Annotated in this window: 34 protein-coding genes and 1 tRNA gene; 22 read left to right on the top strand and 13 right to left on the bottom strand. The window is 72.7% G+C overall.

What is annotated here, in order from left to right:
- The coding region (locus tag NJ376_RS20710) for a type I polyketide synthase (RefSeq protein WP_252955190.1) at positions 1-2518 on the bottom strand (2518 nt) is incomplete at its 3' end.
- The gene (locus NJ376_RS20715; RefSeq protein WP_252955191.1) at positions 2515-3918 is read right to left on the bottom strand and encodes a glycosyltransferase family 4 protein; all 1404 of its coding nucleotides are present in this window, start codon (positions 3916-3918) and stop codon (positions 2515-2517) included. The genes NJ376_RS20715 and NJ376_RS20710, both read right to left, overlap by 4 nt.
- Positions 3919-4057: 139 nt before the next feature.
- Between NJ376_RS20715 and NJ376_RS20720 the strand changes: the two genes are divergently transcribed.
- From NJ376_RS20720 to NJ376_RS20755, 8 genes are all read left to right on the top strand, one after another.
- Positions 4058-4489, top strand: coding sequence for a hotdog fold thioesterase (locus tag NJ376_RS20720; RefSeq protein WP_252955192.1), 432 nt, complete (start codon positions 4058-4060; stop codon positions 4487-4489).
- Between the two features lie 398 nt (positions 4490-4887).
- Positions 4888-5247 carry a response regulator gene (locus tag NJ376_RS20725; RefSeq protein ID WP_252955193.1) on the top strand — a complete coding sequence of 120 codons (360 nt, stop codon included), beginning with the start codon at positions 4888-4890 and terminating at the stop codon, positions 5245-5247.
- A gap of 148 nt (positions 5248-5395) precedes the next feature.
- A complete protein-coding gene (tkt, locus tag NJ376_RS20730; protein WP_252955194.1) occupies positions 5396-7435 on the top strand; it encodes a transketolase in 2040 nt (679 codons plus the stop codon).
- Positions 7436-7465: 30 nt separating this feature from the next.
- On the top strand, positions 7466-8482 hold the full coding sequence (gap, locus tag NJ376_RS20735) for a type I glyceraldehyde-3-phosphate dehydrogenase (protein WP_252955195.1): 1017 nt from the start codon (positions 7466-7468) through the stop codon (positions 8480-8482).
- Between the two features lie 406 nt (positions 8483-8888).
- The gene (locus tag NJ376_RS20740) at positions 8889-10088 is read left to right on the top strand and encodes a phosphoglycerate kinase (RefSeq protein WP_252955196.1); all 1200 of its coding nucleotides are present in this window, start codon (positions 8889-8891) and stop codon (positions 10086-10088) included.
- Positions 10089-10331: 243 nt separating this feature from the next.
- Positions 10332-11099, top strand: a complete 768-nt coding sequence (gene allE, locus NJ376_RS20745) for a (S)-ureidoglycine aminohydrolase (protein WP_252955197.1) — start codon at positions 10332-10334, stop codon at positions 11097-11099.
- Positions 11096-12046: a fatty acid desaturase gene (locus NJ376_RS20750; protein ID WP_252955198.1), complete on the top strand. Its 951-nt coding sequence runs from the start codon at positions 11096-11098 to the stop codon at positions 12044-12046. Before allE ends, NJ376_RS20750 begins: the two co-directional genes overlap by 4 nt.
- Positions 12043-13056: an alpha/beta fold hydrolase gene (locus NJ376_RS20755; protein ID WP_252955199.1), complete on the top strand. Its 1014-nt coding sequence runs from the start codon at positions 12043-12045 to the stop codon at positions 13054-13056. The genes NJ376_RS20750 and NJ376_RS20755 overlap by 4 nt, the downstream gene beginning before the upstream one ends.
- Before the next feature lie 540 nt (positions 13057-13596).
- Here NJ376_RS20755 and NJ376_RS20760 read toward each other — a convergent pair.
- Positions 13597-13672: transfer RNA gene (locus NJ376_RS20760), tRNA-Ala, on the bottom strand.
- Positions 13673-13875: 203 nt separating this feature from the next.
- On the opposite strand from NJ376_RS20760, the gene NJ376_RS20765 reads away from it, so the two are divergent.
- The 4 genes from NJ376_RS20765 (at position 13876) to NJ376_RS29020 (ending at position 16114) form a co-directional block, all read left to right on the top strand.
- Positions 13876-14187 (top strand): YggT family protein, encoded by a 312-nt coding sequence (locus tag NJ376_RS20765; protein WP_252955200.1) that lies wholly within the window; start codon positions 13876-13878, stop codon positions 14185-14187.
- Positions 14188-14221: 34 nt separating this feature from the next.
- Positions 14222-14542 (top strand): DUF167 family protein, encoded by a 321-nt coding sequence (locus NJ376_RS20770; RefSeq protein ID WP_252955201.1) that lies wholly within the window; start codon positions 14222-14224, stop codon positions 14540-14542.
- Entirely contained in the window at positions 14539-15384 is an 846-nt protein-coding gene (gene folD / locus NJ376_RS20775; RefSeq protein ID WP_252955202.1) for a bifunctional methylenetetrahydrofolate dehydrogenase/methenyltetrahydrofolate cyclohydrolase FolD, read from the top strand. The genes NJ376_RS20770 and folD overlap by 4 nt, the downstream gene beginning before the upstream one ends.
- 127 nt (positions 15385-15511) lie before the next feature.
- Positions 15512-16114 carry a DUF2934 domain-containing protein gene (locus tag NJ376_RS29020; protein WP_305880007.1) on the top strand — a complete coding sequence of 201 codons (603 nt, stop codon included), beginning with the start codon at positions 15512-15514 and terminating at the stop codon, positions 16112-16114.
- A 255-nt stretch (positions 16115-16369) separates the two neighbouring features.
- Here the strand turns inward: NJ376_RS29020 and der are convergent, their stop codons facing one another.
- The 3 genes from der to NJ376_RS20800 form a co-directional block, all read right to left on the bottom strand.
- Positions 16370-17716 (bottom strand): ribosome biogenesis GTPase Der, encoded by a 1347-nt coding sequence (der, locus tag NJ376_RS20790; protein WP_252955203.1) that lies wholly within the window; start codon positions 17714-17716, stop codon positions 16370-16372.
- A 222-nt stretch (positions 17717-17938) separates the two neighbouring features.
- Positions 17939-19282 (bottom strand): outer membrane protein assembly factor BamB family protein, encoded by a 1344-nt coding sequence (locus tag NJ376_RS20795; protein ID WP_252955221.1) that lies wholly within the window; start codon positions 19280-19282, stop codon positions 17939-17941.
- 23 nt (positions 19283-19305) lie between these two features.
- Positions 19306-19950: a tetratricopeptide repeat protein gene (locus tag NJ376_RS20800; protein WP_370288501.1), complete on the bottom strand. Its 645-nt coding sequence runs from the start codon at positions 19948-19950 to the stop codon at positions 19306-19308.
- A gap of 83 nt (positions 19951-20033) precedes the next feature.
- Here NJ376_RS20800 and NJ376_RS20805 point away from each other — a divergent pair, with 83 nt between their 5' ends.
- Positions 20034-20534, top strand: coding sequence for a hypothetical protein (locus tag NJ376_RS20805; protein WP_252955204.1), 501 nt, complete (start codon positions 20034-20036; stop codon positions 20532-20534).
- 271 nt (positions 20535-20805) lie between these two features.
- On the opposite strand, the gene NJ376_RS20810 is transcribed toward NJ376_RS20805, so the two are convergent.
- The gene (locus tag NJ376_RS20810; RefSeq protein ID WP_252955205.1) at positions 20806-21558 is read right to left on the bottom strand and encodes an SDR family NAD(P)-dependent oxidoreductase; all 753 of its coding nucleotides are present in this window, start codon (positions 21556-21558) and stop codon (positions 20806-20808) included.
- A gap of 126 nt (positions 21559-21684) precedes the next feature.
- Between NJ376_RS20810 and NJ376_RS20815 the strand changes: the two genes are divergently transcribed.
- Positions 21685-22356: a tyrosine-protein phosphatase gene (locus NJ376_RS20815; protein ID WP_252955206.1), complete on the top strand. Its 672-nt coding sequence runs from the start codon at positions 21685-21687 to the stop codon at positions 22354-22356.
- Positions 22357-22573: 217 nt separating this feature from the next.
- Here the strand turns inward: NJ376_RS20815 and NJ376_RS20820 are convergent, their stop codons facing one another.
- The 4 genes from NJ376_RS20820 to lysA form a co-directional block, all read right to left on the bottom strand.
- Positions 22574-27412, bottom strand: coding sequence for a beta strand repeat-containing protein (locus NJ376_RS20820; RefSeq protein WP_252955207.1), 4839 nt, complete (start codon positions 27410-27412; stop codon positions 22574-22576).
- A gap of 393 nt (positions 27413-27805) precedes the next feature.
- Positions 27806-28177, bottom strand: a complete 372-nt coding sequence (locus NJ376_RS20825) for a VOC family protein (protein WP_252955208.1) — start codon at positions 28175-28177, stop codon at positions 27806-27808.
- Between the two features lie 10 nt (positions 28178-28187).
- Positions 28188-30791, bottom strand: coding sequence for a TIGR02302 family protein (locus tag NJ376_RS20830; RefSeq protein WP_252955209.1), 2604 nt, complete (start codon positions 30789-30791; stop codon positions 28188-28190).
- Positions 30791-32134, bottom strand: a complete 1344-nt coding sequence (lysA, locus tag NJ376_RS20835; protein WP_252955210.1) for a diaminopimelate decarboxylase — start codon at positions 32132-32134, stop codon at positions 30791-30793. The genes NJ376_RS20830 and lysA overlap by 1 nt, the downstream gene beginning before the upstream one ends.
- Positions 32135-32454: 320 nt before the next feature.
- Here lysA and NJ376_RS20840 point away from each other — a divergent pair, with 320 nt between their 5' ends.
- The 3 genes from NJ376_RS20840 to NJ376_RS20850 all read left to right on the top strand — a co-directional run bounded on the left by NJ376_RS20840 (position 32455) and on the right by NJ376_RS20850 (position 34381).
- Entirely contained in the window at positions 32455-33591 is a 1137-nt protein-coding gene (locus NJ376_RS20840; RefSeq protein WP_252955211.1) for a CaiB/BaiF CoA transferase family protein, read from the top strand.
- 101 nt (positions 33592-33692) lie between these two features.
- Entirely contained in the window at positions 33693-34058 is a 366-nt protein-coding gene (locus tag NJ376_RS20845) for a hypothetical protein (protein WP_252955212.1), read from the top strand.
- Positions 34058-34381, top strand: coding sequence for a hypothetical protein (locus tag NJ376_RS20850; RefSeq protein ID WP_252955213.1), 324 nt, complete (start codon positions 34058-34060; stop codon positions 34379-34381). The genes NJ376_RS20845 and NJ376_RS20850 overlap by 1 nt, the downstream gene beginning before the upstream one ends.
- A 32-nt stretch (positions 34382-34413) precedes the next feature.
- Here NJ376_RS20850 and NJ376_RS20855 read toward each other — a convergent pair whose 3' ends face one another.
- Together NJ376_RS20855 and NJ376_RS20860 are read right to left on the bottom strand one after the other, a co-directional pair.
- Entirely contained in the window at positions 34414-34839 is a 426-nt protein-coding gene (locus NJ376_RS20855) for a DUF1810 domain-containing protein (RefSeq protein WP_252955214.1), read from the bottom strand.
- Positions 34836-35768, bottom strand: a complete 933-nt coding sequence (locus NJ376_RS20860) for a Bug family tripartite tricarboxylate transporter substrate binding protein (RefSeq protein WP_252955215.1) — start codon at positions 35766-35768, stop codon at positions 34836-34838. Before NJ376_RS20860 ends, NJ376_RS20855 begins: the two co-directional genes overlap by 4 nt.
- A gap of 107 nt (positions 35769-35875) precedes the next feature.
- Between NJ376_RS20860 and NJ376_RS20865 the strand changes: the two genes are divergently transcribed.
- The 5 genes from NJ376_RS20865 to NJ376_RS20885 all read left to right on the top strand — a co-directional run.
- Positions 35876-36655 carry a class II aldolase/adducin family protein gene (locus tag NJ376_RS20865; RefSeq protein ID WP_252955216.1) on the top strand — a complete coding sequence of 260 codons (780 nt, stop codon included), beginning with the start codon at positions 35876-35878 and terminating at the stop codon, positions 36653-36655.
- Between the two features lie 111 nt (positions 36656-36766).
- Positions 36767-37174: a VOC family protein gene (locus NJ376_RS20870; protein WP_252955217.1), complete on the top strand. Its 408-nt coding sequence runs from the start codon at positions 36767-36769 to the stop codon at positions 37172-37174.
- Positions 37164-38195: a Bug family tripartite tricarboxylate transporter substrate binding protein gene (locus NJ376_RS20875; protein WP_252955218.1), complete on the top strand. Its 1032-nt coding sequence runs from the start codon at positions 37164-37166 to the stop codon at positions 38193-38195. The genes NJ376_RS20870 and NJ376_RS20875 overlap by 11 nt, the downstream gene beginning before the upstream one ends.
- Before the next feature lie 12 nt (positions 38196-38207).
- On the top strand, positions 38208-39887 hold the full coding sequence (locus tag NJ376_RS20880) for a thiamine pyrophosphate-dependent enzyme (RefSeq protein WP_252955219.1): 1680 nt from the start codon (positions 38208-38210) through the stop codon (positions 39885-39887).
- Positions 39888-40064: 177 nt separating this feature from the next.
- On the top strand, positions 40065-40405 hold a 341-nt coding region (locus NJ376_RS20885), incomplete at its 3' end, for a tripartite tricarboxylate transporter substrate-binding protein (RefSeq protein ID WP_252955220.1).

Below are 40405 nucleotides of genomic sequence, written 5' to 3' on the forward strand. Positions count from 1 at the left end.
GCCGCCGGCTCAGCGTGCTGCCGAGGGCGGCGGAGGCATTGGCCGCGCGCAGATTGTCGCGCAGGTAGCTCTGCAGGATGGGGTGCGGGCCGATCTCGAGGAACAGCGCCGGGCCCGCCTCCGCCGCGGCGGCGATGGCGGCGGCGAAGCGCACGGGCTCCCGCAGGTTGCGCCACCAATAGAGTGCGTCGCAGGCTTCCGGGGCCAGCGCCGCGCCGGTGACGGAGGAGAGGAAGGGCACCGACGGCGCCCGGCCTTCCAGGCCGGCGAGGTCGGCAAGCAACCCCTCCCGCAGCCCGTCCATGGCGGCGCTGTGGAAGGCGTAGTCCAGGTCGAGCCGCAGGCAGGACCAGCCGCGCCCGGCGGCAAGCTCGGCCAGCGCCTTCAGCGCCTCCGCCGGGCCCGCGACGGTGACGGCCTCCGGCGCGTTGACGGCGGCGATCTCCAGCGCCGGGCTGATGCCGGCAAGCACCGCCTGCGCCGCCGCCTCCCCGAGGCTGAGCGCGGCCATGCCGCCCTGGCCACGGGTGCGGCCCTGGTGGCGGCTGCGGGCGGCGATGATGCGGGCGGCATCCTCCAGCCCGACCAGCCCCGCCGCTGCAGCGGCCGCCACCTCCCCCACCGAATGGCCGAGGCAGAGGGCGGGGCGGATGCCCTGCTCCGCCAGCGCCGCGACGATGCCGTACTGCACGGCGAAGAGCAGGGGTTGGGCGATCTCGGTCGCCGCCAGCGCCTCGGCGCCGACGCCCTCCGCCAGCCTTGCGGCGACGGACCAGCCGAGCTGCGGCCGCAGCACGGCATCCGCTTCCTCCACCGCGCGGCGGAAGGCGGGGCTGGCGCGCAGCGTGGCCTCCGCCATGCCGGGCCAGGCGGCGCCATTGCCGCTGAAGACGAAGGCGACGCCCTGGCCATGCGGCGCCATACCGTCGCTGGCCAGGCCCCGCGCCGCCGCGCCCGCCCGCCACATGGCGAGCTGGCCGGCAATGGCCGCCGGATCCTCGGCGCGGATGGCCAGGCGATGCGGGTGCAGGTCGCGATGCCGGGCGGCGCCGCGCAGCAAGGCGGGGATGGCCGGCGCCGGCGTCGCCTGCAGCCGGTCCTGCCACTGCCCGGCCAGGGCCTTCAGGCCAGCGGCGCTACGGGCGGAGAGCAGCAGGGGCGGCGGCAGGGCCGGCGCAGCCTCCTGCCGCGGCAAGGCGGCGGGCGCGGGCCCGAGCAGGGCGCAGGCATTGGTGCCGCCGAAGCCGAAGCTGTTCACCCCGACCACGGCGCGGCGGCGGCGCGGCAGCTCCTCCAGCGACTCGGGCAGGCGGAGGCCGAGGCCGGCGAAGTCGATCCCCGGGTTCAGCGGGCCATGGCTGAGGCTGGGCGGGATCTGCCCCTGCTCCAGCACCAGCATCGCCTTCAGCAGCCCGGCGATGCCGGAGGCCGGCTCGGTATGGCCGATATTGCCCTTGGCCGAGCCGATCGGCAGGGCGCCGGCCTCGCCACGGCGGCGGCCGATGGCGGCGCCGATGGCGCCCGCCTCCAGCGGGTCGCCGATCGGGGTGCCGGTGCCATGCGCCTCGAAGTAGGAGAGCCGGTCGGGGGTGACGCCGGCCTCGCCCATCACCTGCTCGATCAGCGCCGCCTGCGCCTCCTGGCTCGGCAGGGAGAGGCCAAGGGTGCGGCCGGCGGCATTCACCCCGGTGCCGAGGATGACGGCGCGGATGGCATCGCCCTCCGCCAGCGCGTCCTCAAGGCGCTTGAGGATGACAACGCCGGCGCCCTCCGCCCGCACATAGCCATCCGCCCCCGCGCCGAAGGCCTGGCAGCGGCCGCGGGCGGACAGCATGCCGGCGCGGGCGAAGCCGATGAAGGGGAAGGGCGAAAGCAGCAAATTCACCCCGCCGACGATGGCGGCAGGCAGCCGGCCGGCCCGCAGCGCCTCGCAGGCCCAGTGCAGCGCGACGAGGGAGGAGGAGCAGGCGGTGTCGATGGTCTGGGCCGGGCCGGCCAGGTCGAAGACGTTGCCGATGCGGTTGGCGAGGATGGACAGCGCGCTGCCCGTCATGAAGTAGCGGTCGCCGGCCGCCGCATCCGCCTGGCGGAGATCGCCGTAATCGGTGAGGGAGGCGCCGACGAAGACGCCGGTGAGGCTGCCGGCGAGGCGCGAGGGCGGCAGCCCGGCATCCTCCAGCGCGTCATGCGCCACTTCCAGCAGCAGGCGCTGCTGCGGGTCCATCTCGGCGGCCTCGCGCGGCGAGATGCCGAAGGCGGCGGGGTCGAAGCCCGCGATGTCCTCCAGCACCCCGGCGGCGAAGGAGTAGGATTTCCCCGGCTCCCCCTTCCGCGGATGGGCGAAGAATTCGCGGCTGAAGCGGCTGGCGGGGATCTCCGTCACCGCATCCCGCCCGGCCGCGAGCAGGGACCAGTATTCCTCCAGCGCCGAGGCGCCGGGCAGGCGGCAGGCGGCGCCGATGATGGCGATGGCGCCGTCGGCGCGGCGCCGCGGACGCGCCTCGGACCGCGGCGTCATGCCGGGGCGGCGCCTGCCGTGGCCGAGGCCAGCGAGAAATCATTGGCAGGGGCGCTGGCGGGGCGGGAGGGCGCGCCGGCCACCTCCTCCAGCAGGGCCTCCGTCGCGGCGAAATGCGCCGGCCAGGACGGGGCCACCCAAGTGGCGAGGCGGGCGAGCTGGGCGGCGCGGGTGGGGCTGCCCGGCGTCGCGTAGTCCAGCACCGCCCGGCGCCAGGCGGCGCCGTCATTGGGCGAGAGGTAGTCCGGTACCGCGCCGCCCACCTCGCGCAGCGCCGGCAGGTCGGAGGCGATGGCGGGCACGCCGAGGCCGAGGGCCTCCGCGAGCGGCAGCCCATAGCCCTCGGCGAAGCTCGGGAAAAGCAGGGCACGGGCGCCGGCCAGCACGCGCCGCGCCTCGGCATCCGGCAACGGGCCCAGCTCCTCCACATGGCCGCGCAGCGCCTGGCAGCGCTCCAGCATGCGGAGGATGTGCTCATTCTCCCAGCCGCGGCGGCCGATCAGCAGCAGGCGGGGGAGCTGCGGCACGCCCTGCTCCGCCAGCTCCCGCCAGAGCTGAAGCAGCAGCAGGTGGTTCTTCCGCGGCTCGATGGTGCCGAGGCAGACGAAATAGGGCTCGGCCGGCAGCGGGCCCGCGGGCGGCGGCGCCGTCTCCACGCCGAGCGGGGCGATGGCGAGCGGCGGCAGGGCCCGGCGGGCGCGGGCGAAATGCGGGCGGAGCTCCGCGGCGGTGGCGGCGGAGTTCACCAGCAGCCCATCGGCGAGGGCGGTGACGGTGGTGACCCGTGCGGCGTGGTGCGCGACCTGGCGCGGCCTTGTGTATTCCGGATGGGTCAGCGGGATCAGGTCGTGGATGAAGGGGACGAAGCGCATCCCCTCCGCCTTCAGCGCCCGGAGCCGCGGCGCCGCTTCCAGCGCGCGGTGGGAGGCGATGAGCAGGGTGGTGCGCTGCCCGGCGCCAAGCCAGGCGGCAAGGCCCTGGCGCCCGGCCCCCAGGGCGAGTCGCGCCTGCAGCCCGCCGGCCAGGCCGCGTGCCCGGCGCAGCGCCGCGCTGCGGTCCCCGCCGCCCGCCCAGGCTTCCCCGAGCGCCGCGGCGAATTCCGCCACCGCCTCCTCCGCCACCGCGGCGTACCAGCCGAAGGGGCTTTGCGCGACGAAGCCGCGCTCCCGCGCCGGGCGGGTCAGCCAATGGCGGGCATAGGCCATTTCCACCCGGTCGATGCCGGAGGGGGTGGTGCGGCGCACGGTGGAGAGCAGGCGGGAGATGTCGAGCAGGGTGCGGTGCGGCGCCACCCTGCCGGCCATGGGTGGGCGGGCCGCCAGGCGCGCCGGGCTGGGCAGCCGGGTGGCACCGTTGCGGGTGACGGCCGGGAGCTGGCCGCCTGGTGACAGCGACGCCATGTGCGAGGTCCCTATCGCGGGCCGGCTGGCGGCGTCAACCATGGCGGAGCCCGCCCTGCCCCGTCCGGAGGACGGGCTGCGTTGACAGGGGGTGGGCAGGGTTCATCCTGCCGGCTTGGCCGGAGAGGGGAGGCAGGACGTGGCGGAGCGGATCTGGAAGCGTGACATCGACGCCGCCTCCTTCCTCGCGCAGCATGACGCAACGCTGCCCGGGCTGCTCGGCGTCCGGATGCTGGAGTTCGGGCCAGACTTCGCCCGCGCCGCCATGCCGGTGGATAGCCGGCATGTGCAGCCCTTCGGCATCCTCCACGGGGGCGGCAGCGTTGTGCTGGCGGAGACCATCGGCTCCTATTGCAGCCTGCTCTGCACGGAGGAGGGGAATCGCTGCGTCGGGGTGGAGGTCTCGGCCAGCCATCTGGCGCCGGTCTTCGCGGGCGATACGGTGGAGGCGCTGTGCCGCCCCCTCCGGCTCGGGCGCAAATTGCACGTCTGGCACATCGAGCTGCGGCGGGGCGATGGGACGCTGAGCTGCGTGGCCCGGCTGACCACTGCGGTGCAGGCGGCGCGTTGAGCTGGGGCGGCAAGCGTCGCGACGGGCATCGGTGGCCACCAGCAGGACTCCTTCCCGGCCGGCGGCGCCTCATGCGCCGCCACCCGCAAACGCTAGCAGAGCCTACTTAACCGATGATTGGCAGCGCCGCGACAACCGGACCGAATCCTTTCCGTAAAGCTTCGTCCCATTGACCATCTATCAGCGGTTGTCGCGATGAAGTGAAATGAAATGACGGAGGCCGAAATGGTTGTGATGCCGCCGGCACAATTTCGCTTAGGACCTCCTCCTATAACGGGGCGGCAGCACGGCGTACTGCCGGCGGTGGCCGGCGAGGCGCAGCCTTGGCCAGGTGCCGGCATGACGAGTATCGATTCCGGCTTGCGGCGACCGCAGCCGGCGCGGAGGGAATGGGCGGCATGACACGCTTGAATGGGCGGCGCATCCTGGTGGTGGAGGATGAGGCGCTGGTTGCGATGCTGGTGGAGGACGCGCTGCTGGATGCCGGCGCGACCGTCATCGGCCCCGCGGCCACCGTGGCGGAGGCGCTGGTCCTGATAGAGCGCGACCTGCCGGAGGTGGCGGTGCTCGATCTCAACCTGGCGGGCGAGACCTCGACGCCGGTGGCCGATGTGCTGGCGGCGCGGGGTGTGCCCTTCGTGGTGGCGACCGGCTATGGCGCGGAAGGGCTGCCGCCCGGCCATGCCAGCGTGCCGGTGCTGGCCAAGCCCTACGACCCGGACGACCTGACCCAGGCGCTGGCCCGGCTGTGCCGGTGAGGCCACCGCGCCGCGCCGGAAGGCGCGCCGCGGCAGGGGGAGGGGGCAGGGCAACCGGCAGGCCGGCGGCGGCCGGTGCCGGGGCGGCCGCGGGTTGCCGCCTTCCGGGGGGCACCTTATAGGGCGGGCCAACCCGGAGGTGCCCTGAATGGCCAGCCTTGATCCCATCCCCGGCGCCGCCAACCCGGCCCTCGCCGTCCAGGCCGAACTGCTCGCCCGGCCGGCGACCGAAGCCAGGCGGATGGCGGATGCGATCCGCGCGCTGGCGATCGATGCGGTGGAGAAGGCCAAGTCCGGCCATCCCGGCATGCCGCTCGGCATGGCGGATGCGGCGACGGCGCTGTGGACGCGCTTCCTGAAATTCGACGCCGCGGACCCGCGCTGGCCGGATCGCGACCGCTTCGTGCTGAGCGCCGGCCACGGCTCCATGCTGCTCTACGCCCTGCTGCACCTGACCGGGCAGGCAGGCATGGGGATCGAGGACCTCAAGCGCTTCCGCCAACTGCACTCCCCGGCGGCCGGCCATCCGGAATATGGCGAGCATCCGGGCATCGAGACCACCACCGGTCCGCTCGGCCAGGGCATCGCCAACGCTGTCGGCATGGCGATCGCGGAGCGGCTGCTGGCGGCGCGCTTCGGCAAATCCCTGGTCGATCACCGCACCTGGGTCATCGCCGGCGATGGCTGCCTGCAGGAAGGCATCAGCCATGAGGCGGCGAGCCTCGCCGGGCATCTCTGCCTGGAGAAGCTTTGCGTCCTCTGGGACGACAACAGCGTCACCATCGACGGCTCGACCGACCTCTCCTTCACCGACGACACGCTGAAGCGTTTCGCCGCCTATGGCTGGGCGGTGCGCCGCGTGGACGGGCATGATGCGGAAGCGGTGGCGGCGGCGCTGGCCTGGGCCAGCCGCAACCGCAAGCCGACGCTGCTCGCCTGCAAGACCATCATCGGCTTCTCCGCCCCGACCAAGGCCGGCACGGCAGGCAGCCATGGCAGCCCGCTCGGCCCGGACGAGGCGGCGGCGGCGAAGAGCGCGCTCGGCTGGAACCACCCGCCCTTCGAGGTGCCGGAGGGGCTGCGGGCCCAGTGGGAGGCCGCCGGGCGCCGCAGCGCCGGCACGCGGCGCAGCTGGCTGAAGCGCCTGGCCAAGCACCCGCAGCGCGAGGAATTCGAGCGCGCCATCGCCGGCCGCCTGCCGGAAAGCTGGCACGAGGCGCTGGCCGCGCTGCGCGCCGCGACCGCCGAGCAGAAGCCGAAGCTCGCCACCCGCGTCGCCTCCCAGAAGGCGCTGGAGGCGCTGGTGCCGGCGGTGCCGGAGATGGTCGGCGGCTCGGCCGACCTCACCGGCTCCAACAACACCAACGTCAAGGGCATCCCCGCCGTCACGCCGGGGAATTTCGCCGGCCGCTACATCCATTACGGGGTGCGCGAGCACGGCATGGCGGCGGCCATGAACGGCATGGCGCTGCATGGCGGCATCATCCCCTATTCCGGCACCTTCCTGGTCTTCGCCGACTACATGCGCCCGGCGATCCGGCTGGCGGCACTGATGCGCCAGCGGGTCATCCATGTGCTGACGCATGACAGCATCGGCCTCGGCGAGGACGGCCCGACCCACCAGCCGGTGGAGACCCTGGCGGGTCTGCGCTGCATCCCGAACCTGGCGGTGTTCCGCCCGGGCGATGCGATGGAGACGGCGGAGTGTTGGGAGCTGGCGGTGAAGCGGGCGGACGGGCCCTCGGTGCTCGCCCTCTCCCGCCAGAACCTCGCCGCCTTCCGCACCGATGCGGGCGAGAATCGCTGCGCCCGCGGCGGCTATGTCGTCGCGGAGGCGGAGGGGCCGCGGCAGGCGACGCTGATCGCCACCGGCTCCGAGGTGGGCGTGGCGCTGGCGGCGCGGACGGCGCTGGCGGCGGAGGGGATCGCGACCGCGGTGGTCTCCCTGCCGTGTTGGGAACTCTTTGCCGCGCAGGACGCCAGCTACCGGGAGCAGGTGCTGGGCCCGGCGCTGCGCGTCGGCATCGAGGCGGCAATCGGCTTCGGCTGGGAGCGCTGGCTGGGGCCGGAGGGCCTGTTCATCGGCATGTCGGGCTTCGGCGCCAGCGCCCCGGCTGACGATCTGTTCAGGCATTTCGGCATCACGCCGGAAGCCGTGGCCAGTGCGGTGAAAAAACGCCTAGGATAGGCCAGCGATAAACGGGAAAGGGTGACGGATATGGCCGTGAAGGTCGCCATCAACGGGTTCGGGCGCATCGGCCGCCTGGTGCTGCGGGCGATGATCGAGAGCGGGCGCAGCGATGTGGAATGCGTCGCGATCAACGACCTCGGCTCGGTCGAGGCGAATGCCCATCTCTTCCGCTATGACAGCGTGCATGGCCGCTTCCCCGGCGAGGTGGCGGTGGACGGCAACAAGCTCATCATCACCGCCAATGGCCGCACCTATGCGCCCATTACCGTGAGCGCCGAGCGCGACCCGACCAAGGTGCCCTTCCAGGGCGTGGACGTCGCCGCCGAGTGCACCGGTATCTTCACCAGCAAGGAGAAGGCCTCCGCGCTGCTCCAGGCCGGGGCGCGCAAGGTGGTGATCTCGGCGCCGGGCGACAACGCGGATGCGACCATCGTCTACGGCGTGAACCATCGGACGCTGACGAAGGAGATGACGGTCATCTCCAACGCCTCCTGCACCACCAACTGCCTGGCGCCGGTCGCCAAGGTGCTGCACGACAATTTCGGCATCGCCCGCGGCTATATGGTGACCATCCACGCCTATACCGGCGACCAGAACACGGTCGATACGCTGCACAAGGACCTGCACCGGGCCCGCGCCGCGGCGGTCTCCGCCATCCCGACCTCGACCGGCGCGGCCAAGGCGGTCGGCCTGGTGCTGCCGGAGCTGAAGGGCAAGCTGGACGGCACCGCCATCCGCATCCCCACCCCCAATGTCTCGCTGGTCTCGCTGGACTTCGTGCCGGTGAAGGACGGCGTGACGAAGGAGGCGGTGAATGCGGCGATGAAGGCGGCGTCCGAGGGCGAGCTGAAGGGCATCCTCGGCTACAACACCGCGCCGCTCGTCTCCATCGACTTCAACCACAACCCGGCGTCCTCGACCTTCGACGCGACCCAGACCCAGGTAGTGGATGGGGGGCTGGTCCGCGTGCTGTCCTGGTATGACAATGAGTGGGGCTTCTCCAACCGCATGAGCGACACCATGGCGCTCTTCGGCAGCCTCTGATCTCCCTGTGACGCCGCTTGCGCGGCGTCACAGGGGCCCCGGGATCGCCTGAGGCCCGGGGCCTCGCACAGCCAGCCGCGGCAAAGCCGCGGCTGGGCACCGGAAAGCGCCGGCTCCGGCGGCCCGCCTTCATCACCCTTCGGTTCGGCGTTGACCAGGCAGAATCCCATGGTGGCGGTGGGATCGATGACGGCGCCGCTGCCGCTTGCCATCCTGACCAAGCCCAGGCCGATACCGCTCCTCTGAGGATGGTCTGGCCTGCGGCCCGGGGCAGGCTGTCCGGGGGTTGATCCTTTCCCTGCTGCCGCTCGTCGTTCAGTGATTTCCTGTTGCGGTGGATTGCTCTAGGACCGGGGCATCGCGCCGGCGCGCCGCCGGCCTTGCCGCCATGCCAGGGACCGATCCGATGCCCCGCTTCCGCACCCTCGACGACCTCGACGCCTCCGGCAAGCGCGTGCTGCTGCGCGCCGACCTGAACGTCCCGATGAAGGATGGCCGCATCACCGACCGCACGCGGATCGAGCGGCTCTGCCCCACCATCCGGGAGCTGGCGGAGAAGGGCGCGCGCGTCATCATCTGCAGCCATTTCGACCGGCCGAAGGGCAAGCGCGTGCCGGAGATGTCGCTGAAGCCGATGGCCGAGGCGCTGTCCTCCGCCCTGGATCGCCCGGTGGGCTTCGCCGATGACTGCATCGGGCCGCTGGTGGAGGCCGCGGCGGCGGCGCTGAAGGATGGCGAGGTGCTGCTGCTGGAGAACACCCGCTACCATGCCGGCGAGGAGAAGAACGACCCGGCGCTGGCGCAGGGCCTGGCGAAGCTTGCCGATGTCTTCGTGAACGACGCCTTCTCCGCCGCGCACCGCGCCCATGCCAGCACGGAAGGCGTGGCGCATCTCATTCCCGCCTATGCCGGCCGGCTGATGCAGGCGGAGCTGGAGGCGCTGGACGCCGCGCTCGGCAGCCCGAAGCGGCCGGTGGTCGCCATCGTCGGCGGCGCCAAGGTCTCCACCAAGCTGGACCTGCTGGGCAACCTCTCGAAGAAGGTGGATGTGCTCGTCATCGGCGGCGCCATGGCGAACACCTTCCTTGCGGCGCAGGGCCACAAGCTGGGCAAGAGCCTGCAGGAGGCCGAGATGCACGACACCGCCCGGCAGATCCTGGCGGATGCCAAGGGCAATGGCTGCGAGATCCTGCTGCCGGTCGATCTCGTCGTCGCCACTGCCTTCGCCGAGAACGCGCCGCATCGCACCGTCGGCATCGACAGCGTGCCGGCGGACATGATGGCGCTGGATGTGGGGCCGGAGACGGTGGAGGCGATCGCCGCCAGGCTCCGCCAGGCGGCGACGCTGGTGTGGAACGGCCCGCTCGGCGCCTTCGAGCTGCCGCCCTTCGACGCGGCGACGGTGGAGGTGGCGGCGACGGTCGCCTCCCTTGGCCAGTCCGCCGGGCTGGTCTCCATCGGTGGCGGCGGCGACACGGTGGCGGCGCTGAAGCATGCCGGGGTGGCGGAGCGGATGACCTATGTCTCCGCAGCCGGCGGGGCCTTCCTTGAGTGGCTGGAGGGCAAGACGCTGCCGGGCGTCGCGGCACTCGAAGTGAAGGATTGAGAGGGACGTCGCGGCAGTGCCGCGAGCCCTCCTCAAACTCCGACCCAGAAAGGGCTTTGGCCCCTTGAGTTGGTGTCTCGACCGTTGGGTCCGAGACTCATGGTTTCCAAAGGCCTTTCGGCCTTTGGCGGGGTGAGCCCGAGAGGGGCAGCGCCCCTCTCGGACCGGGCAGCGCCCCCGGTACCCCCTTTACGCTGCACCGCAGCGTGTGGAACGAATGGCAGGCCGGATCGGAGCCCGCCCATGCCAGCCATCGTCCCCCCTGGGGTCATCGGTCATAACCGTACCCTGGTCACGCCGCATTACGCGGTGCTGCCGCCGGAGGGGATGTTCCCGAGCTTCCTGCCGGGGCTGCGCGACGCCCAGGTGTATTTCCAGGCCACGCCCCTGCTCGGCGCCCGCTTCGCCCAGGGGCGGCTGGAGGTGGCGCCGGGCGGCGGCACCACCGCCCCGCGCGACGATGGGCTGGAGCATTTCTTCTACATCCTGTCGGGCGAGCTGGAAGTCGCCGCCGGCACCACGACGAAGACGCTGGCCCCCGGCGGCTTCGCCTATATCCCCACCGGCACCGCCCATGGCTTCCGCAACCCCGGCACCGCCCCGGCCCAGGCCGTCTGGATCAAGCGCCGCTACGCCATCGCCGATGGCATTCCGGCGCCCAAGCCCCGCTTCGGCAGCCGGGAGGAGACGCCGGTCACCAAGGTGGATGACAGCGGCCGCTGGCGGCAATACCTGCTCGGCACCGCCGATCTCTCGATGGATTTCGAGATGAACGTGATGGGCTTCACCCCCGGCAGCCATTTCCACTGCGTCGAGACCCATGTCTTCGAGCATGGGCTGGTGATGCTGGAAGGCCAGGGGCTGCAGCTCCTCAACCGCGACTGGCACGAGCTCTGGACCGGCGACTTCGTCTGGATGGGCAGCTTCGTCCCGCAGCAATTCTACTGCACCGGCTGGGGACCGGCCGTCTATCTGCTCTACAAGGACGTCAACCGGGACATCCCGCTGTGAGCGCCACCTCCGAGGCCCGGGATTGGGTGCTGGCGGAGACCCGCGCCGCCATGCCGAAGGCGCCGAAGCCGGCGGAGATGATGCACTTGGCCAAGCGCTCGGATGCCGAGGGGCTGAAGCGCCTGGCGGTCCATGTCGGGCTGCTGATCGCGGCCGGTGCGCTGATCGCGCTGGCGCCGGGCTGGTGGAAGCTGCCGGCGCTGCTGCCCATGGCGCTGGTGCAGGCCGCGCTCTTCGCGCCGCTGCATGAGACGGTGCACTACACCGCTTTCGCCAGCCGGAAGCTGAACGCCATCGTCGGCTGGGTGGCCGGCGCGCCCTCCCTGTGGAACTGGCACCTCTACCAGCAATTCCACATGGATCATCACAAATACACCCAGATCGAGGGCAAGGACCCGGAGCTGGGGCCGCCCTCCCCGCATGAGCTCGGCGGCTACATCCAGCGCATGTTCGGGCTGACCTTCTGGAAGGCGCGGCTGAAGCACAATTGGGCCGGGCTGCGCGGCGATTTCTCCGCCTACCCTTACGTCCACCCCGCCGCGGCGCCGCGCGTCAGCCGCAGCATCCGCGCCATGGATGCTACGCTTGCCGCCTGCGCCATCGGCTCGGCGCTGATCTGGGGCTGGCAGACGCCCTTCCTGTACTGGATCCTGCCGCAGTTCATCGGCCAGAACGCGCTGCGCTTCTACCTGCTGGCCGAGCACACCGGCTGCTCCATGGACCGCAACGGGCTGACCAACACCCGCACCACCCTGACGCATCCCCTGGTGCGGCTGCTGATGTGGAACATGCCCTTCCATGCGGAGCACCACCTGTATCCCTTCATTCCCTTCCACCGGCTGGCGGAGGCGCATGCGGTGCTGAAGGAGAAGCTGGCCTTCGTGCAGCCCGGCTATGCTGCCTGGCACCGCGACCATCTGCGCCGGCTGCGGGACAGGGCGGCATGAGCTGGCCGACCGCGGAAGGCCGCTTCGCGCTCGGCGACCTGAAGCTGCACAAGGGCGGTGTGTTGCCCGCGGCGGAGATCGTCTGGAAGACGCATGGCACGCTCTCCCCGCTGCGCGACAATGTCGTGCTCTACCCCACCAGCTACGGGGCACAGCATCCGGACCTCGAATGGCTGATCGGGCCGGAGGGGATCCTGGACCCGACGCGCTGGTTCGTCGTCATCCCCAACATGTTCGGCAACGGGCTGTCCTCCTCGCCCTCCACCACCCCGGACTGGCCCGCGCTGGTGACGGCCTGGGACAATGTGGCGGTGCAGGCAAGGCTGCTGCGGGAGGTCTGGGGGGTGGAGCGGCTGCACGCCGTCTATGGCTGGTCCATGGGCGCGCAGCAGGCCTATCACTGGGCCGCGGCCTTCCCCGAGGCCGTCTCCCGCATCGTGGTGAATTGCGGCAGCGCGCGGACCAGCGTGCACAACCAGGTCTTCCTGCGCAGCCTGATCGCCACGCTGGAAGCTGCGCCGGAATATGACGGGGGTGCGCAGTTCACCGCGCCGCCGCGCGCCGCCCTGCGCGCCTTCGGCCGCATCTATGCCGGCTGGGCGCTGAGCCAGGATTTCTACCGGGAGGGGCTGCACCTCTCCGCCCTCGGGGCGCCGGACCTCGAGACCTTCCTGCGCACGGATTGGGAGGAGCGCTTCGGCCGGCGCTATGCCGGCGACCTGCTGGCGCAGCTTCGCTGCTGGGATGCCGGTGACATCAGCGACCATCCGCGCTTCGGCGGCAGCCTCTCCGCGGCGCTCGGCGCCATCAGCGCCCGCGTGCTGCTGATGCCGGGGGAGACGGATCTCTATTTCCGCGTGGCGGACAATGCGGCGGAACTGCCCTTCCTGCGCCATGGCCAGTTGCAGCCCATCCCCAGCATCTGGGGCCACCGGGCTGGCAACCCGGTGGCCAATCCGGTGGATGCCGGCTTCATTCGGGCGGCGGTGCGGGCCTTCCTGAACGACTAGAGCAGATCGCCGTAGGGCGGCATCGCCCGAAGGCGTGAATCTGCGCTGCAAACAAAGGCTTAGAGCGTTTTCGGTGAACGCATGTAAACCGAGAACGCTCTAGGATGGGCCGGCGTGATGCCGCCCCGGCCAGGCAGCCCGCCCGCGAGGGCCTCCATCTCCCGGACAGGACGCTCAAGGCGGATCGAGGCCGGGCCGCAGCGGTGCCACTCCCTCCGGTCGCTGCCCTTGCCCTTCCTGCGTTGCCCGCCCCGCTTGTGGCGGGCGCCGTCGCGCCCGCCAGGGCGGCGGCCATGCGCAGCCGGGGCAGATCGCCGCGGGCGGCATTATGCGAAGGCGTGAATCCGCCCCGCAAACCAGGACTCGGAACGTTTCCGGCGAGCGCACCTGAACCGAGAACGCTCCAAGGCGGCCACCGCAGCCCGGACACGCGGCGGACAATCGCCCCGGGCCGGAATGCGCCATCGCCGCCTCAGCCCGCAGCAAGGGCGTTGCGCTGGTCAACCACCATCATGTCCAGGAAACCCCCGAAGGGTGCGGTGGTGGAGCTGAGCGGGATCGAACCGCTGGCCTCGTCATTGCGAACGACGCGCTCTCCCAACTGAGCTACAGCCCCATGCGCCACCGGCGCACCGCGATGTTGGGGCACCGCGGGGCCGGGGTAATGCCTCTGCCGCGCGGCGAAGTCAAGCACCCCGAAGCCGGTTGAGTGGGTCTCGTTTCGCCCTGGCGCGGGCCCATCGGCCGGCCCGCGCTCCCGCTCGCACCCCGGGCCGATCTGCTCTAGGTTACGGCCGCGTCACCGGCGGAATTCTCTGAATGTTCCTGGATGTGGTCTTCTATCTCGCCGGCGCCGTGCTCGACCTGTTGTGGTGGGCGGTGGTGCTGGCCGTGATCGTGCAATTGCTCACGCAGTTCGGCGTGCTGGACACCCGCAACCGCTTCGTCTGGACGGTGGCGGATTTCCTCTACCGGATCACGGAGCCGCTCTTCCGCCCGCTGCGGCGGATCCTGCCCAATCTCGGCCCGGTCGATATCGCGCCGCTGGTGGTGCTGCTGCTGATCAGCGCCGCCAAGCTGCTGCTCGGCGCCATCATCAACTCCCTGATCCGTTCGGGGCTGTATTTCTGACCGCGCCCGCGGCGCGGGCGCAGGGGCGGGGCGCATGGGCGAGGGCAGCGCGCCCTGGTGGCGGGCGGAGCCGGGCGGCGGCATCGCGGTGCGGGTGAAGGTGCAGCCCCGGGCGCGGCGCGCCGGCCTCGGCGGCACCGCCCCGGCGGCGGATGGCCCGCGGCTGCGCATCGCGGTGACGGAGGCGCCGGAGGATGGCCGGGCCAGCCGCGCTGCCTGTGCCGCCCTGGCCGCGGCGCTGGGCGTCGCCCCCTCCGCCGTGCAGCTTGCGCAGGGCGCCGCCTCCCGCGAGAAGACCCTGATGGTGAGCGGCGATCCCGCGCTGCTCGGACCGAGGCTGGAGGCGCTGGCATGACGGCCCGCATCATCGACGGCAAGCTTGTGGCGGAGCGGCTGCGCGCCGGCCTCGCCGCCCGCATCGCGACGCTGCCCTTCCGCCCGGGGCTCCGGGTGGTGCGGGTGGGGGATGACCCCGCCTCCGGCATCTATGTCCGCAACAAGGACCGGGCGGCGGCGGCGGCGGGCTTCGACAGCGCCACGCTGCACCTGCCCGCCACCACCACCGAGGCCGAGCTGCTGGCGGTGATCGCCCGGCTGAACGCCGACCCGGCGGTGGACGGCATCCTCGTCCAGCTCCCCCTGCCGCCGCAGATCCGGGCGGAGGCGGCGATCGACGCGGTGGACCCGGCGAAGGATGTGGACGGCTTCCATCCGTTGAATGCCGGGCGGCTCGCCTCTGGCCAACCTGGCCTCATGCCCTGCACCCCGAAGGGGGTGATGCATCTGCTGCGGGAGGCGGGGGCGAGCCTGCGCGGGGCCCGCGCCCTGGTGCTCGGCCGCAGCCAGATCGTCGGCCGGCCCATGGCGCAGCTGCTGCTGGGGGCGGATTGCACCGTCACCATCGCCCATTCCCGCACCCGTGACCTGGCGGCCGAGTGCCGGCGGGCGGAGATCTTCGTCGCCGCGGTCGGCCGGCCGGAGATGGTGCGGGGAGATTGGGTGGCGGAGGGTGCCATCGTCATCGATGTCGGCATCAACCGCACCGCGGCGGGGAAGCTGGTGGGGGACGTGGCCTTCGCCGAGGCCGCCGCCCGCGCCGCCGCCATCACCCCGGTGCCGGGGGGCGTCGGCCCTATGACCATCGCCTGCCTGCTGGAGAACACGCTGGAGGCCGCCCTGGCCCGACGCCAGGGCTGAGCCGCCGCGCCGGCCGGGGCAGGCGTGTCCCCGGCCCGGTGGCCCCTGCGAAGCTGCGGCCCATCCGCCGAGAGACGAAAGCGGGCGCCCGGCGTTCCACTTGGCTGTTGGACCAGGGGAGCGACCCATGTCGGATGAGGACCGGATTCAGCGCCGCGCCTACGAGATCTGGGAACAGGAGGGGCGGCCCGAGGGCCGGCATGAGGAGCATTGGGCACAGGCCCGCCGCGAGGTGGCGGAGGAGGAGGAGGGCTCTGGCGCTGCCGGTGTAGAGCCTGCTGGTGTCGAGCCTGCCGGTTCCGGTGCGGAGACCGAGACCGAGGCGGGGGCGGACCCGGCCACGCCGCCGCAGATGCCAGTCTCGGGAGTCCCGGGCGGCCAATTCGGTGGCGAGGGCGCCGGCAATCTGTCGGGTGGCGTGGGCACGACCCTGAACCAGGGCTCGGGCGCGGCGGGCGGGGATGGTGGCCCTCTGGGCGGCGCGGGCAGCGCCGGCGCGCATGGCCCGGGGGTTGGTGCGAGCCTGACGGAGAGCCCCACCCGCATCGGCCCGGCCCCTGCCGCGCCGGATGATGCGGGGCCGGGCATGGCCGATCCCGGCTCCGCACATGGCCCCTCCGCCGCCGATCGCGGCAAGGGGGGCGGTGGTGGTGGCGGCGGTGGCGGAGGCAGTGGCGGCACCGGCGGGGAGACCCGGCGGGGGCGGCGCGGGCGGTCGGGGCGGCGATGAGGTGTCGGCTGCGGCATCATCGGCCGGGGGTGAGACGATCCGGGATGCAGGCGTGGCGGCCCCGGCGCCTTGGCTTGGGGTCGCAGGCTGGCGACGCTTGATGCCGTGATGCCGTGATGCCGTGATGCCGTGATGCCTGCGGCCCTGGTGCGGGGCGGACCGTGGCGGCTATGCGAAGGGCCGGTCCTTGCCGCTCCGAGGCGGCACCGCAGGATGGCGGGAGCGTTCCGCCTGCGTCAAGGCGCCTCGCCTATCTCAACCCTCCGCCTCCGCATAGGGGTTGCTCGTCCCGCGCGTCTGCAGCCGCACCGGCACGCCGGGCATGTCGAAAGCCTCGCGGAAGCCGTTCACCAGGTAGCGGCGGTAGTCCTCCGGCAGCTCCTCCGCCCGCGTGCCGAACACCACCACCGTCGGCGGCCGCGCCTTCGGCATGGTGGCGTAGCGCAGCTTGATCCGGCGGCCATCCACCAGGGGCGGGGCATGGCGCGACAGCATCGCCTCGAACCAGCGGTTCAGCTCGCCGGTCGGGATGCGGCGGTTCCACAGCGCATAGGTGGCGCGGACGGCGGGCATCAGTTTCTCCACCCCGCGGCCGGTCTGGGCGGAGAGCGGCACGACGCTGAGGCCCTTGAGCTGGGCAAGGCTCGCCGTCAGCACGTCGTCCAGCCGCTTGCGCGCCGCCGTGCGGTCCTCCACCGCGTCCCATTTGTTGAGGGCGATGACGACGGCGCGGCCCTCGCGCTCGGCGAGGCGGGCGAGGCGCAGCTCCTGCTCCTCCATGCCCAGCAGCGCGTCCAGCACCAGCACCGCCACCTCGCACTCCTTCAGCGCGGCGATGGAGGCGGCGGCGGACATCTTCTCCAGCGCCTGCTCGATCCGGGCCTTCTTGCGCAGGCCGGCCGTATCGACCAGCCGCACCTTGCCGCCCGTGCTGTCGGTCCACTCGACGGCGACCGAATCGCGGGTCAGGCCCGGCTCCGGCCCGGTGATCATCCGCTCCTCGCCCAGCAGGGCGTTGAGCAGGGTGGATTTGCCGGCATTGGGGCGGCCGATGATGGCGAGCCGCAGCGGCCGGTCGGGCCCGCCCTCCTCCTCCTCCGCCGCCACCTCGGGCAGGGTCTCGCGCACCGCGTCATGCAGCCCGCCCATGCCGTCGCCATGCTCGGCGGAGACCGGGATGGGGTCGCCGAGGCCGAGCTCATAGGCCTCCAACGCCGCCTGGGTGCCGAGGCGGCCCTCCGCCTTGTTGGCCACCAGCAGCACCGGCACCGCCTGGCGGCGCAGCCAGGTGGCGAAGGCGCGGTCGCCGGGGGTCAGGCCGCTGCGGGCATCGATCACGAAGAGGACCAGATCGGCCTCCCGCACCGCGGCCTCGGAGCTGGCGCGCATGCGGCCCTGGATGGTCTCGGGCGGGGCTTCCTCGAGGCCGGCGGTGTCCAGCAGCCGGACCTTGCGGCCGCCGATGCGGGTCTCGCCCTCCTTGCGGTCGCGGGTGACGCCCGGGGTGTCATCGACGATGGCGATCTTCCGGCCCACCAGCCGGTTGAACAGCGAGGATTTGCCGACATTGGGCCGGCCGAGAATGGCGATGGTGGGGAGCATAGGGGCTATGTAGGGCGGCGGAGCGCCGTTGTCGCCTCGGACTTCGGCGTTTCGCTCCTCGGACAACACGGCGGCACCCCCTGGCGGCAGGACCAGGGCGGCTGCCGCTACCCGGACCGCCCGGTGTCCTGCCGCGGCTTGGCCGTGGCAGGCTGTGCAAGGCCTCGGTAATCCATCGACTCCAGGGCCCCCACGGAGCCGCGTCAGCGGCTTCGTGGGGAGTTAGGCCCCGGGCCGCATCGCCACCAGATTGGCGTCCTCGGTCAGCAGGTAGAGCGTCTCCCCCGCCACCGCCCCGGCCTGCAGGCAGGCGGCAGAGAGACGGTTGCGGGCGATCAGCTCGCCATCCACCGGGTTCACCTCCACCATCTGGCCCAGCGTATTGGTCACGAGCAGCCGGCCGCCGGCCAGCAGGGGCGGGCCCCAGGTGAGAGGGTCGCGCCGCTTCTCCTCGTCCCGGTAGCGGCCGAGCGAGCGGAGCCAGCGCACCCTGCCGTCATCCCGGCCGAAGCAGACCAGATCGCCACCGGTGCTCACCAGGAAGAGCGCATCTCCGGCGGCCCAGGGCGTCTCGGCTGAAGCCACCTCCCGCTCCCAGATCCGGCGGCCGGAGCGGAGATCGATGGAGATGGTGATGCCGCCGAGGCCGGTGGCGAAGACCCGGTTGCGGTCGATCACCGGCAGCGCCGTAATGGCGGCGATGTCCGCCAGCCCGCCGCCGCGGGCGGAGGCCAGGGTCTCGCTCCAGGCGGCGCGGCCATCCCCGGCGCGGATCGCCGCCAGCTCGCCGGAGCCGAAGCCGGCCACCACGATCTCCCCCATCACCGCCGGCGCCGGCAGGCCGAGCGCCATGGTGGTGGTGGGCTGGCCGCGATAGGTCCAGAGCCGGCTGCCATCCTCGACCGAGAGGGCGAGGAGCTGATTCTCCGTGGTTGGGACGTAGATGCGGTTGCCGGCGATGGTCGGGGCGCCGCGGGCCGGGGCGGGCAGGGAGACGCGCCAGCGCGGCTTGCCGTCCTCCGGGTTCAGCGCCAGCAGCTCCGCCATGCCGGTGGCGACATAGAGCGTGCCCTCGGCGAAGCCGAGGCCGGCACCGAGCGCACCGTCGCTGTCCCGGTCCGGCCGCGTGTCGAAGGACCAGCGGCGGCGGCCGGTGGCGGCGTCCAGCGCCGTCACCTCGCCATAGACATCGGAGGCATAGGCGGTTCCCCCCGCCACCACCGGCGGGGCGACCAGCCGGCGGCGATAGCCGGAGCCGCTGCCGATGGAGCTGGACCAGGCCTGCCGCAGCCCCGTGCCGAGGGCGGGATGGCCCGGGGCATGGCTGATGGTGCCGCCCGCCTGCGGCCATTCCGCGACCGCTTCCGGGGCGGGCAGGTCGATCGGCCGGACATCGCCCTCATCCACGCCGAGCGGGCGCTCGGCGGCCAGCACCGGCCGGCGTTCCCCGGGCAGGGGGCGCTTCCGCTCGCCGAAGACGTTATCGAAGGTGTCGGTGATGGTCTCGCAGCCGGCGAGCAGACCGGCGCTGCCGAGCAGCGCGGCCCTTCGGGTCGTGCCCCGCATTCGTCCCCCTTGCCCCCCCTGCATCAGCCCCCCAACCCCGCCAGCAGCCGGCCGGCCCGGTCCCGCACCCCCTGGGGGGCCAGCGGGTCCGCGGCCAGGGCGGTCAGGCGCTGCTTCGCCTGCTCCGTCTCGCCCCGCTGCAGCGCGGCCAGCGCCAGCACCTCCGCCGCCGAGGCCCGCCAGGGGCCGTTGGCAAGCGGCGCCAGGCGGGATTCGATCGCGGCGGCATCGCCGCCATCCAGCGCATGCATGCCCCAGAGCAGGGTGGCAAGGTCGCGATAGAGCGGATCTGCGCTGGCGTCCTTCGCCACCCGGTCCCAGCTCGCCAGCGCCGCCTCGCGCTCCCCCGCCTCGGCCTGCAAGGCGGCGGTGCGGAGCAGGGCCAGCACCCGGTAGCCCTCCGGCGCGGCGGCGGCCAGGCTGGCGAAGCGATCGGCCAACGCCTTGCGGTCGGGCTCGGGCGCCGTCGTGGCCTGGCTGGCGGCCAGATAGGCGGCGCCGGCCTTGGTGGCTTCCTGCCCCTGCCACCAGCGCCAGCCCTGCCAGCCCCCGGCGCCGAGGATGACGAGCACGGCCAGCCCCGCCACCACCCCGCCATAGCGGGCGAGCAGGCGCCGGGCGCGCTCGGCGCGAAGGTCTTCCTCCACCTCGTCGAAGATATCGGCCACGCGGCGAAGCTTTCTCCCAGGGGCGCGGCGTGCATAGCAGCCGATTGGCGGGGCGTTAAGCCCAAGCGGGCTCCACTGCCGGGATGCGCCCCTGCTTCCTCCTCCCGCTCCTGCTGCTGCCGGCCTGCGAGGCGGCGGTGCCGCTGACCGCCGGCCTGGGCGTCGCCCATGTCGCGTCGGTAACCATCATCGGGCGGACCCTGCCGGATGCGGCGGTCTCGCTCGTCAGCGGGCGGGAGTGCTCCTCGGTGCGGCTGGAGCGCGGCCTATCCTATTGCCGGACGGAGGAATTGCCGCCGGAGCCGCCGCCCTACTGCACCCGCTCCCTCGGCCGGGTGGATTGCTGGCGCAGCCCGCCCCTGGCCGTCCCGCGCCAGGTGGGGGTGGCGGATGGCCGGACCAGCCTGACCGCGTTGCAGGAGGCGCACCGGACCCGGCGCTGGGGCGACCTGTTCTGGGACCACCCGGACCCGGCGGAAACGGCGCGGCCCGTGGCGGCGCCGGCGGCGGTGGCGATGCCGGTGCTGGAGCCTATCGCCGCCCCGCGCGCTCGAGGGGAAATGGTTGGGTCGCCGGCGCCGTGAGAAGGCGGGGCGCCGCCCCAGACCCCGGCAGGGGCGCTGCCCCCATTGGCGGCAGTGCCGCCAACCTCCGCCGGGGACCGGACCGGTCCCCGGACCCCGGTGTGAGTTTCAGGCCCGCTGATTCAGCCTGCAGCGCCCCCGCCGAACCGCGTCGCTTGGCGCCTGACGCGGCTTCGCCGCGGCAGGCTGTGCGAGGCCCCGGGTAGCAGGCGCCATCCGGGGCCCCCATGACGTCGCGCAGCGACGTCATGGGGAGAAACGTCATGGGGATCTAACAAGCCAGGTAGCCGCCATCCACATGCAACTCGGCGCCGGTGATGTAGCTGGACTCGTCCGAGGCGAGGAACAGGATGGCATTCGCCACCTCATCCACCTCGCCGGACCGGCCGAGCGGCACATGGCCGAGCATCTTGGCGCGGAACACCGGATCGGCCGTGGCGCCGCTGGTGCGCATCGGCGGCATCAGCCCGGGATGCACGCTGTTGCAGCGGATCCCCGCCGCCCCCTCCTGCGTCGCCACGGATTTCGTCAGCAGCCGCACCGCCGCCTTGGAGGCGTTGTAGGCGCAATGGATGCGTTCCTGCCCCACCACGCCGGAGATGGAGGAGAGATTGATGATGCTGCCCCCGCCGCCCTTCCGCATGGCCGCCACCGCGTATTTGGTGCCGAGGAAGACCCCCCGCCCGTTCACCGCCATGATCCGGTCCCAGAGCCCGGTGTCGTAGAGATCGTTGGTGGCGCTGCCGCTGATGCCGGCATTGTTCACCAGCACATCCAGCCGGCCCCAGCGCGAAACGGCATCGCCCACCGCCGCCTCCCACTGCGCCTCCTCCGTCACGTCCAGCCTGCGGAACACCGCGGTGCCGCCGGCGGCCTTGATGCCGGCCACCACCGCCTCGCCCTCCGCCTCCAGCATGTCCGCGACCATGACCTTCGCCCCCTCCCGCGCGAAGATCCGGGCGGTGGCGGCCCCCATGCCGGAGGCGGCCCCCGAAATGATGGCGATCTTGTCGGCGAGGCGCATGACGTATCCTTCCCCTCCTGCGGCGTGGTTGGCGGCAGCCTCGCCCGGCCGGGGCGCCGGGGCAAGCGGCATCGCCACCGGTCACCCTACTGGCGATTCGCGGCGCCGCACCCCATACCCGGGCGCATGACCGCCCCTTCCGCCCTCGGCCGGGCTGCCCCCGGCCATCGCGCCTGGCTGAACAGCCTCTTCGTGGACCACGCCCTGCTGCGGCTGGGCTGGCGCAATTGGGGGGTGGTGGAGAGCGGCCGGCTCTACCGCTCCAACCACCCGCTGCCCTGGCAGCTCAGGGAGGCGACGCGCCGCTTCGGGCTGCGCAGCGTGGTCAACCTCCGCGGCCATCGCGCCGATTGCGGCTCGGACCAGCTCGGCCGGGCGGCGGCGGCCTCGCTCGGCCTCCTCCATGTCGATGCGCCCTTCGAGAGCCGCGGGGCGCCGCACAAGGACCGCATCCTGCGCCTGGCCGAGATCTTCCGCACCCTGCCGGAGCCGGTGCTGATCCACTGCAAATCCGGCGCCGACCGCACCGGCCTCGTCGCCGGGCTGTGGCTGCTGCTGCAGGGGCGGCCGGTGGCGGAGGCGGCGGCGCAGCTCAGCCTGCGCTTCGGCCATGTGCGGCGGAGCCGGACCGGCATCCTGGACGCCTTCTTCGCCGCCTATGCCGCGGCGCAGGCCGAGAGCGGCAAGCCTTTCCTCGACTGGCTGCGGGAGGAGTACGACGAGGCGGCGCTGCGCCGCAGCTTCCAGTCCCGCCCTTGGGCCGACCGGCTGGTGGATGGCGTGCTGCGGCGGGAATAGGCGCGACCGCCTGATGCCAAGGGCCGTCGATCGTGACCGATCAAGGCCCTCAGTCGCCGAGCGGACCACGCGGCATTCGCGGGCCGCTTGCGCAGCCTCGGCACCCGTTGAAGACCGGTGCCGCTGGCATGAGGCGCCCTTCGCGCCGCCGGGTAGGGCGCCTCGCGGCGGGCACGCGCGGCGGCCGAGGCACCGCACCCCGGCGGCCGCGGGGCGTTCAGCCGAACAGCAGGTCCCCGGCGCCGAGCTGGCCCGGCAGCACGCCCTGCAGGGTCAGCGTCTCGCCATCGGCAAGGCTCAGCAGCAAATCCCCGCCCTGCGGCGTGCCGAGGGCCAGCAGCGCAGCCAGGCTGTGCACCCCGTAGCCGAGGAGCTGCAACCGGTCCACGCCCGGCGTGAAATCGCCGATGACGTCGCTGCCCTGGCCAGCCTGGACGATGAAGAGGTCGGCGCCCGCCTCGCCGAACAGCACGTCATTACCGCCCATGCCGTTCAGCGTGTCGTCCCCCGCGCCGCCCAGCAGCCGGTTCGCCGCCGTGCTGCCGATGAGGGTGTTGTTCAGGGCGTTGCCTACGCCGAAGACGAGGCTGCCGCGCAGCACCAGCCCCTCGATATTGGCGGGAAGGTAGTAGCCGGTGCCGCCGGTGTCGGCGATGATGGTGTCGTCGCCCTCGCCGGGGCGCTCGAAGACCAGGTCCTCCGGCGCATCCACGAGGAAGAGGTCGTTGCCCGTCCCGCCATGGAGCTGGTCGGTCTCGCCGAGGCCGCTGGCGCCGTCCAGCGTGTCCTGGCCGGCGCCGCCGAAGAGGTAGTCGCTGCCCGCGCCGGCCGCCAGGCTGTCATCGCCATCGCCGCCAAGGAGCGTGTCGCTGCCCGCGCCGCCGAAGACGCTGTCCTGCCCCTCCTCGGCGAGGATGAGGTTGTTGCCCTCATTGCCGGTGATGCGGTTGTCGCCCGCATTGCCGATGCCGAAGAGGTCGCCGGCGCCGGAGGCCAGGATCAGCACCTCGATCTCCGGCGACAGGGCGTAGCCGACGCCCGCCATCACCGTGTCGATACCTTCGCCGGCGCGCTCCGTCACCCTGTCGGCCGGGTCGTCGATGTAAAAGAGGTCGTCGCCGGCGCCGCCGATCAGCCAGTCGGCGCCGCTGCCGCCCTCCAGCGTATCGTTGCCGTCGCCGCCGAAGACCGTGTCCTGCCCTGCACCGCCGGCCAGGGAATCGCGCCCGCCCTGGCCGGCCAGGAGATCCTCCCCCGCCTCCCCCAGCAGCGTGTCCGGGGCATCGGTGCCGGAGAGGGTGTCGTTGCCCTCGCCGCCCCAGAGGATGGCGCTGCTGCCGGAGAGGGCGAGGAGGATGGCATCGTGGCCGGCCCGGCCCTCGAACCGCTCGACATTGACGATGGCGCCGGGCGTCGCGCGCAGATCCAGCAGGTCGTTGGCCGCGGTATCGACCCAGCGGTCGAAACCATCCCCGCCATCGACGCTGTCGCGGAAGATGGCGGCGTTGGTGAAGCTGAGGGTCCAGGCGGTGACGGGGTCGAGTCGCAGCAGCAGACTGCCGGTGAAGCTGCCATCCGCGTCGGAGAGGACGACATCGTCCCCGGCGCCGCCGAGCAGCGTGTCCGCGCCGGTATAGCTGCCGAGATAGTCGTCGCCGTCGCCGCCCTCCAGCCAGTCATCGCCCGGCCCGCCATAGAGCGTGTCGCTGCCGCCGAGGCCGAGGATGGTGTCGTTGCCGTCGGCGCCATCGAAGACATTGGCCGCGCCATTGCCGGTGAAGCTGTTGCCGAGGCTGTTGCCGATGATGAAGCCCGTCGCGCCGGCGCTCTCGGTCAGGAGCAGCGCCTCGGCATTGGCCGGCAGGTCGAAGGCGAGGGCAGCGATGATGGTGTCGCTGCCCTCCCCGGCGAGCTCCATCACCACATCGCCGGCATTGTCCACGAAGAAGAGGTCGTTGCCGCGGCCGCCCTCCATCCGGTCGGCGCCGGCGCCGCCATCGATGGTATCGTCGCCCGCGCCGCCGATCAGGGTGTTGGCGGCGCTGCTGCCGAGGATGCTGTCGGCGAAGTCGCTGCCGCGAAGATTGGCGATCAGCACCAGCGTGTCCACGCCGCCCCAGCCATCCCGCACCTGACCGGCGCCGAGATTGGCCTGGATGCCGGCCGGGTCCCCGGCGTAATCCGCAGTGACGAGGGAGCCGGCATAGGGCGCGCGCAATAGGTCGTTGCCGGCGAGGCCGCGCAGGAAGGTAAGGGTGCCGGCCAGGGCGAGGCCGGTCATGTCGTCCGAGAGCTGGCTGCCCCAGGCGCTCTCGATGTTGCGCAGCGTGTCCGTGCCGCCCCACTGGTCGGTGGCGATGCCGAGGGTGAGGTTCAGCCAGATGCCCTGGGTCGGCAGGGCGGAGCCGGGGGCGAGCACGTCGTAGAAGGCAGTGTCGTGGCCCCCGCCGCCATCCAGCGTGTCGTTGCCCGCGGCGCCGGCCAGGCGCTCATCGGCGGCGGAGCCGGTGATGCTGTCATTCCCCGCCCCGCCCACCGCCACCTGGATATTGGCGAGGCGGTCGGTGCCGCCGGGCTTCAGCGCATAGGCGCTTTCGACGATGCTGCCGAAGCTGGTGCGGGCCAGCATGATGGTGACGTTGCCGCTGCCCGCGTAGCGGTACTCGTTGATGCCGCCGCCGCCATCGACGGTCTTGTTGCCATTGGTGCCGGAGAGGATGACGTCGTCGAAGGCGGAGCCGAACAGCGTGTCGTGGAAGGCGCTGCCGAGCAGCACGCGGCGGATGTTCACCAGCGTGTCGGTGCCGCCCCAGCCATCCGTCGCGGTGCCGAGGGCGAGGTTGACCGCCACCGCCGCCGGGCTGTTGGCGTAGGAGAGCTGGATGCCGGTGGTGCCGTTGCCGATGATGCGGTCATGGCCGCCGCGGCCCTCCAGCGTCAGGGCGTAGAAGCTGGTGGCGGCGGCGCTGGCGTCGATCGTGTCGTTGCCGCTGGTGGCGGTGAGGGCGTGGACGAAGCTGAAGCGGTCCGTGGCGCCGCCCGGCTTCGCCACCGTGCCGGCATAGGCGCCGGTGAAGATGACGGAGAGCGGGCCGGCGAGGCCCGCATAGGTCAGCGCATTGCCGGCGCCGGCGCCGCCGGAGATGAGGTCGCTGCCGCCGCTGCCGGTGATGACCTCGCCGAGGCTGCCGCCGGTGAGGGTATCGTCGCCCGCCGTGCCGGCGAGGGCATAGCCGCCGCCAAGCTCGAGCAGCGTGCCCGCGTAGAAATCCGCCGCGCCGATCGTGACATCCGCATCGCTGCCGCCGAAGCGGGCGACGAAATCCCCCGCGCCCAGCACCCCGTCCCGGTCGAGGTCCAGCACCAGCCAGCCCCCCGCCGCCTGGCCGGCGACCAGAGCGGGGATCCAGAAGAGCTGATAGGCATCCAGCCCGCCCAGCCATTGCCGCGGCAGCGACTGGCCGAGGCTGAGGCTGCCCTGCGGGGTGAGCAGGGCGCCGCTGAAGACCAGCGGCCGGGCGATGCCGTCGGCGCCGGTATAGGTGCCGGCGGTCGCCCCGCTGCCGTCGCTGCGGCCCCAGAAGGCATCGCTGATCCGGATGCGGTCGCCGTCCGCCCGGCTGAAGCCGATGATGCTGTCCATGGCCGAGAGGCTGGACCAGGCGGCCTCCCCCATCGCCTGCAGCAGCAGGATGTCGGCGCCCGCGCCGCCGATGATGGTGTCGGCGCCCGGCCCCCCCTCGATGCTGTCGTCGCCGGCGCCGGCATCCAGGTAATCGTTGCCGGCGCCACCGATCAGCAGGTCGGCCTCCGCGCCGCCATAGAGGGTGTCCTGGCCGGCGCCACCATCCAGCGTGTCCTGGCCGGCGCCGCCTACCAGCCAGTCACCGCCCGCCTCGCCGGCCAGGCGGGCATGGCCCTCGCCGCCATCCAGGCTGCCATCGCCGCCAAGGCCCGCCCGGGTGTCGTTGCCGGCGCAGCCGAGGATGCGGTCCCCGCCGCCGCCGCCCACCAGCCAGTCACCGCCCTCCTCGCCGGCCAGGCGGTCATGGCCCTCGCCGCCATCCAGGCTGTCATCGCCCGCGCCGCCGGCCAGGCTGTCATCGCCGCCAAGGCCCGCCAGGGTGTCGTTGCCGGCGAAGCCGAGGATGCGGTCCCCGCCGCCGCCGCCCACCAGGCTGTCCGCACCGATGGTGCCGGTGCTGCTGAAGGTGCCGGCGGCGAAGCTCGCCGCGGTGATGGCGGCGCCGCCGGTATCGACCCGCGCCGTGAAATCCCCGGCGCCGAGCACGCCGTCGAAATTCAGGTCGGCGAGCAGCCAGCCGCCGGTCGCATCCGGCTGCCAGTAGAGGGTGTAGGCTTGGCCGCCGCTGCGGTCCGCCAGCGCGATGCCGGCGGCCAGCGTCGCGCGCGTCGGCAGGCTGCCGCCGAAGCCGATGGGCCGCAGGGGCAGGCCGGTGGCGGCGAAGCTGCCACTGGCGATGGCGAGGATGTCGCCGCCCACGGTCTGGCCGCGGAGGATGAGCAGGTCCCCCTCCGCGGCGTTGAAATCGGTGATGCGGTCGATGCTGCCGAGGCTGCTCTCCACCACTCCGGTGCCCTGCAGCACGAAGCGATCCGCCCCGCTGCCGCCGGTGAGCACATCCTGGCCGGCGCCGCCCAGCAGCGTGTCATCGCCCGCGCCGCCGAGCAGCGTGTCGTTGCCCGCGCCGCCTTGCAGCGCATCCTGCCCGCCGCCGCCTGCAAGACTGTCGGCATAGGCGCCGCCCACCAGCCTGTCATCGCCGCTGCCGGCGGTGAAATGCAGCTCCTCGATCCCTGTCGCGCTTGTGCCGGCAAGGTCCGAGACGAGGTGGGGAGCGAGGAGGTAGAGCTCGGTGCCCGTGGTGGCGGCGCTGCGGTCCACCACCGCACGGTCCAGCCCCACCCCACCATCCAGCGCGTCGAGCCCGGCGCCCGCCAGGAGCGTGTCGTCGCCGGCCAGGCCAAGCAGGGAACCGGCGCCGTCCGTGCCTTGCAGCAGGTCGTTGCCGGGGGTGCCGGTGACGGTCGCCATGGCTCTCCCACCCGTGGCCGAAGGGGTGGAGGTTCAGTGGCCCGGGACCGCAAGCCTAGGGGCGGAGCGGTTGAGAAAGCCTGAAACCGCCGCATGCAGGGCGCGCGACATGCCGACCGATGCCGGTCCACGGGCGCGCGGCCGCGATGTCCCTCAGCCTAGAGCATGCTGCGTTCGCTTGCGCGCACGCAGCATGTTCTAGGCCGTTGTTTTGCGAGCATCTTCACGCGTTCAGATGCGTCCATCTGAACGCGATCTGCTCTAGCGCGCCGCCGCCACGCCAACCCTGGGCGCGGTACCCGGCGGCGCGATATGCCGGCCGCGGCGGATCCGGGACGCCCGGCACCTTGCGCAATGACCAGCCTTGACCGGCAGGACCCGCGGGGGCGGGTGTCAGCCGCGCGGGAAGGTGGCCGCCTCCAGCCGGTTGCCGTCCGGGTCCAGGATGAAGGCGGCGTAGTAGCCCGTCATCGCCGCGGCGCGCGGGCCGGGGGCGCCGTCATCCCGGCCGCCCGCCGCCAGGGCGGCGGCGTGGAATGCCCGCACCGCCGCCTCATCCGGCGCGCGGAGGCAGAGATGGTGGCCGGTGCCGGCCGGCGCCGCATGCCCCTCGCGCAGATTGAGCCACAGCTCCGGATAGCGCTTCCCGTAGCCGAGCTGGCGCGGCCGCTCCACCAGCCTGGCGAGGCCGAGCGGGCGGAGGACCGCATCGTAGAAGCCGCCGAGCGCCAGGGTGCTGACCGGGATGGAGACGTGGTCGATCACGGCCGCCGCCTCAGAACCGCTTCAGCAGCCGGTCGATATAGTCCAGCTCCTCGGCCGGGCGCTCGCGCTCGGCGCCGCGGCGGCGCAGCTCCTCCTGCAGCCGGCGGGTGCGGAGCAGCTCGGCCTCCTCCGGCACCCGGGTATCGGCGCCGTTGTCGGCGGTGCCGTTCACGTCGCGGGTGCGGCGGCCGAGCGGGTCGCGCCCCTCGCCCTGGCCCTGCGCCTGGTCCTGGCCCTCGCCGCCGCCCGGCTGGTCGCCCGCCATGTCCTGCGGGTCCCCGTCCTCGTCGCCCTGCTGGGCGCCCTGGCCGAATTGGCGCTGCATGCTCTGCGCCATCTGCCGCCCGCCCTCCTGCAGGGCGCGCAGCGCGCGCTGCTGCGCCTCCCGCGGATCGGCGCCGCCGCGCAGCTGCTCCTGCGCCTCGCGCATCGCCTGGTCGGCGCGGCCAAGGCCTTCCGGAATCTCCCCGGTCAGGTCGCCGAATTGCTGCATGAGCTCACCCAGCGCGCGGCGCAGGGCGCGCTGGCGGCGGCCATCCTGCTCGGTCTCTGCCTGGGCCTCCGGGCCGCGCTGCGGCGGCTCCTGGGCTTGTGGCGGCTCCGGCGGCCAGCGCAGGCTGGGCAGGGGGCGCTGCAGCTGGCGCTGGCGCTGGGCCCGCTCCCGCTCCTCGCCCTCGGCGCGCTGGTGGCTGCGGTCCAGCATGTCCGACTGGCGGCGGACCATGTCCTGCACCACGCCCATCTGCTGCTGGCCGCGCTCCCGGCGCTGCTGCCGCTCGGCGCTCTCGCTGCGGCTGGTGCGGCCCTCCTCCAGCGCCTTCAGCATCTCCTCGAGTTCCGCCAGCTCACGCTTTGCATCCTCGGTGCGGCCCTCGCGCGCCGCCTCCTCCATGCGGCGGGTGCGGCGGTCCATCTCCCGCTGATCCATCAGGCGGGATTGCGGATCGAAGGGGATGGCCTCGGCATTCTCGCGCTGCAGCCGCTCGGCCAGCGCCTCCAGGTGCTGGCGGATGGCGTCGCGCAGCTCCTGGATCCGGCGCTCGATCTCGGCCCGCTGCTCGGCCTGGGCGGGGTCGTCGCGCGGCATCTGCTCGGCCTGCTCCAGCGCCTCCCGCAGCGCCTCCCGCGCCTGCTGCAGGGCGCGCAGCGTCCTGCCGTCCCGGCCTTCCTCCAGCGCCAGGGCGGTCTCCCAGAGGATGTCCTGCACCTCGCCCACCGCCTCCGCCCGCCGGTCGAAGGCGAGGCGGGAGCGGGCGCTGCGCAGCGCCAGATAGGTGGCGGTGTCATGCTCGAAGGCCTCGGGGGCCTGGGCGATCGCTTCCAGCTCCTGCCGCGCCGGGGTGCGGCGGTTCGGGTCCAGGGAGAGCTGGCGGCGCAGCGCGATCAGCCGCTTCGCCACCGGGTGGTTGAAGCTGCGCTCCGGCAGGGCGAGGGTGGCGGGCTCCGACATGCCCTCCTGCCCCGCCCCATCGCGGGCGACGAGCTTCGCCTCCACCTCCAGCCCCGCCCAGGGATGCGCGGAAAGGTCCGGCTGGCCGGCGCCGCGGGCGGATTTCGGCAGCCCGCCGGGCAGCGGCAGATCCAGCACCAACGGCGCGGCGCCCGGGCGGGCCACCAGGCGCAGCTCGGCGCGCAGCCCGGCCAGGCCCCAATCATCCTCCGCCCGCCAGGGCAGGCGGGTGGCAAGGCCGCGCTGGGCGCGGCCCGGCGGCTCGGCGAAGGCGACGCTGGGCGGGGCATCGGCCTGGACCGAAAGGCTCCACTGCACCAGCTCCGACCCGTTGCGGCGGATGGCAATGGGTTGGCCGGCGGTGAGCATGGTCTCGGCAGTGAAGCTGCCGCCATCCAGGGCGCGGAAGGGCTGGGTGCCGGCGCCGGTGACCAGCTCCGGCGCCGCGAGGCCCATGCCGCCGGAGAGCGAGACCTGCAGCTTGCTGCCGGCGGGCACGGTGGCGGCGCCGCCATTCGGGTCGAGGAAGATGGGCGCGGCGCCGGTATAGGCGGGCGGCGTCACCCAGGCCTCCAGCTTCAGCCCGGGCGCCGGCGGCAGCCCGGCCCAGCTCGGCTGGAAGGCGCGCAGCAGCAGGCGCGGCGCATCGGCGCCGGCGATGACCAGCGCCGCCACCAGCCCCAGCAACACGGCGGCGCGGAGGGCGCGGGGGTCGCGGGCCGGCAGGCCGGGGCGGGGCGCGCGGAGCGTCAGCCGGCCAAGGGCGGCGGCGGCTCGCTGCCGGTGCACCTGCCAGAGGGCGAAGGCCGTCGGGTCATCCCCGGCCGGGCGGTCCGAGAGGGCGGCGAGGGGGCGGTGGCGGAGGCCGGAATCCCGTTCCAGCCGGCGCTCCGCCCCGGCCTCATCCGGCCAGGCCAGACCATGGAAGCCGCGCCAGAGCAGGAAGCCGAGGCCGGCGCCGAAGCCGGCCAGCAGCAGCAGGTGCAGCCAGGGCGGCAGCCGCGCCGGCACGTCCAGCAGGGCGAGGATGGCGAAGAGCCCGAGCAGGCCGAGCGGCGGCCAGGCGCGGGGCCAGAGGGTTTCCCACCACAGGGCAAGGCGGGCGAGGCGGCGCTGTCGCCGCAACCTGCCGCCAAGGGCGCCCGGAAGCGGGTCTGGCTGCATCAATCGCTCTCCCAGGGGGGCAGGCGCTGGCCGGCGAGCAGCGCCTCCTGGCTCTGCCGGTCCCGCACCACCGCGAAGCGGGCGCCGTCCACCATGACCTCCGCGGCCAGGGGGCGCATGTTGTAGGTGCTGCTCATCACCGCGCCGTAGCCCCCTGCATCGAGGAGGGCGACGAGCGCCCCCGGGTGGAGAGATGGCAACGCCCGGCCCCGGGTGAAAGTGTCCCCGGTCTCACAGACCGGACCCACGACATCGGCGGGAGAGAGGGGGGAGGCCGCCGCGGCCGCCGAGACCGGCAGGATCCCGTGCCACGCCTCGTACATCGCCGGGCGGATCAGGTCGTTCATCGCGGCGTCGAGCACGAGGAAGCGGCGGGAGGGGGTCTGCTTCTGCAGCACCACGGAGGCGAGCAGCACCCCGGCGGGACCCGCGATCCAGCGCCCCGGCTCCAGCATCACCGGCAGGCCGAGCGGGCCGATCGTGGATTTGATGGCGCCGGCCAGCGCCTCCGGCAGCGGGGCGGGCTCGTCCCGGTAGGGGATGCCGAGGCCGCCGCCGCAATCGATGTGCAGGACCGGCAGGCCCCGGGCCAGCAGCTCCTGCGCCAGCTCCGCCAGCCGGGCATAGGCGGCGCGGTAGGCGGCCATGCCGCTGGTGATCTGGCTGCCGATATGGGTGGCGAGGCCGACCGGCGCGAGGCCGGGCATGATGGCCAGCCTGGCATAGAGGGCGGGAGCCTGGTCGATGCCGATGCCGAATTTGTTCTCCGAGCGGCCGGTGGTGATCTTGGCGTGGGTCCGGGCATCCACATCCGGGTTCACCCGGAGGGCGACCCGGGCGGTGCGGCCGAGCGAGGCGGCGAGGGCGGACAGCATCTCCGCCTCCTCCACGCTCTCGAGGTTGATCTGGGCGATATCCTCGGCGAGGGCCAGGCGCAGCTCCCGCTCCGTCTTGCCGACGCCGGAGAAGACGATGGCGGAGGCCGGGATGCCGGCGGCGCGGGCGGCGCGCAGCTCGCCCTCCGAGACCACATCGGCGCCGAGCCCCTCAGCCGCCAGCACATGCAGCACGGCGAGGTTGCTGTTCGCCTTGACCGCGTAATGGATGCTGGCGCGGAGGCCGGCCTCGGCCAGGGCCCGTTTCAGGGCGCGGGCGCGGCGGCGGAGGGTGCCGGCGGAATAGACCCAGGTCGGAGTGCCAACGACCTCGGCGATGCGGGCGAGCGGCACCTCCTCCACCAGCAACCCGTCCTGGGCGTGGAGGCTGAGGGCGGGGCGGGCGGCGATCAGCTCGGCGAAGCCGGGATCGGGCGTTTCGGCGGAGAGCGGGAGAGGAGAGGCCATCCCGCCATTGTGCGGCGCGGGAGGGGGTGGGGACAAGCGGAGCGTGGCGGCGCCGGGGGCGGCCCAGGGCCGCAGGCGCGGCATTGCGAAGCCGGGGCTCGCCCGGGGATGCGCTACGGGCAGCGCGGCCCGGCCTTCGCGCCCTTCGGCGGGAGGCGGCGCCGGTCGGGGCGATGCCCGTCCGGGCAGGGCGGGGCTTGGCAAGGCCCGCCCCGGTGCAAGGATGGTGCCGAGGCGGTCGATTCAGCCACTGCCGCCCCGCTTGACCGCGCCCGGCGCGGGGGCGAGCCTTGCCGCGGAACGTCCCGGGATGAGAGCGCATGTTGCCGCTGGAAGGCGTGAAGGTTGTCGAGATCGGCCAGAACCTGGCCGGACCCTATGCCAGCGAGATCCTCGGCATGCTGGGGGCGGAGGTGGTGAAGATCGAGCGGCCGGAGGGCGACGACGCGCGCGGCTGGGGGCCGCCCTTCCATGCCGGCATCGCCACCAGCTTCCACGCGGTGAACCGCAACAAGCGCAGCATCGCGCTGGATTTGAAGGACAAGGCGGCCTGCGACTGGCTGCGCGGTTTCATCGGCACGCGGGACATCTTCATCCAGAACATGCGGCCGGGCTCGCTGGAAGCCTTCGGACTGGGGGCGGAGGCGCTGCGGGCGGCGAACCCGAAGCTGATCTACTGCTCCCTGCACGCCTTCGGCGCCAAGGGGCCGCTGGCGCTGAAGCCGGGCTATGAGCCGATCGTGCAGGCCTTCACCGGCATGTTCAGCGTGAACGGCTCGGCCGAGGCGCCGCCCGCCCGCGTCGGCATGCAGGTGCTGGATCTCGGCACCGGCGTCTGGGCGGCGCTGGGCTGCCTCGCCGCGCTGCAAAGGCGGCACCTGACGGGGGAGGGGGGCGTGGTGGACACCTCGCTCTTCGAGACCGGCCTCGGCTGGATGGCGCAGCATTTCTGCGGCTATTTCGTCAGCGGGCGGCAGCCGCCGCGGCACCGCAGCGGCAACCCGAAGCTGATCGTCTTCCAGGCCTTCGACACGTTGGACGGCGAGATCGTGGTGGCCGCCGCCAATGACCGGCTCTTCGCCAAGATGACTTCGGTGTTGGGTCACCCGGAATGGGGCGCCGATCCGCGCTTCAAGACCAATGCCGACCGCATCGCCCACCGCGAGATCCTGCTGCCGCTGCTGGAAGGCGAGATGCGTAAGCGCAGCAGCGCGGATTGGGCGGAGGCGCTGGAGGCGGCGGGGATTCCCTGCTCCCCGATCCACGACCTGGCGGGGGTGGAGGCGCATCCGCAGACCGCGGCGCTCGACATCATCCAGGAGATGCCGGGCTACGGTCTGCGCGGGATCGGCCTGCCGGTGAGCTTCGACGGCGCGCGGCCGGCAACGCGCCAGGGCGCGCCGGCGCTGGGCGAGGCGAATGCGGAATTCGGCGCGCCGGTGCCGAAGAAGGGCTGACGGAACGCCGCGTTGGGCCGTGCGCCTGCCAAGTGGCTTGCGCTCCGCCGCCGCTGCGTCCAGAACGGCGCCGCACCGGATAGTTGTGGGCGGCGGCGACCATGCGACACCTGATCCCGCTGGCTGGCCTCATGCTGCTGCCGCCCGGCCCGGTGCGATCGCAACCGCTGCCGGACCGGCAGCCCGGCCTGTTCCGGGTGGTGAACGCCACCGACCAGGACGGCATGCAATTCTACCTCGTCCGCCCGGGCGAGGCCTGGGGGAACAGCCGCATCGGCCATCCCCTGGCGCCCGGTGCGGCGCTGACCCTGCGGGCGAGCCCCGCCAGCGGCTGCAAGGTGAATCTGCGGCTGGTGCTGGCGGATGGGCAGGAAGTGGGCGCTCGGGACCATGACATCTGCGCGCTGCCCACGGTCACCCTGCACCGCCCGGGCCTGCCGCCTCCGGCGCGCGGGCGCCTGGCCTGATGCGCATCGTGAACCACACCGGGCGCGACGCCATGCAGCTCTACCTCGCCAATGCCGGTGCGCCTTTGGGCGCCAATCGGCTGGTCCGCCCTCTGGCGGACGGCGCCGCCCTGCTGCAGCGGGCGGGGCCAGGGGCAAGCTGCCTCGTCGATCTGCGCCTGGTACTGGCCGACGGGGAGGAGGAGGTGCGGCGGGGCCACGATGTCTGCGCCTGGCCGGCCATCGTGCTCGGCAACGCGCCGCCCCGCCCGGCCCCGGGCGGTGGCGCCCCAAGGCCCCCCGCTTCTCCGGAGCGGCGGGGGCCTTCCACCAAGCATACCTGACCGCCTTTGCTCCGGGATGGGGACGCCGGACCTCAGCCGCGCGCGAGCCGGTCGAGCGTCAGCCTGTCCCGTTCCCCGCCGCAAGGGCCGGCGATGGCGTCCTCGAACACCGAGCCCGGCGGCGCGGCCGCGGCGAAGAGCGTCATGCAGGAGCGGAACTTCATGTCGTCCGGGCTGCCGAAGATCTCATGCAGCGTCCGGCCCTGCACGCCCAGCACCAGCCGCGTGCACTCCTCCAGCCGCGGGCCCAGCACCGGATGCGCCAGATAGGCCCGCGCCTCAGGCAGATCCGCCAGCCCGTACTGCAGCGCCGTCGGGCTGCGGCCGAGCGCGCGGAGCTGCGGGAAGACGAACCACATCCAATGGCTCGTCTTCCGCCCGGCCGCCAGCTCCCGCTGCACCGCCGCCAGCACCGGCGCCTGCGCCGTGACGAACCGCTCCAGCCCCTGGTCGCTCATTCCGGCTCGATCCCTGCCATCTGCACGAAGCGGGCCCATTTCTCCTGCTCCTGCCGCACCAACGCGGCAATCTGCGTGAGGCTCAACGCCTCCGGCACGAAGCCGAATTCCACCAGGCGGGAGCGCGCCGGCTCGGCCAGGATGGCGGCATTCACCAGTGCGTTCAGCCGGGCCGCGACCTCGGGTGGCGTCGCCGCCGGCACCGCCATGCCGAGGAAGCCGGTCAGCACGAAATCCGGCCAGGTCTCGGAGAGCGCGGGCAGGTCCGGCCACCTCGCCCACCGCCCCTGCCGGGTAATGGCCAGCGCCCTTGTCTGGTTCTGCCGCAGCCAGGCATCGCCCGCCGTGGTGTCGACGAAGATGAAGTCCAGCCGCCCGGCCAGCAGATCCGCCAGCGCCGAGCCGATGGCGCGATAGGGCACATCCTGCATCGGCACGCCGGACATCACCGCCAGCAGCGCGCCCGGCACGCGGGAGGAAGCATTGAAATGCCCGAAGAAGACCTGCCGGCGCTTCGCCTCCGCCAGCAGCCCGGCGACGTCCCGGAAGGGCGCCTCCGCCTTCACCATCAGGTAGCTGCCATTGGAGCCGAAGAAGCCGATGGTGGTGAAATCCTTCAGCGGATCATAGGGCAGGTCCCGCACCGTGGAGGGGTTGGCCGAATGAGTGCTGGTGGTGGCCAGCAGCAGCGTGTGGCCATCCGGCGCCGCCTGCTTCACCGCCATGGTGCCGATCACGCCATTGGCACCGGGGCGGTTATCCACGACCACCGGCTGGCCGGTCGTGCCCTCGATATGCTGCCCGATCAGCCGCGCGGTGATGTCGCCGGAGCCGCCCGGGGCGAAGGGCACGATGATGCGCAGCGGCCGCGGCTGGGCCAGGGCGGGGGCGGGGAGCAGCAGCAGGGGCAGGGCGCGGCGGCGCAGCATGGGCAGGGTCCGTGGGCGTTTCCGGTGGCGCCACTGTCGGTCGATCGACCACCCCCTTCAACCCCCGGCGCTTCGCTGCTTCAATGGGGTCCCGGAGGATACCGCCCATGACCATGCATGGCGCTTTGCGCATCGCCCCCCTGCAGGGGTCCGTCTCCGCCGCCGAATGGCAGGCGCGGGTGGACCTCGCCGCCTGCTACCGGCTCTGCGAGAGCTACGGCATGTCCGACATGATCTACACCCACATCACCGCGCGGGTGCCGGACAGCCCGGGCCATTTCCTCATCAACCCCAACGGCATGCTGTTCGGCGAGATCACCGCCTCCTCCCTGCTCAAGGTCAGCCTGGAGGGGGAGATCCTCTACAAGCCGGACCTGCCCTACGGGCTGCACCCGGCGGGCTTCACCATCCATTCCGCCATCTACCGGGCGCGGCCGGATGCCATGGCGGCGATGCACACCCACACCGTCGCCGGCATGGCGGTCTCGGCGCTGAAATGCGGGCTGCTGCCGCTGACCCAGACGGCGACGCGCTTCTATGGCCGCATCGCCTACCATGAGTTCCGCGGGCCGGAGCGCGACCCGTCCGAGCGCGACTCGCTGGCGAGGAGCATCGGCAAGCTGGACTACTGCATCCTGCGCAACCACGGCCTGCTGACGCTGGGGGAGAGCGTGCCGGAAGCCTTCATTGCCATGTGGGGGCTGGAGCGCGCCTGCCAGGCCCAGCTTCAGGCCATGGCCTGCAACACGGAGCTGAACCTCCCGCCGGACGACGTCGTTGCCAAGTCCTGCGAGATGTACACCAGCGGCTCCCGCCGCTACGGGCTGCTGGAATGGCCCGGCCTGCTGCGCAAACTGGACATGCAGGACCCGAGCTACCGGGACTGAGGCGGGCAGGGCGACGCGCCGCCGGCACGCCGGTGGCGCCACGACCAACCGCGCGCCGACTCCGGGGCGCGGCGGACGGGACCGAAAGCGTCCACGCCAGGGAGGACCACCATGAAGCTCACGCTGCACCACGTGAACTACTGCTCGAAGGACGTGCCGGGGATGGAGCGCTTCTACCGCGAGGTGCTCGGCCTCGGGCCGGAACCGACGCTTGCCGCCTCGCGCGTCACCTCCCAGGGCTATGACGGCGCGGTGGCCTTCATGACCGATGGCCAGACGCAATTCCACCTGGCGAAGCAGGATCTCGGCGTCGCCTTCCGCACCGGCCATTCGGTCAACCCGCTGGAACGCGGCCACATCGCCTTCCGCACCGACGACATCGAGGGCTTCAAGCGGCTGCTGGAGGAGAAGGGCGTGCCCTATGCCGATTACGGCAATTGGGCGATGAATGGCTGGTACCAGATCTTCTTCCAGGACCCCGAGGGCAACGTCATCGAGGTCCACCAGGTTGTCGCCTGAGCAGGGCCTGCGGCGCGGGCGTCCGGGCCTGGCGGCGCGGAGCCCATCGCCCCCCGCTGCCGGCCGGCTGCCGCGCCGTGCCCTGCTGGCGCTGCCCTTCCTCGCCCCCGAGGCGCGGGCGGAGGAGGGCTGGCCCAGCCGCCCCGTCCGCCTCGTCATCCCCTTCGGCGCCGGCGGCCCGATCGACGCCATCGGCCGCCTGTTGGCTGAGCATCTGCGCGAACGCCTTGGCCAGCCCTTCGTCATCGAGAACAAGCCGGGCGCGGGCGGCAGCATCGGCATCCGCGCCGTCGTGCAATCCCCGCCGGATGGCACCACCTTCCTGCTGACCAGCGCCTCCCTCGCCTCCGTGCCGGCGCTCTATCCCAGCCAGGGGCTGGATCCGCGCCGGGCGATGACGCCCATCAGCCTGGTGGCCGATGTGCCGACGGCCATGGTGGTGCGGGCGGAGGGCCCCTATCGCAGCGTCGCCGATGTGGTGGCGGCGGCGCGGGCGCGGCCGGCCACGCTCACTTATGGCAGCGGCGGCGTCGGCTCCTCCAACCACCTCTCCGGCGCGCTCTTCGCCCAGGCGGCGGGGCTCAGGCTGGAGCACATCTCCTATCGCGGCGCGGCGCCTTCCATGGTCGCACTCTTCACCGGCGAGATCGACATGGTCTTCGCCAGCACCATCGAGACCCTGCCGCATGTCGCCGCCGGCCGCGCCCGGCTGCTGGGCGTGGCGACGGAGGCGCGGGTGCCGGCGCTGCCCGATGTGCCCGCCATCAACGAGACCATCCCCGGCTATGTGGCGCTGAACTGGTATGCCATCGCCGGGCCGCACGGCCTGCCGGCGCCGGTGCTGGCGCGCTTCGGCGAAACCCTGGCGGCGCTGCGCGACCTGCCGGAGATCAAGGCCCGCTTCGCCGCCGCCGGCACGGCGCCGCTGCTGACCGGGCCGGAGGCTTTGCTGCGGCGGCTGGACAGCGACGTGCCGCAATGGCAGCGCGTGGTGGATGCCGCCGGGATCAAGGTGGAATAGGGAGAGAAACGCATGAGCCGCACGGTGGGCCGCGTCCTGGCCGAAAGCCTCGTCGCGCATGATATCGACACCATCTGGATGGTGCCGGGCGAGAGCTTCCTCGGCCTGACCGACGCGCTGACGGAGGTGCCGGAGGTCCGCCTCATCGTCTGCCGGCATGAGGGCGGGGCGGGCTTCATGGCCGTCGCCGATGGCCGCATGCGCGGCGGCCGCGCCGGCGTGCTGCTGGTCTCCCGCGGCCCGGGCCTGTCCAACGCCATGGTCTCCCTGCACACCGCCTTCCATGACGCGACGCCGCTGGTGGTGCTGTGCGGCCAGGTGGAGCGGAAGGATTTCGGCCGGCTCGCCTTGCAGGAGCAGAATTACTCCAAGCTCCTGGCGGACGTGACCAAGGACGTCATCGAGGTGAACGAGGTGGTGCAGGCGAGCGAGTCGATCGCCCGCGCCTTCCACCTGGCGGAGAGCGGCACGCCCGGCCCCGTCGCCGTCATCCTGCCGGAGGACATCTTCGACGAGCCCTGCGAGACGCCCATCGCCAAGCCCCGCCCGCGCGTCTTCGGCGGGGCGCGGGAGGAGGATCTGGACCAGCTTGCCACCATGCTGGCGCGGGCGGAGCGGCCGCTCATCTGGGTGGGCGGCGCGCTGGCCAATGCCTCGGCGGAGACGCTGGGCGAATTGCAACAGCTTGCCGAGCAATGGGTGCTGCCCGTCTCGCCCACCCATCGCCGGCCGCAGCTGTTCGACGCCGGGCATCCGAATTACGGCGGCTATATGGGCATCCGCGTGCCGAAGCAACTCGCCGATGAGATGAAGAAGGCGGATCTGCTGGTCTCCCTCGGCGAGCGCATCACCGATTCCGTCAGCCAGTCCTACTCCTTCCCCACCGCGCCGGATCCGCAGCTGCCGCTGGTGCAGGTCTGGCCGGATGCCAACGAGATCGGCCGGGTGTTCCGCCCGGATCTCGGCATCGCGGCGGAGCCGGCTTCCGTCATCCGCGCCCTGCTGAAGCGCGGCGCGCCGGAAGGGGCGGCGAAGCGGCAGGGCTGGGTCTCCGGGCTGAACGCCATCCATCGCAAGCTGATGGCGCCGGAATGGGAGAGCACGAGCGACGGGGTGAATTTCGCCGCCATCTGCGTGGAGGTGGCGAAGCATCTCGCGCCGGATGCCGCCGTCACCTCGGATGCCGGGAATTTCTCCTCCTTCATCCATCGCTATATCGGCTTCCGGCCGGGGCAGAATTTCCTGTCCTCCGTCGTCGGCGCGATGGGGGCGGGGGTGCCGATGGCGGTGGCCGCTGCCATTCGCCGCCCGGGCAAGCAGGCCGTCGCCTTCGTCGGCGATGGCGGGGCGCTGATGACGGGGAACGAGATCGCCACCGCCATGCAATATGGCGCGGCGCCGATCATCATCCTCTCCGACAACAAGCGCTACGGCACCATCGGCATGCACCATGAGGTGCGCTACCCGAACCGCCCCTATGAGGACGCGGTGCGGCTGACCAACCCGGATTTCGCCGCCTGGGCGCGGGTCTTCGGGGCGGAAGGGATCACCATCAGCTCCGAGGCCGAGGTGGAGGAGGGCATCGCCCGCGCCTTCGCGGTGAAGACGAAGCCGGTGGTGGTGCATGTGCACACCAGCGCGGTGCAGATGAGCGCCTGGCGCCGGAAGGGCGCGCCGCGCGTGCATGGTTGAGGGGAGCTCCGCTCCCCTCAAACTCCCCTCGCCACAGGCCGAAGGGCCTTTGGAAACCGGGAGTTTGAGGCCCGGCGGCTGAACCTGCCGACTCAAGGGTTCCAAGGGCCTTTCCGCCCTTGGCGGGATGGAGTTTGAGGAAGGGCAGCGCCCTTCCTCAAGAACGGGAGGAACACCATGCGCCTCAATCGCCGCGCCCTGCTGGCTGGGCTGGCCGCCGCATCGCCGCTTCGTGCCCAGCCGGCCTTCCCGGACCGCCCGGTGCGCCTCGTCGTGCCCTATGCGCCGGGCGGTCCCTCCGACATCCTCGCCCGCGCCCTGGCCGCCGCGCTCTATGAGAGCTGGCGCCAGCCGGTGGTGGTGGAGAACCGCCCCGGCGCCGGCAGCACCATCGGCACGGAGGTCGTCGCCCGCGCCGCGCCGGACGGCACCACCCTGCTGCTGGCCGCCACCGCCCATGTGATGAACCCGGCGCTGATGCCGCGCCTCTCCTATGACGCAGTGCGCGGCTTCACTCC

The organism is Siccirubricoccus soli (assembly GCF_024178315.1).
GTDB lineage: Bacteria > Pseudomonadota > Alphaproteobacteria > Acetobacterales > Acetobacteraceae > Siccirubricoccus > Siccirubricoccus soli.

Excerpts from the sequence above, each read along its gene's own strand:
- NJ376_RS20715 (WP_252955191.1), bottom strand. The coding sequence starts at position 3,918 with ATGGCGTCGCTGTCACCAGGCGGCCAGCTCCCGGCCGTCACCCGCAAC.
- NJ376_RS20725 (WP_252955193.1), top strand. The coding sequence starts at position 4,888 with ATGACACGCTTGAATGGGCGGCGCATCCTGGTGGTGGAGGATGAGGCG.
- tkt (WP_252955194.1), top strand. The coding sequence starts at position 5,396 with ATGGCCAGCCTTGATCCCATCCCCGGCGCCGCCAACCCGGCCCTCGCC.
- gap (WP_252955195.1), top strand. The coding sequence starts at position 7,466 with ATGGCCGTGAAGGTCGCCATCAACGGGTTCGGGCGCATCGGCCGCCTG.
- NJ376_RS20740 (WP_252955196.1), top strand. The coding sequence starts at position 8,889 with ATGCCCCGCTTCCGCACCCTCGACGACCTCGACGCCTCCGGCAAGCGC.
- allE (WP_252955197.1), top strand. The coding sequence starts at position 10,332 with ATGCCAGCCATCGTCCCCCCTGGGGTCATCGGTCATAACCGTACCCTG.
- NJ376_RS20755 (WP_252955199.1), top strand. The coding sequence starts at position 12,043 with ATGAGCTGGCCGACCGCGGAAGGCCGCTTCGCGCTCGGCGACCTGAAG.
- NJ376_RS20765 (WP_252955200.1), top strand. The coding sequence starts at position 13,876 with ATGTTCCTGGATGTGGTCTTCTATCTCGCCGGCGCCGTGCTCGACCTG.
- NJ376_RS20770 (WP_252955201.1), top strand. The coding sequence starts at position 14,222 with ATGGGCGAGGGCAGCGCGCCCTGGTGGCGGGCGGAGCCGGGCGGCGGC.
- folD (WP_252955202.1), top strand. The coding sequence starts at position 14,539 with ATGACGGCCCGCATCATCGACGGCAAGCTTGTGGCGGAGCGGCTGCGC.
- NJ376_RS29020 (WP_305880007.1), top strand. The coding sequence starts at position 15,512 with ATGTCGGATGAGGACCGGATTCAGCGCCGCGCCTACGAGATCTGGGAA.
- der (WP_252955203.1), bottom strand. The coding sequence starts at position 17,716 with ATGCTCCCCACCATCGCCATTCTCGGCCGGCCCAATGTCGGCAAATCC.
- NJ376_RS20795 (WP_252955221.1), bottom strand. The coding sequence starts at position 19,282 with ATGCGGGGCACGACCCGAAGGGCCGCGCTGCTCGGCAGCGCCGGTCTG.
- NJ376_RS20805 (WP_252955204.1), top strand. The coding sequence starts at position 20,034 with ATGCGCCCCTGCTTCCTCCTCCCGCTCCTGCTGCTGCCGGCCTGCGAG.
- NJ376_RS20810 (WP_252955205.1), bottom strand. The coding sequence starts at position 21,558 with ATGCGCCTCGCCGACAAGATCGCCATCATTTCGGGGGCCGCCTCCGGC.
- NJ376_RS20815 (WP_252955206.1), top strand. The coding sequence starts at position 21,685 with ATGACCGCCCCTTCCGCCCTCGGCCGGGCTGCCCCCGGCCATCGCGCC.
- NJ376_RS20820 (WP_252955207.1), bottom strand. The coding sequence starts at position 27,412 with ATGGCGACCGTCACCGGCACCCCCGGCAACGACCTGCTGCAAGGCACG.
- NJ376_RS20830 (WP_252955209.1), bottom strand. The coding sequence starts at position 30,791 with ATGCAGCCAGACCCGCTTCCGGGCGCCCTTGGCGGCAGGTTGCGGCGA.
- lysA (WP_252955210.1), bottom strand. The coding sequence starts at position 32,134 with ATGGCCTCTCCTCTCCCGCTCTCCGCCGAAACGCCCGATCCCGGCTTC.
- NJ376_RS20840 (WP_252955211.1), top strand. The coding sequence starts at position 32,455 with ATGTTGCCGCTGGAAGGCGTGAAGGTTGTCGAGATCGGCCAGAACCTG.
- NJ376_RS20845 (WP_252955212.1), top strand. The coding sequence starts at position 33,693 with ATGCGACACCTGATCCCGCTGGCTGGCCTCATGCTGCTGCCGCCCGGC.
- NJ376_RS20850 (WP_252955213.1), top strand. The coding sequence starts at position 34,058 with ATGCGCATCGTGAACCACACCGGGCGCGACGCCATGCAGCTCTACCTC.
- NJ376_RS20855 (WP_252955214.1), bottom strand. The coding sequence starts at position 34,839 with ATGAGCGACCAGGGGCTGGAGCGGTTCGTCACGGCGCAGGCGCCGGTG.
- NJ376_RS20860 (WP_252955215.1), bottom strand. The coding sequence starts at position 35,768 with ATGCTGCGCCGCCGCGCCCTGCCCCTGCTGCTGCTCCCCGCCCCCGCC.
- NJ376_RS20865 (WP_252955216.1), top strand. The coding sequence starts at position 35,876 with ATGACCATGCATGGCGCTTTGCGCATCGCCCCCCTGCAGGGGTCCGTC.
- NJ376_RS20870 (WP_252955217.1), top strand. The coding sequence starts at position 36,767 with ATGAAGCTCACGCTGCACCACGTGAACTACTGCTCGAAGGACGTGCCG.
- NJ376_RS20880 (WP_252955219.1), top strand. The coding sequence starts at position 38,208 with ATGAGCCGCACGGTGGGCCGCGTCCTGGCCGAAAGCCTCGTCGCGCAT.